General features: G+C 37.1%; 66 protein-coding genes and 3 tRNA genes (1 of these 69 running past the window's edge). 36 read left to right on the top strand and 33 right to left on the bottom strand.

Going from position 1 to position 57,671, the window contains the following annotated elements; translation table 11 throughout:
• The 6 genes from dnaJ to L6N96_07280 form a co-directional block, all read left to right on the top strand.
• A protein-coding gene (gene dnaJ / locus L6N96_07305) for a molecular chaperone DnaJ (GenBank protein ID MCP8323963.1) crosses the window boundary here: on the top strand, positions 1–395 show its 3' end. 703 nt of this gene lie to the left of the window's left edge; the window shows 395 of its 1,098 coding nt (coding positions 704–1,098); the start codon falls outside the window, past its left edge; it ends in the stop codon at positions 393–395.
• 60 nt (positions 396–455) lie between these two features.
• Positions 456–677: a hypothetical protein gene (locus L6N96_07300; GenBank protein MCP8323962.1), complete on the top strand. Its 222-nt coding sequence runs from the start codon at positions 456–458 to the stop codon at positions 675–677.
• 26 nt (positions 678–703) lie between these two features.
• Positions 704–1,030, top strand: coding sequence for a hypothetical protein (locus L6N96_07295; protein ID MCP8323961.1), 327 nt, complete (start codon positions 704–706; stop codon positions 1,028–1,030).
• Between the two features lie 139 nt (positions 1,031–1,169).
• Positions 1,170–1,586, top strand: coding sequence for an Lsm family RNA-binding protein (locus tag L6N96_07290; protein MCP8323960.1), 417 nt, complete (start codon positions 1,170–1,172; stop codon positions 1,584–1,586).
• A 13-nt stretch (positions 1,587–1,599) separates the two neighbouring features.
• Positions 1,600–3,195, top strand: a complete 1,596-nt coding sequence (gene tgtA, locus L6N96_07285) for a tRNA guanosine(15) transglycosylase TgtA (protein ID MCP8323959.1) — start codon at positions 1,600–1,602, stop codon at positions 3,193–3,195.
• A 164-nt stretch (positions 3,196–3,359) separates the two neighbouring features.
• Entirely contained in the window at positions 3,360–4,616 is a 1,257-nt protein-coding gene (locus tag L6N96_07280; protein MCP8323958.1) for an MBL fold metallo-hydrolase, read from the top strand.
• Positions 4,617–4,681: 65 nt separating this feature from the next.
• On the opposite strand, the gene L6N96_07275 is transcribed toward L6N96_07280, so the two are convergent.
• Complete coding sequence (locus tag L6N96_07275; protein ID MCP8323957.1) at positions 4,682–4,879, bottom strand: hypothetical protein; 198 nt, start codon at positions 4,877–4,879, stop codon at positions 4,682–4,684.
• Positions 4,880–5,018: 139 nt separating this feature from the next.
• Between L6N96_07275 and psmA the strand changes: the two genes are divergently transcribed.
• Genes psmA through L6N96_07235 form a run of 8 tightly spaced genes read left to right on the top strand, consistent with a single transcriptional unit; the run spans position 5,019 to position 9,555 of the window.
• Positions 5,019–5,762, top strand: a complete 744-nt coding sequence (psmA, locus tag L6N96_07270; GenBank protein MCP8323956.1) for an archaeal proteasome endopeptidase complex subunit alpha — start codon at positions 5,019–5,021, stop codon at positions 5,760–5,762.
• A 19-nt stretch (positions 5,763–5,781) separates the two neighbouring features.
• Positions 5,782–6,471, top strand: a complete 690-nt coding sequence (locus L6N96_07265; GenBank protein MCP8323955.1) for a ribosome assembly factor SBDS — start codon at positions 5,782–5,784, stop codon at positions 6,469–6,471.
• A gap of 7 nt (positions 6,472–6,478) precedes the next feature.
• Positions 6,479–7,162 (top strand): exosome complex RNA-binding protein Rrp4, encoded by a 684-nt coding sequence (gene rrp4, locus L6N96_07260; protein MCP8323954.1) that lies wholly within the window; start codon positions 6,479–6,481, stop codon positions 7,160–7,162.
• Positions 7,159–7,884, top strand: a complete 726-nt coding sequence (rrp41, locus tag L6N96_07255) for an exosome complex exonuclease Rrp41 (protein ID MCP8323953.1) — start codon at positions 7,159–7,161, stop codon at positions 7,882–7,884. The genes rrp4 and rrp41 overlap by 4 nt, the downstream gene beginning before the upstream one ends.
• Entirely contained in the window at positions 7,884–8,714 is an 831-nt protein-coding gene (gene rrp42, locus L6N96_07250; GenBank protein MCP8323952.1) for an exosome complex protein Rrp42, read from the top strand. Before rrp41 ends, rrp42 begins: the two co-directional genes overlap by 1 nt.
• Positions 8,701–8,928: a 50S ribosomal protein L37 gene (locus tag L6N96_07245; GenBank protein ID MCP8323951.1), complete on the top strand. Its 228-nt coding sequence runs from the start codon at positions 8,701–8,703 to the stop codon at positions 8,926–8,928. Before rrp42 ends, L6N96_07245 begins: the two co-directional genes overlap by 14 nt.
• Entirely contained in the window at positions 8,900–9,187 is a 288-nt protein-coding gene (locus tag L6N96_07240; GenBank protein MCP8323950.1) for a hypothetical protein, read from the top strand. Before L6N96_07245 ends, L6N96_07240 begins: the two co-directional genes overlap by 29 nt.
• A gap of 11 nt (positions 9,188–9,198) precedes the next feature.
• Positions 9,199–9,555 (top strand): hypothetical protein, encoded by a 357-nt coding sequence (locus L6N96_07235; GenBank protein MCP8323949.1) that lies wholly within the window; start codon positions 9,199–9,201, stop codon positions 9,553–9,555.
• Here the strand turns inward: L6N96_07235 and L6N96_07230 are convergent.
• Entirely contained in the window at positions 9,536–10,885 is a 1,350-nt protein-coding gene (locus L6N96_07230; protein ID MCP8323948.1) for a UbiD family decarboxylase, read from the bottom strand. The two genes, L6N96_07235 and L6N96_07230, sit on opposite strands and share 20 nt — an antisense overlap.
• A gap of 66 nt (positions 10,886–10,951) precedes the next feature.
• Here L6N96_07230 and L6N96_07225 point away from each other — a divergent pair, with 66 nt between their 5' ends.
• From L6N96_07225 to L6N96_07215, 3 genes are read left to right on the top strand one after another with little or no spacing between them, the layout of a single operon-like run.
• Positions 10,952–12,139, top strand: coding sequence for an aconitase X catalytic domain-containing protein (locus L6N96_07225; protein ID MCP8323947.1), 1,188 nt, complete (start codon positions 10,952–10,954; stop codon positions 12,137–12,139).
• Complete coding sequence (locus L6N96_07220; GenBank protein ID MCP8323946.1) at positions 12,123–12,539, top strand: DUF126 domain-containing protein; 417 nt, start codon at positions 12,123–12,125, stop codon at positions 12,537–12,539. The genes L6N96_07225 and L6N96_07220 overlap by 17 nt, the downstream gene beginning before the upstream one ends.
• Positions 12,540–12,589: 50 nt before the next feature.
• Positions 12,590–13,276 (top strand): hypothetical protein, encoded by a 687-nt coding sequence (locus tag L6N96_07215; GenBank protein MCP8323945.1) that lies wholly within the window; start codon positions 12,590–12,592, stop codon positions 13,274–13,276.
• A 35-nt stretch (positions 13,277–13,311) separates the two neighbouring features.
• On the opposite strand, the gene L6N96_07210 is transcribed toward L6N96_07215, so the two are convergent.
• Together L6N96_07210 and L6N96_07205 are read right to left on the bottom strand one after the other, a co-directional pair.
• Positions 13,312–13,815, bottom strand: coding sequence for a hypothetical protein (locus L6N96_07210; GenBank protein MCP8323944.1), 504 nt, complete (start codon positions 13,813–13,815; stop codon positions 13,312–13,314).
• A gap of 13 nt (positions 13,816–13,828) precedes the next feature.
• Positions 13,829–15,121 (bottom strand): HD domain-containing protein, encoded by a 1,293-nt coding sequence (locus tag L6N96_07205; GenBank protein ID MCP8323943.1) that lies wholly within the window; start codon positions 15,119–15,121, stop codon positions 13,829–13,831.
• Between the two features lie 94 nt (positions 15,122–15,215).
• On the opposite strand from L6N96_07205, the gene L6N96_07200 reads away from it, so the two are divergent.
• Positions 15,216–15,419 carry a hypothetical protein gene (locus L6N96_07200; GenBank protein MCP8323942.1) on the top strand — a complete coding sequence of 68 codons (204 nt, stop codon included), beginning with the start codon at positions 15,216–15,218 and terminating at the stop codon, positions 15,417–15,419.
• A 7-nt stretch (positions 15,420–15,426) separates the two neighbouring features.
• Here L6N96_07200 and tmk read toward each other — a convergent pair whose 3' ends face one another.
• Entirely contained in the window at positions 15,427–16,101 is a 675-nt protein-coding gene (gene tmk / locus L6N96_07195) for a dTMP kinase (GenBank protein ID MCP8323941.1), read from the bottom strand.
• A complete protein-coding gene (locus tag L6N96_07190) occupies positions 16,052–17,971 on the bottom strand; it encodes a phosphoenolpyruvate carboxykinase (GTP) (GenBank protein ID MCP8323940.1) in 1,920 nt (639 codons plus the stop codon). Before L6N96_07190 ends, tmk begins: the two co-directional genes overlap by 50 nt.
• Positions 17,972–18,351: 380 nt before the next feature.
• Here L6N96_07190 and htpX point away from each other — a divergent pair, with 380 nt between their 5' ends.
• Both htpX and L6N96_07180 read left to right on the top strand, forming a co-directional pair.
• On the top strand, positions 18,352–19,323 hold the full coding sequence (htpX, locus tag L6N96_07185; GenBank protein MCP8323939.1) for a zinc metalloprotease HtpX: 972 nt from the start codon (positions 18,352–18,354) through the stop codon (positions 19,321–19,323).
• 57 nt (positions 19,324–19,380) lie between these two features.
• Entirely contained in the window at positions 19,381–19,896 is a 516-nt protein-coding gene (locus L6N96_07180; protein ID MCP8323938.1) for a hypothetical protein, read from the top strand.
• Here L6N96_07180 and rimI read toward each other — a convergent pair.
• Positions 19,893–20,318 (bottom strand): ribosomal protein S18-alanine N-acetyltransferase, encoded by a 426-nt coding sequence (rimI, locus tag L6N96_07175; GenBank protein ID MCP8323937.1) that lies wholly within the window; start codon positions 20,316–20,318, stop codon positions 19,893–19,895. The two genes, L6N96_07180 and rimI, sit on opposite strands and share 4 nt — an antisense overlap.
• An 86-nt stretch (positions 20,319–20,404) precedes the next feature.
• On the opposite strand from rimI, the gene L6N96_07170 reads away from it, so the two are divergent.
• A tRNA-Phe gene (locus L6N96_07170) sits at positions 20,405–20,493 on the top strand.
• A gap of 138 nt (positions 20,494–20,631) precedes the next feature.
• Here the strand turns inward: L6N96_07170 and L6N96_07165 are convergent.
• The 4 genes from L6N96_07165 to L6N96_07150 all read right to left on the bottom strand — a co-directional run bounded on the left by L6N96_07165 (position 20,632) and on the right by L6N96_07150 (position 25,557).
• Positions 20,632–21,507 carry a hypothetical protein gene (locus tag L6N96_07165; protein ID MCP8323936.1) on the bottom strand — a complete coding sequence of 292 codons (876 nt, stop codon included), beginning with the start codon at positions 21,505–21,507 and terminating at the stop codon, positions 20,632–20,634.
• Positions 21,508–22,044: 537 nt separating this feature from the next.
• Positions 22,045–22,809, bottom strand: a complete 765-nt coding sequence (locus L6N96_07160) for an inositol monophosphatase (GenBank protein ID MCP8323935.1) — start codon at positions 22,807–22,809, stop codon at positions 22,045–22,047.
• A 404-nt stretch (positions 22,810–23,213) separates the two neighbouring features.
• Positions 23,214–24,782 carry a hypothetical protein gene (locus L6N96_07155; protein MCP8323934.1) on the bottom strand — a complete coding sequence of 523 codons (1,569 nt, stop codon included), beginning with the start codon at positions 24,780–24,782 and terminating at the stop codon, positions 23,214–23,216.
• The gene (locus L6N96_07150; protein MCP8323933.1) at positions 24,769–25,557 is read right to left on the bottom strand and encodes an ABC transporter ATP-binding protein; all 789 of its coding nucleotides are present in this window, start codon (positions 25,555–25,557) and stop codon (positions 24,769–24,771) included. Before L6N96_07150 ends, L6N96_07155 begins: the two co-directional genes overlap by 14 nt.
• Positions 25,558–25,695: 138 nt before the next feature.
• Between L6N96_07150 and L6N96_07145 the strand changes: the two genes are divergently transcribed.
• A complete protein-coding gene (locus L6N96_07145) occupies positions 25,696–27,147 on the top strand; it encodes a radical SAM protein (GenBank protein MCP8323932.1) in 1,452 nt (483 codons plus the stop codon).
• A 164-nt stretch (positions 27,148–27,311) separates the two neighbouring features.
• Positions 27,312–28,100 (top strand): DUF4234 domain-containing protein, encoded by a 789-nt coding sequence (locus L6N96_07140; protein MCP8323931.1) that lies wholly within the window; start codon positions 27,312–27,314, stop codon positions 28,098–28,100.
• Between the two features lie 10 nt (positions 28,101–28,110).
• On the opposite strand, the gene L6N96_07135 is transcribed toward L6N96_07140, so the two are convergent.
• From L6N96_07135 to pstC, 5 genes are all read right to left on the bottom strand, one after another.
• Positions 28,111–28,773, bottom strand: coding sequence for a helix-hairpin-helix domain-containing protein (locus tag L6N96_07135; GenBank protein MCP8323930.1), 663 nt, complete (start codon positions 28,771–28,773; stop codon positions 28,111–28,113).
• A gap of 614 nt (positions 28,774–29,387) precedes the next feature.
• Positions 29,388–29,483, bottom strand: a tRNA-His gene (locus tag L6N96_07130).
• 140 nt (positions 29,484–29,623) lie between these two features.
• Positions 29,624–30,493 (bottom strand): phosphate ABC transporter ATP-binding protein PstB, encoded by an 870-nt coding sequence (pstB, locus tag L6N96_07125; GenBank protein ID MCP8323929.1) that lies wholly within the window; start codon positions 30,491–30,493, stop codon positions 29,624–29,626.
• 3 nt (positions 30,494–30,496) lie between these two features.
• Entirely contained in the window at positions 30,497–31,336 is an 840-nt protein-coding gene (gene pstA, locus L6N96_07120; GenBank protein MCP8323928.1) for a phosphate ABC transporter permease PstA, read from the bottom strand.
• Entirely contained in the window at positions 31,333–32,118 is a 786-nt protein-coding gene (gene pstC / locus L6N96_07115) for a phosphate ABC transporter permease subunit PstC (GenBank protein MCP8323927.1), read from the bottom strand. Before pstC ends, pstA begins: the two co-directional genes overlap by 4 nt.
• On the opposite strand from pstC, the gene L6N96_07110 reads away from it, so the two are divergent.
• Positions 32,009–32,236: a hypothetical protein gene (locus L6N96_07110; GenBank protein MCP8323926.1), complete on the top strand. Its 228-nt coding sequence runs from the start codon at positions 32,009–32,011 to the stop codon at positions 32,234–32,236. The two genes, pstC and L6N96_07110, sit on opposite strands and share 110 nt — an antisense overlap.
• Before the next feature lie 5 nt (positions 32,237–32,241).
• Here the strand turns inward: L6N96_07110 and L6N96_07105 are convergent, their stop codons facing one another.
• Entirely contained in the window at positions 32,242–33,057 is an 816-nt protein-coding gene (locus tag L6N96_07105) for a phosphate ABC transporter substrate-binding protein (GenBank protein MCP8323925.1), read from the bottom strand.
• 359 nt (positions 33,058–33,416) lie between these two features.
• On the opposite strand from L6N96_07105, the gene L6N96_07100 reads away from it, so the two are divergent.
• Both L6N96_07100 and L6N96_07095 read left to right on the top strand, forming a co-directional pair.
• A tRNA-Ala gene (locus L6N96_07100) sits at positions 33,417–33,491 on the top strand.
• A 144-nt stretch (positions 33,492–33,635) separates the two neighbouring features.
• Positions 33,636–34,379 carry a hypothetical protein gene (locus L6N96_07095; GenBank protein ID MCP8323924.1) on the top strand — a complete coding sequence of 248 codons (744 nt, stop codon included), beginning with the start codon at positions 33,636–33,638 and terminating at the stop codon, positions 34,377–34,379.
• Positions 34,380–34,443: 64 nt separating this feature from the next.
• On the opposite strand, the gene L6N96_07090 is transcribed toward L6N96_07095, so the two are convergent.
• A complete protein-coding gene (locus tag L6N96_07090) occupies positions 34,444–35,031 on the bottom strand; it encodes a nitroreductase family protein (GenBank protein MCP8323923.1) in 588 nt (195 codons plus the stop codon).
• A gap of 148 nt (positions 35,032–35,179) precedes the next feature.
• Positions 35,180–35,980 carry a glycosyltransferase gene (locus L6N96_07085; GenBank protein ID MCP8323922.1) on the bottom strand — a complete coding sequence of 267 codons (801 nt, stop codon included), beginning with the start codon at positions 35,978–35,980 and terminating at the stop codon, positions 35,180–35,182.
• Between the two features lie 408 nt (positions 35,981–36,388).
• Here L6N96_07085 and L6N96_07080 point away from each other — a divergent pair, with 408 nt between their 5' ends.
• Positions 36,389–36,610: a DUF4342 domain-containing protein gene (locus tag L6N96_07080; protein MCP8323921.1), complete on the top strand. Its 222-nt coding sequence runs from the start codon at positions 36,389–36,391 to the stop codon at positions 36,608–36,610.
• Positions 36,611–36,695: 85 nt separating this feature from the next.
• Here the strand turns inward: L6N96_07080 and L6N96_07075 are convergent, their stop codons facing one another.
• A complete protein-coding gene (locus tag L6N96_07075) occupies positions 36,696–38,516 on the bottom strand; it encodes a DUF2207 domain-containing protein (GenBank protein ID MCP8323920.1) in 1,821 nt (606 codons plus the stop codon).
• A gap of 8 nt (positions 38,517–38,524) precedes the next feature.
• Positions 38,525–39,088 (bottom strand): LemA family protein, encoded by a 564-nt coding sequence (locus L6N96_07070; protein ID MCP8323919.1) that lies wholly within the window; start codon positions 39,086–39,088, stop codon positions 38,525–38,527.
• A gap of 87 nt (positions 39,089–39,175) precedes the next feature.
• Between L6N96_07070 and L6N96_07065 the strand changes: the two genes are divergently transcribed.
• From L6N96_07065 to L6N96_07050, 4 genes are all read left to right on the top strand, one after another.
• Positions 39,176–41,071, top strand: a complete 1,896-nt coding sequence (locus tag L6N96_07065) for a hypothetical protein (protein ID MCP8323918.1) — start codon at positions 39,176–39,178, stop codon at positions 41,069–41,071.
• A 223-nt stretch (positions 41,072–41,294) separates the two neighbouring features.
• Positions 41,295–42,908, top strand: a complete 1,614-nt coding sequence (locus L6N96_07060; protein MCP8323917.1) for an ATP-binding protein — start codon at positions 41,295–41,297, stop codon at positions 42,906–42,908.
• Between the two features lie 454 nt (positions 42,909–43,362).
• Positions 43,363–44,028 carry a hypothetical protein gene (locus L6N96_07055; GenBank protein ID MCP8323916.1) on the top strand — a complete coding sequence of 222 codons (666 nt, stop codon included), beginning with the start codon at positions 43,363–43,365 and terminating at the stop codon, positions 44,026–44,028.
• A gap of 109 nt (positions 44,029–44,137) precedes the next feature.
• Complete coding sequence (locus L6N96_07050; GenBank protein ID MCP8323915.1) at positions 44,138–45,085, top strand: 2-dehydropantoate 2-reductase; 948 nt, start codon at positions 44,138–44,140, stop codon at positions 45,083–45,085.
• 171 nt (positions 45,086–45,256) lie between these two features.
• Here L6N96_07050 and L6N96_07045 read toward each other — a convergent pair whose 3' ends face one another.
• Both L6N96_07045 and L6N96_07040 read right to left on the bottom strand, forming a co-directional pair.
• Positions 45,257–46,225: a tetrahydromethanopterin S-methyltransferase subunit H gene (locus tag L6N96_07045; GenBank protein MCP8323914.1), complete on the bottom strand. Its 969-nt coding sequence runs from the start codon at positions 46,223–46,225 to the stop codon at positions 45,257–45,259.
• 2 nt (positions 46,226–46,227) lie between these two features.
• A complete protein-coding gene (locus L6N96_07040; GenBank protein MCP8323913.1) occupies positions 46,228–46,470 on the bottom strand; it encodes a hypothetical protein in 243 nt (80 codons plus the stop codon).
• A 468-nt stretch (positions 46,471–46,938) separates the two neighbouring features.
• Here L6N96_07040 and L6N96_07035 point away from each other — a divergent pair, with 468 nt between their 5' ends.
• Positions 46,939–47,538, top strand: coding sequence for a MarC family protein (locus L6N96_07035; GenBank protein MCP8323912.1), 600 nt, complete (start codon positions 46,939–46,941; stop codon positions 47,536–47,538).
• A 48-nt stretch (positions 47,539–47,586) separates the two neighbouring features.
• Here L6N96_07035 and trxA read toward each other — a convergent pair whose 3' ends face one another.
• From trxA to L6N96_07000, 7 genes are all read right to left on the bottom strand, one after another.
• The gene (gene trxA / locus L6N96_07030) at positions 47,587–47,988 is read right to left on the bottom strand and encodes a thioredoxin (protein MCP8323911.1); all 402 of its coding nucleotides are present in this window, start codon (positions 47,986–47,988) and stop codon (positions 47,587–47,589) included.
• 126 nt (positions 47,989–48,114) lie between these two features.
• Positions 48,115–48,549, bottom strand: coding sequence for an archease (locus L6N96_07025; protein MCP8323910.1), 435 nt, complete (start codon positions 48,547–48,549; stop codon positions 48,115–48,117).
• Positions 48,550–48,657: 108 nt separating this feature from the next.
• Positions 48,658–48,939: a hypothetical protein gene (locus L6N96_07020; protein MCP8323909.1), complete on the bottom strand. Its 282-nt coding sequence runs from the start codon at positions 48,937–48,939 to the stop codon at positions 48,658–48,660.
• Positions 48,940–49,076: 137 nt separating this feature from the next.
• Positions 49,077–49,358: a hypothetical protein gene (locus tag L6N96_07015; protein MCP8323908.1), complete on the bottom strand. Its 282-nt coding sequence runs from the start codon at positions 49,356–49,358 to the stop codon at positions 49,077–49,079.
• Between the two features lie 47 nt (positions 49,359–49,405).
• A complete protein-coding gene (gene metG / locus L6N96_07010; GenBank protein ID MCP8323907.1) occupies positions 49,406–51,085 on the bottom strand; it encodes a methionine--tRNA ligase in 1,680 nt (559 codons plus the stop codon).
• Positions 51,086–51,180: 95 nt separating this feature from the next.
• A complete protein-coding gene (ahcY, locus tag L6N96_07005; protein ID MCP8323906.1) occupies positions 51,181–52,428 on the bottom strand; it encodes an adenosylhomocysteinase in 1,248 nt (415 codons plus the stop codon).
• A gap of 60 nt (positions 52,429–52,488) precedes the next feature.
• Positions 52,489–53,301: an S-methyl-5'-thioadenosine phosphorylase gene (locus L6N96_07000; protein MCP8323905.1), complete on the bottom strand. Its 813-nt coding sequence runs from the start codon at positions 53,299–53,301 to the stop codon at positions 52,489–52,491.
• A gap of 179 nt (positions 53,302–53,480) precedes the next feature.
• Here L6N96_07000 and L6N96_06995 point away from each other — a divergent pair, with 179 nt between their 5' ends.
• Both L6N96_06995 and L6N96_06990 read left to right on the top strand, forming a co-directional pair.
• A complete protein-coding gene (locus tag L6N96_06995) occupies positions 53,481–53,807 on the top strand; it encodes a hypothetical protein (GenBank protein ID MCP8323904.1) in 327 nt (108 codons plus the stop codon).
• 135 nt (positions 53,808–53,942) lie between these two features.
• Positions 53,943–54,524 carry a hypothetical protein gene (locus L6N96_06990; protein MCP8323903.1) on the top strand — a complete coding sequence of 194 codons (582 nt, stop codon included), beginning with the start codon at positions 53,943–53,945 and terminating at the stop codon, positions 54,522–54,524.
• A 71-nt stretch (positions 54,525–54,595) separates the two neighbouring features.
• Here L6N96_06990 and L6N96_06985 read toward each other — a convergent pair whose 3' ends face one another.
• Positions 54,596–54,820 (bottom strand): hypothetical protein, encoded by a 225-nt coding sequence (locus L6N96_06985; protein MCP8323902.1) that lies wholly within the window; start codon positions 54,818–54,820, stop codon positions 54,596–54,598.
• Between the two features lie 154 nt (positions 54,821–54,974).
• On the opposite strand from L6N96_06985, the gene L6N96_06980 reads away from it, so the two are divergent.
• Entirely contained in the window at positions 54,975–55,388 is a 414-nt protein-coding gene (locus tag L6N96_06980) for a translation initiation factor IF-2 (GenBank protein MCP8323901.1), read from the top strand.
• Between the two features lie 5 nt (positions 55,389–55,393).
• On the top strand, positions 55,394–55,708 hold the full coding sequence (locus tag L6N96_06975) for a DUF424 family protein (GenBank protein ID MCP8323900.1): 315 nt from the start codon (positions 55,394–55,396) through the stop codon (positions 55,706–55,708).
• Positions 55,709–55,753: 45 nt separating this feature from the next.
• On the opposite strand, the gene L6N96_06970 is transcribed toward L6N96_06975, so the two are convergent.
• Positions 55,754–57,142: an MFS transporter gene (locus L6N96_06970; GenBank protein ID MCP8323899.1), complete on the bottom strand. Its 1,389-nt coding sequence runs from the start codon at positions 57,140–57,142 to the stop codon at positions 55,754–55,756.
• 142 nt (positions 57,143–57,284) lie between these two features.
• The coding region (locus tag L6N96_06965) for a hypothetical protein (GenBank protein ID MCP8323898.1) at positions 57,285–57,671 on the bottom strand (387 nt) is incomplete at its 5' end.

Genomic DNA, 57,671 nt, shown 5'->3' with positions numbered 1-57,671 from the left:
ATCTTCTAAGGCTAAGGGGTGAGGGTGAAGCAGGTGTGAGAGGAGGTCCCTCAGGAGATTTATATGTTGTAATAACCGTAAAATCCAATAAAATATTCAATCGAGAAGGAGACGATATCTTCTATGAGACTCAGATCAGCTTTCCTCGAGCAGTATTAGGTACAGAGATAGATGTTCCAAATATAAATGGAAAAGCAAGGCTCAAGATACCCGCTGGCACTCAGAGTGGAACCGTATTCAGATTAAAGAACAAAGGTATGCCAAAACTAAGAGGTTTTGGCAGAGGGGATGAATTGGTTAAGGTGATTGTTAACATTCCAACAAGATTAACAGATAAGCAGAAAAAGCTCCTTAGAGAGTTTGCAAAGGAATCTGGAGAGGATTTAAACAATTAGAAAGATCCATATCATATAAAAATAGTGTTATTACTTTATAACTAGATGGTATGAAAGTAGATGGTAAAATTTTTTGAAAAAATTGGCATAACAGGTAATCCGGGTACAGGGAAGAAGTCTATTGGTAGATTGTTAGCTAAACTTCTACATTATGATTTTTTAGATTTGAATCAGCTAGCTATAGAAAAGGGCGCAATAATCAGTGAAGATGCACTCGGAATTCTTGTAAATTTACCTCTACTAAGGAAGTATGCTAAGGAAGTAATTTTTAAAAAAAAATAGTTATAGTAGGCCATCTTTTACCTTTCGTGTTATCCAAGCAAGAAATCGAGTTCGTTGCCGTGCTAAGATGCTCACCTTTTGAGCTTGAGAAGAGGTTCTTATCAAGAAATTACAGTAAAAAGAAAATTAAAGATAATATAGCTTCAGAAATATTAAGCATTAGTGCATATGAAGCTTTAAAAAAGTTTGGAAGGGACAAAATTGCTGAATTCGATACGACTGGAAGGGATGATAAAAAAGTTGTCGAAGAGATCATTAAGGTGATTAAAGGAGATATTAAAAAAAGAGTGGGTGATATCGATTGGTTACAATTTTTCACAGAAGCTGAAAAATTAAGTCGATTTTTTGATTGAAATTATATTACTTAACTTTATGGGAGTAATATAACAACTTAGAGTATATATTAATCAAGTCCATAGAAATGGTTCTTTATAGATTTCTAAACAAAATGATTTTTATCTTTATAATCATCTAATTATTGTGGGGGGAAATATGTCTTCTATTATTAACAAGAAGTTTACAAATGAGGTCGTTTCTATGATAGGTCGGAAGGTTGCTTTAGAGACATCGGAAGGTAGAATTTATGAAGGTGATCTTGTTGGTGTCGATGGAAACCTTAACGTTATCTTAGATAATGTTTCTGGTGTGGGTGAAAATGTCTACAAAGTTCTATTGAACAGAGACTTTATCAAGGAAATAAGGTTAGTGGAAAAACCTTTCGATCTGAAAGCTCTTGCTGAAAGACTAAATAGAGTCTTCCCAGGATTGGTTAAGATAAGGGAAGACATAAGGTCTATCATAGTTATGGATAAGATAAAGGTGACAGAACAAGGGGTTGAAGGAAGTGGATTAGCCGTTGAGAGGGTGAAATCCGTATATAATGAATTTGTAAGTGAAATTACAAAGTAAGTGTAATTTACGAATGTTTGAGATAAAGACGACCGATCTAGCAGGCAGGATAGGAAAGATAAAGACCAAGAGAGGTTCATTAGAGACTCCTTGTATCTTACCCGTAATTCACCCAATAAGGCAAAGTATTACACCTAAAGAAATTGCAGCAATCGGTTTCAAAGCAGTGATGACGAATGCATATATAACATTGAAAACACTTGGCAAAATAGCAGAAGAAAGAGGGATACACAAGATAGTCGATTTTAATGGCATAATTATGACAGATTCAGGTGGCTATCAAATTCTGAAGTATGGAGATATAGAAGTCACACCTTTGGAGATGGCTAGCTTTCAAGAAAGAATTGGATCAGACATAGCCATCGTACTAGATACACCTACAGGGACCAATGTAAATGTAGAGCGAGCTAGTGAAACTGTTGAGATTACATATAGGGCTGCTAAAGAAACATTAAAAGCAGTTAGAGCAAATAGAATACTCTGGATTGGTCCTATTCAAGGTGGTAGCTATATAGACCTTTTAAAGAGATCTGCAGAGCTAACTGGAAAGATGGCATTTGATATATTTGCTCTGGGAAGTCCTACAGAGGTCATGGAATCTTACAACTTTAATTTATTAGCTCAGATGATAATTACAGTTAAGCAAATTCTTCCAATTAATAAGCCCCTACATCTATTTGGCGCTGGGCATCCATTAACGATCCCTCTTATCGTGGCACTTGGTTGTGATCTTTTTGATTCGGCATCCTATATATTATATGCTAGAGAAGGACGCTATATGACTGATTACGGCACTGCAAAGTTGGATGAACTTACATTTCTACCATGTAATTGTTCGATATGTACAACGCATACATTAAAGGAAATTAAGGGGTTTGAGGTTGAAGAGAAAGTTCAGAAGATAGCCATACATAACTTGAACGTTCTTTTAAAGGAAATGAGGACAACAAAACAAGCTTTAAAGGATGGTAGAATTTGGGAGTACCTTGGTACGAAGGCTAAAGCTCACCCAAAACTTTGGGAGTTTTTTAGGTCATTAAATAAGAATTATGAATTTTTAGAAAATGGGACGCCATTATTTAAACCTAAATCAATCTTCTTTTCTGAGAATCAAGATCTAATGAGACCTGAAGTCTTAAGATACTTAGAAAGATTCTTAAAAGATGTATCTATAAAGAAAAAGGTTCTTTTACTGCTTCCTGAATCTGAAGTCAAACCTTTCTATAAATCACCATCATATATCAAATTGATTAAGGGTCTTGGTGGGGAACTAAAAAAAGTTCAAGTAGCTTTTTTATCAATTCCTTTTGGTATAGTACCCGTGGAAATCTCCGATGTTTATCCTCTATCACAGTACTTAAGCTCCCTCGAACTAGATTACAAAGTTATGAAAGAAGTGGTGAAACATGTGAAAGAATTTGTTAAAAGAAACTCATTTAATAAGATTATCCTGCTAAATCACTTGAAAGCTTACAATTCATTATTTAAAATTATATCCAGTTCACTATTTAATTGCTATATAATTGATGATATTGATGATACAAAAAATAGCTTTAATAGTGCGTTAAAAAAAATCGAAGATATCATCAATTCTTTAAGTCAAGTTTAGTTAGATTACCTTGGTTAAATTCGTAATTATAGTTGCGATGGATAATATTCTAGAATCTTCAAAGTAACTACCCATTTGAAAACTGTCATCAATTAAATATCAAAACGTATATCGCCTAGAATCACATATATTTAAGTAACTCTTATTCAAAAACTGTTCTTTCTATGAAAATAACAGTTTTAGGCGGTGCAAGAGAAGTAGGAAGATCTGCTTTTTTAATCGAGAATATAGAAGGGAGAGTTCTGTTAGATTTTGGAGTTCAACTAACAAGACCACCAGCATTCCCAATGCATATTCAACCAAGAAATGTAGATTCAATTCTTCTTTCACATGCTCATCTCGATCATAGTGGTGGAATCCCTCTCTTCTTTATATCTGAGGGTACAAAGCTATATACCACAGGATTGACATTAGAGCTATCTCAACTCCTGATAGAAGATTTTTTAAGGATTTCTGGATTCTATCTTCCTTTTGAGTATATAGACTTACTTTCTATGATTAATCAGACCTATAGGCTCAATCTAAATGAAATAGTAAACATAAAAGGATTCACTACTACTTTTTTGAATTCTGGTCATCTCCCTGGTGCAGCATCCATTATTTTGACGAGTAAAAGAAAAAGGCTCCTTTATACGGGAGATATCAATGCAAATAATTCATTACTGCTTAAAGGTGCTAATACAAACTTTGAGGAACTAGATGCAGTAATAACTGAAAGTACATATGCAACAACAGATCATTTACAACGCAATAATGTGGAGAAGGAGTTTATAACCTTTGCAAGGGAGGTCATAGAGCGAGGAGGTACTTTCTTTGTCCCAGCCTTCTCTGTGGGTAGAGCTCAGGAGATGGCGTGTGTGTTTAAAAAATACAACTTCCCTTATTCAGTAGCTATGGATGGTATGGCTTTGAAAACTAATGGGATCCTATCTAGATATCCAGAATATCTGTATGACTCAGAACTCTTCAGAAAAAGTATTGAGAGTATCGAGCTCATAAGAGGTTGGAATCATAGAAGACGCATCGTTAAGACGCCATCAGTCATAATATCGCCAGCAGGTATGTTGGTTGGGGGTGCTGCTGTTTTTTATAAGACCGAAATTTCAAAAAGATCGAAAAATGCTATAGCCTTAGTCTCATATCAGATGCCTGGGACGCCAGGAAGGACTTTATTGGAGAAGAAAATAGCGATCATAAATGGGAAGCCAAAAAAGGTAAAAGCTGAAGTACGACATTTCGACTTCTCTTCTCACAGCGGTAGAAAGGAGCTCTTTGATATGTTCAAAGGGATTACGGGAGACCCTAAAGTGTACACAGTGCATGGTGAGGAGAAGAATTGCATTCAGTTTGCTGAAGAGTTAAAAACCGAGTTAGGATTAGATGCTGTGGCACCTAAAACTGGGGATACCTATACAATATAAAATCCTTCTCAACTTAGAAATATGGTTCTCGTCTTTCCATTACAGATTTTATCTATACAATAGCTCTATTCTATCTCTTTCACTTCGATCTTTACGTCTTTTAGAAGTTTATCCGCTTCCTCCTTCGAAGTAAAAAGAACATAAAGCATTTTAGGTGTTCTAAGCTTTAGTTTTACCGTATCCTCTTTCTTTACAACACGGCATTCTTTTGCTTTCTCTAACAGCTTTTTAAACTCATCAGCGTTAAAAATCTGCCTTGGCATCTTCACCGCATAGATATCCCAATAGGATGACTTTAAACATAACTACATAGATACCATAAATAATAAATATAATTAATCTTATAATAAAAAAGGATTTTAAACCCTTTATATAAGACTTGTTAAATTAAAGTGAATGGCTATGTTTGCACCTAGTTCGGGATACGATAGAGCGATTACCATATTTTCGCCAGATGGAAGGCTATATCAAGTTGAGTATGCAATAGAAACGGTCAGAAGAGGTACTTTAGCTTTAGGTCTAAAGGTGAAAGAAGGCGTAGTCTTGGCTGTTGAAGAGCGAGCAAGAAAGTTACAGAATCAAAATATTAGCCAGAAGATCTCTCAGATAGATGAGCATATAGGAATTGCAGCTGCTGGATACGTACCAGACGCACGTGTTCAAGTAGATTATGCACGTATCTTTGCCCAGTCAAGTAAGTTAACATATGATGAGCCTGTTGAAGTAGAAGCTATTGCTAAGCGTATAGGTGATTTGAACCAACAGTACACCCAATATGCAGGTGTCAGGCCTTTCGGCGTGTCTTTGATTATAGCTGGTATTGGTAAAAATGGACCAGAACTTTTTTCGACAGACCCTAGTGGGACTTACTTGGGTTATGATGGGGTTGCTATAGGGGCAGGATATGAGCAAGTAACTGAATATCTGGAGAAAAAATACAATCCCGATATGAGTCTAGAGAGTGCTTGTGTCTTAGCTGCAGAGTGCATATATCTCGTGAGTGAGGAAAAAGTAGGAATTAAACACATAAAGATGGCTCTGATAGATACAAAGACAAGGAAGATGAGCTATCCTAAGGAAGAAGAGATAGCCAAGTACGCAGAAAAAGCAAGCGAGAATTTACCAACTACAGGTAAGTCTGAATAAAGCAAAATCAGGTGTTTATTTGAGTAGTAAGTTCACCACAGTTAGGTTAGTGATTAGTGGCGAACGATTTGAGATATTAGTCCACCCAGAAAAAGCTTTGGATTACAAACTAGGTCGTCCAGTCGATCTTACAAAGATTATTGCTGTTGAAGGAATTTTTTCTGAAGCTTCAAAAGGGTTACGCATTTCAGATGATAAGCTAGAGAAAATTTTCAATACTACATCTGTAACAAAAGTGGCTGAAATTATTCTAAAGAAAGGTGAGCTTCAGTTAATAACTGAACAAAGACGTTCATTGATCGAAGAGAAACGAAAGCAGATAATTTCTATTATCTGTAAAAATTTTATCGATCCTAGAACAAGTTTACCTCATCCTAGAGTTAGAGTTGAGCAGGCATTGTCAGAGGTACAAATTTCAATCGATCCTTTTAAGGATGCCAAAGAGCAAGTAAAGAATATCATTGAGAAAATGAGAATAGTTTTGCCATTAAAATCAGAAAAAATGAAGCTTATGCTAAAAATCGAGCCTCTTTTTGCTCCTAAAACTATTGGTGTTTTGAAGAGCTACGGAGAAATTCAAAAAGAAGAATGGTTAGCTGATGGCTCACTAACAACAATCGTAGAGATTCCAGCAGGAGTTCATTCCTCATTGATTGATAAATTGGGTTCGGTTACTAAAGGAACTACACAAGTAAAGATCATAAAGTGAGACAAGAATGGCTTTTAAAAGGAGGTACGTGACTCCTGGTGAGTTTATCGCCGAGGGGGATTATAAAACAATTAATAATGTAATCAGGGTAGGCGATAAATACTATTCAACAAAGATTGGTTTAGCTGAGATGAGCCAAGGAGGAATCCGTGTAATTCCTTTAAGTGGACCTTATATTCCTAGAGTTAATGATCTTGTCATAGGCAAGATAGTTGATCATTCGGCATTCTCATGGGAGGTCGACATCAACTCATGCTTCTTCGCGTATCTTCTTGCTCAGAACGTATTCGGCAGAGATTTCTCACCCGATCGCGAATCCCTTTTAAAGAAATTTCCTATTGGAAGTTTGATCTATGCAAAAGTTCTTGCTTATGATCGAACGAGGGATCCCCTTTTAAGTATCTCGGGGCCGAATCTAGGACATATTCCAAAGGGAGAGATCATTAAGATAAATTCTGCCAAGATACCTAGGTTAATAGGTAAAAAAGGGTTTATGATAAAGACAGTTGAGTCTGCTACCAATTGTAAACTAATTATAGGTCAGAATGGGATCATTTTAATAACCGGTCCACCTGATGGTATTCTACTCGCAACTCAAGCCATCAAGATGGTTGAGTCAAAAGCCCATATGGCAAGTCTGACAAAAAATATTCAAAATTTTTTGTCAGAATCGAAGGGGGTTAAAGATTGATAAGTCTAATAGATGAAAAAGGTCATAGGATAGATGGTAGAAAGCTAGATGAGCTAAGACCATTAAAAATCGAAGTAGGTATACTTAAGAATGCTGATGGTTCTTCATATATAGAGTTTGGGAAGAATAAGATCGTGGTTGCAGTATACGGTCCAAAAAGTGTTCATCCTAAACATCTTTCTTTACCCGATAGATCTTTTTTAAGATGTCGTTACCATATGGCTCCCTTCTCAACAGATACTCGTAAACATCCACAACCTTCAAGGCGTGAAATTGAGATATCTAAGGTCATAAGGGAAGCCTTAGAACCTGCCCTTATATTGGAAGAATACCCAAGGACGGGCATAGATGTTTATCTAGAAGTATTACAAGCAGATGGTGGTTCTAGATGCGCTGGGATCACAGCTTCTGCAGTTGCTCTTGCTGATGCTGGTATATCCATGCGTGATATGGTTGTTGCTTGTGCAGTTGGTAAGATATCTGGACAAGTTGTTTTGGATCTAGATGATAGAGAAGATAAAGAGGGAGAAGCTGATATGCCTATTGCTATTATGCCAAACCTTAATCAAACAACTCTTCTCCAACTAGATGGTATCTTAACTCCAGAGGAGTTCGAGAAGGGATTTAAAATGGCTCTTAATGCCTGTAGGCATATTTATGAAGTTCAACGTGAAGCGTTGATCAATAAATACTTTGGCGAGGATGAATCCGGTGAGGAATGATGTCTGCAGTAAAAAAATCAATGGTAGTTGAGAGACTAAGAAAGGCGCAAATAGTGGAGTTCTTATCAAAAGAGAAAAGATTAGATGGTAGAGACTTACTTGATTTTCGTCCTATTAAGATAGAAACTGGCATTATAGAAAAGGCTAATGGTTCAGCTCGAGTTCAGATCGGCAATACACAAGTGATAGCAGGTGTTAAGATAGACATAGGTGAACCGTTTCCTGATACACCAGAAAAGGGACTTTTAGTTGTAAATGCAGAAGTCTTACCTCTTTCTTCGGCTTATGCCGAGCCAGGTCCCCCTGATGAGGATGCGATAGAATTAGCCAGGGTTGTAGATCGAGGAATTAGAGAGTCCCAAATGATTGATCTTTCAAAGCTTGTATTGATCCAAGGAAAGAAAGTATATGCTGTCTTCATCGATGTGGACATTCTAGATACTGATGGTAATTTATTCGATGCTGTTTCATATGCTACTGTTGCCGCACTCGCTACATCTACTATGCCAAAATTTTCTATCGATCAGAATGAACTGATAACACAAGAAGAGGAGTCAACCCATTTACATATAAACTGTATTCCTGTTTCTATAACTCTTGCGAAAATTGGTGATGAATTTATTATAGACCCAACATCTGAAGAGGAAGCTGTTATGGATACTAGAATAACCTTTACATTCGATGATGAAGGTAATATCCGTGCAGGGCAGAAAGGTTTGCCTGGAACCCTTGACTTTGATCAAGTCAAATTGGCGGTCAACATTGCTAAAACTAAGGCAAAGGAAATCAGAAAGATCATAAAGGAAAGTATTAAAGATGCGAAAAGGTAAAAGAAAAGGGTTAAAAGGACTCGGTACAAAGTATGGATCATCATTAAGAAAAAAGTATGGGAGGATATACACCACTCTAAAGCTGAAAAGGATGTGTCCTAGTTGTGGTGCATGGAAATTAAAAAGAAAAAGCTTGGGCATATGGCAATGCAGGTCGTGTGGATTTACCATGGCTGGAAGAGCTTATGACGTTACTCCGATCAAAATCTCCTAAGAAAGGGTATATTATCAAAGGATTAGAAGCCAGAATAGAGGCTAAATTAGACAAAGATTTGGCACAAATTACCCACCTTGCATTTGAGCCAGACTTATTATCAAAATCGCGCCTCAAGGTTGAGATCGTACACAATGAAGGTAGACTGATTCTGAATATAAAAGGAGGAGATATTTCCCAGTTAAGAGCTGGAATAAATTCTTATTTAAGATTAATCGGCATGATTGTAAAATTGTTCGAAGGGGTTAAGAAAAATTAATCTGATAAGATTTGAGTTCTTTAAATAAAAAAGTAATAGTGAATGAGAAGAAATTCTCTTTTCAAGTACTAAGAGCGAGTAATGGTTGTTTCTTGATCATTTCTGAAGGAGAAGAGACAAAGTTAGGCTCGATGGCGTTTTCGGTGAAGGTTGGAGATAGAGCGAATTCTATTTCAATTATTCCGAGCAAATTTGGCGACATCTACACAAGATTATTTGCTGAAGTCACATCTATGATCGTCAATGGGATTTCAGTAGTATCATTATATATCAAAGCCCCAATAGATACACAGATTTTTAAGAAGTTATTAAATGAAATTAAAGATATTCTTAAATTTGAACGACCTATCAATCAAGATAATCCTTAAAATTTATCGAATCTTCGCCAGGTATCTTAGCTATCTCGAATTTTTCCCTTTGTTTAGTAAAACTTATTGTTGCGTCTATACCGATTTTAGTTGTAAGAAGATTATCCTGATCGCTAGAAGGATCTAAGCTTGAACCTTTGACATTCTCTATAATTACAAGATCTTTTTCGCCTTGGAAGCGTGTGGCTAAAGCGAACTCTACGCTTTGAATATCTTCTGGATCTATATCATCATCTACAACTATAGCCAATTTCAATGATGGATGGTTAGAGAAGGCCGAGATTATCGCATTCTTCGGCTCTCCTTCGTGAGTCTTTTTGATTTGAATGACAGCATGTAGCCAATTACATCCACCATCCGTTAAGTTAACAGCTTTAGTTGTTGGTACAGTATTTTTAACTCCTTTGAATAGTTTCATCTCTACAGGCAGAGACATGAGTAGACGGTGCTCGCTCCCTGCTGGGAGTATTGCTTGATATATCGGGTCTTTTCTATGAAGAATATTGGTGACTTCGATCACTGGTTGCATCCTTGGGTGATCGTATACGTTTAGCATATCTGCCATGAATTCCTCCTCTTCTCTATCTATCATGAACCTACCTTCTAGTACTATCTCGGAGTTTGCTGGAACACTTAAATCCACATTTTCACACTTTGAAACTTTCAAGGCACCATTTAAAATGGAATTCGCAATTTTTATCTCATCCATACCATAGGGTACTTGGCAAGCAGCAGCCAGAGAAACTGCTGGATGGACGCCAATTGCTATTGCTACTTCGAGGGGCTTACCTATCTGCTTGGAAAGTTGCAAGCATCTGTGAAGATGCCTACCTTCCACTACACGTACTGCTAAATGATCATCATCTAGGAGTAGCAAACGGTGTATAGATGCATTTTGAGTATTTGTTTCTGCGTTCTTTACAAAGACTACACCAGCTGTTATGTACCTTCCAGCATCCTTCTCATAATGCTTAAGTATGGGAAATTTACTTACATTGGGTTTCTCTGAATATTCCTTAAATGGTCCATTTTTTACAATTTTTGGATTTATAGGATCGTTAATAGATGAAGAAATCTTATCATGGAGATTATTCAAAGATGTATTGATGGCTAGGCAGATTTTCTCTTTTGTGTTACAAACACCACTGACAAGAGGATAGTCTGAATAACATATCTTCTCAAAGAAAGGTGCAGGACCTCTATCAAGCTTCTTCATTATCACCGCTGCTTCATGTAAATAAGAGACCTCTTTCTTTATCCTGAGCATCTGTCCTTTTTTCTCTAATATACTCAAAAAACTTCTTAAGTCCAATGAATGGTTTTTTACCAAGAGTTACCACCAATCATATATATTATTGGGTCTTTAAATTTATGAACTATCGATTATAGTGGACAATTGTCAAGATCTATGGTGAGAGATCTGTACCTAACAAATTATGAAGAAAGAGCTCTTGAAGGAGAGTATGGTGAAGCCCTTGAGATCGCTTATAGGATACTGTTATCTGTTGGTCGTCTAACAGATGCAAGTCATCTGATCGAAATTTCATCCGCTCATATTTCTGGAGTTTCATATTCAACCATTGGAGAGCATGGTAGAGAGTTCCTTGAGAGTTATAGCCTTAACGCTAAAGTTTCCATTCCTACGACTGTGAACCCTTTAGGAATAGATCCAACAGATACATCTGATTTTATCATTGATGAAAAATATCTATCTGAACAGATGAAGATAATACAATCGTACAGGAAGTTGGGTGTGACTGATTCTTTTACATGTACACCTTACGAAGGGTTCCATTCACAAGTAAAAGGTAGTCATGTGAGTTGGGCTGAGAGCTCTGCTTCTATATATGCGAATTCTATTTTAGATTTAAGGACGAATCGTGAGAGTGCATTGAGTGCTCTTGCAAGTGCGATAACAGGTAAAACTCCTTGCTCGGAGTTACATATTGATGAATATAGAAAACCATCACTCTCCATTCATGTAAATATCGATGAATTTTCTGGCTCAATGAAATTCGGGCTTCTAGGATATTTTGCTGGAAAGATGGCAAGGGAACCAATAGCTTTCCAAGGTATTAAAAGTCCAATCTCGTCAGAGGCTAAAGCACTTTGCTCTTCTATTGGAGCATCTGGTGCTTCTGGTATGTTTTTAATAAATGAGAAAGTTGATGGCGAAAGTATAAGGTTTGATAAAAGTGATCTCATAAAAACCTATGATGAACTTAATGATGGTACAGAAGAGGAGGATGCAATTATTCTTGGTTGCCCCCATTTGAATATACAAGAGATACATGAAATCTCCGATATCGTCGAAGGTAAGAAATTTAATAAAAGATGCCTCATATTCTGTTCAAGAAGGGCTTACGAGGAAGCGAAGCGAAAAGGTTATACTAAAAAGATTGAAGGTGCAGGGGCAAAATTCATTTGTAATACTTGTGCTGTATTTACGCCTATAATTTCTCATCTTGAAGTTGATATTATCGCTACAAACTCATGTAAAGCAGCACATTACTTAAAAAGGGCCCAGAATGTAAAAATCTCTCTTAAAGACACTCATGACTTATTAATTGAGGGTTGTAAATGATTTGAGAGGAGTTTTTAGAGCTAGAGGGCTTGTTAACAGTATAGGGTGGGGTGAGGCATTAATCTCACCCTCTCCAATATCGTTTTTAGGAGGTGTAAATCCTGGAGATGGAAGGATTATTGATAGATCTAACGAACTGTACGGTATGAGTATTTATAAAAAAGTCCTCATATTCCCGCATAGTATTGGGAGTAGTGTTGGAGCTTACGTGATATACAAATTAAAAAAGAACGATAAAGCTCCTTCTGCAATTATTAATCGCAGGTCTGATATGATTACTGTCTCTGGTTGCGCCTTAGCTAAAATACCTCTTGTAGATATGGTTGATGGGTTATCTCTTATTAAAGAAGGAGACGATTTAATAGTAAATGGTAGCCATGGTTTTGTTATTCTTTCCTAATTAAGAAAAAAGTTCAAACATTATTATCCAAGTTATTTTTTAGAGCTCTTATGGAATTAAAGATAGATCAAGAATTACTAGACCTTTTTACTGAATTGCGAGCCTCAATCATTCATATAAGAGGCGTAAAGGTTGAAAAAAGAAGTTCTGATTTGGAAGATTTTAAAGAGTTGATAATTAAAGAAGTCAAAGATAAATATGATATCAAAAGTCTGAAGGATGTTCCCGTTTTTAAGGCTTACCGTAAATTCTTCTGGAAGGTTGGCATAGATCCAACTAAAATAAGACCGGCAGCCGAAGCATTAATAAGAAGAATTCTTGGAGGTAAATCAGTTCCTAATATAAATACTGCAGTAGACTCTTACAATCTTGCATCCATCAAGAGTGAGATTGCTTTAGCAGCATTTGATAGAGACCAACTCCAAGGTAATCTAAGAATGAGGTTTGCGAGAAAAGGAGAGAGATTTTTAGGTATAGGTATGGTTGAACCAAAAGAATTACAAGGAGGCGAAATAGTAGTATCTGATCAATTAAATCTAGTGGCAATTTATCCTTATAGAGATGCTGGTGAGACTAAAATAACTGAAAAAACTAAAAACGTTTTGCTGATGGTATGCGGTGTACCTGGCATAAGTAAGGAAGATCTTGTCAATGCAGCGGATATTGCCACAGAATACATAATTAAGTTTTGTAATGGGATAAAAAGTGTTATTGATAACGGAATAACAACTTCTTGATTGCAACTTAGTTAAAGATATATAAATATAGACTATCACTTTTGAAAAGGCATCTTGTAATCAGGTAGATCTATTTTTTCTTTCTCTCCTTTTAACATAGCATAAGTTGAACCATCGTATGTGCATGTGATATCGGGCACATTTTTACCCTTCTTAAACTTCACCTTAAATTCTTTATAATACTCCCTCAATTCTCTCTTGTCGTAATTATCTTTTTTCAACCTTCTCTTTCTTAGAAATTTAAATGCCAATATGAAATGTCTTTTAGGGTATAGTTTAAAGGTATGAGTGAACCTTAAAGACCTCTCTATCTGCTCTCTCCTCACAACAAGGTAGTCCGTTGTGCCAGACTTAGCTTCTATCACCAGTATCTTGCTGAACCTATTAGATATAGCAAGTACATCTGGTAGTGTTTGGCTTGAGCCACCTAATCTAAATGCTTTATACGAATAACAGGACTGTATTCGCTTAACTAAAGTATCCTCCCATTTCCATCCCCTCATCTTACGTGTCTTTGTTACTTTTATGAAATCCGTCAATTTCACCAATCTATTACATAGATACCTTAGTCGAATAGCCCTCCCTGCCGAAGAAAGCTTCTACAGCTTTCTCCACTTTTAATCTATATTCGGCTTGTGTGTATATTCGTATTATGTCCATATACCCTATAATCGCCCCTACCAAAGCTAAATCCTCAATAGGAACAGTCTCATAAGATGCCCCTTCACTAGTTTTATGTACCAAAGTTATAGAAGAAAGAGACTGACGTGAAGACGTGTAAGGTACAGAAGGCGTTGTAGGAACATCGAAAAAGATCAGGTCTGGATTGACCCCAGCTTCATCTGCAATTTCTATAGAAATTTTATCTCTTATACCCTTCTGGTTAAGAATCCTTTCTATGAATCGATCCTTTCTATGGACTATCTTCTCAAATACACATTTGATCAACTTTCTATCTCTATAACCTATCGCTAGTTGCTTCGCTTGATAAAGCTCTTTATTCCCACAAGGATCTAAATCGATCAACCTTTCGAGGGTTACTTCATCTGTGAGTTGAAGAAATCTTTTTAGATTGCTAATATCTGTTAGTTTCAACTTATCATCGGCAAGGGTTATCGAGCGGATCAACATTGCTTGGGTTGCACGAACGGTCCTATGGAAATATACTGCCTTGAACATCTCATACCGAGCTATATTGAACGCTTCAAATGCATAAAGAGCAGCTTGATCTATAGCTAACTTGCCATCAAATATTTCAAATGAATCTATAAGTCGATGTACATCTACCTTACCATACTCAACACCGGTGAAGTACGAGTCTCTGAGTAGATAATCCATAATATCCACGCTCAAGCCCCCTGCTACTATTTCATTCATGAATTTGGCTCTCTTAAGAGATAGGCCTAAAGAAAGCTCCGAAATATCTCTTGAATTAAAGCCATATTTCTCGATTAAATCCTTGATCTCTGTCTCCTTGATTATTCTTTGAGTGATGTCTTCATGGGTTAAATTTCTCTTTTCTGTCAGAGCCTCTTCAAATAGATGAGAGAAAGGACCATGTCCTATATCATGAAGTAATGCGGATAACCTTAGCTCTTGCACATCTTCATCAGTGATCTGGGTTTTTGAGATAAGAGAGGTACTTGTCAGTCCAGCGAGGTACATTGTACCTAATGAATGCTCAAAACGAGTATGCTGTGCACTAGGGTAAGTCAAATTAGCCCCAGCAAGCTGACGAATTCTTCGCAACCTCTGAAAGATAGGCGTATCGATTATCTCCTTCTCTACATCTGTTATATGAATATACCCATGCACGGGGTCTCTTATTTCGGCAATAAATCTCAAAGTTTAATTGTATAACTCTTAGAGTTTTTTAAGTATGTTGCGCTTTTGGTGACATTTATTAAATATGTGAGGAAATATTATATTGTAAATTAGTATGGGAGAAGTATTTAGACCTAAGGACCTTCTCAAAGGGAGGAGGAAGCTTATAGAAGAGGCTCTCCAAGACTTGAGCCCAGGAATAAGGGATTCGGTTATAAACATCCTTGATTCATGGAAAGGAGAAGAATCTCGAAATCTCTTGATAGAAATTTTAGGCAAAAAAAAGGTTGCAGATATTCTAGAGTCGTTAGGTGATTAAATAATTTTTATTTCTTTTCTTGTTTAGATAATAGAGGTTGTATAAATTCTCGAATCTTTATTGAGACTACATGAATAGGTTGCTCACCCTCGATTATTTGAACGTATGGTCTTTTTGAGAATCTCTGCTTAAAAAGATCTCTCACTTTAGTTAAGTACTGCTTCCTCTCAAAAAGATTCGGTTTGGAAGATCTCTTTTGGATTCTTGAAAGTGCATTTTCTGGTTGCACATCTAGAATAACGACAAGGTCGGGTTTAGGAGCAAACATATTCTCCTTCTCTATAAAATCAGGATCAAGTCCTTTAGCTCCTTGATAAGCAATATTTGAAAAGTAATATCTATCCATTATAACTATATCATTTCTTTCCAGAGCGGGATTAATATTATTCTCAACATCCTCTATTCTATCCTTACAGAACAACTCAAACTCGGTTTTCGGGCTTATATTATCGAGTCCTACATTAGCAAGTTCGGCGATTTTCTTTCCCCATTTCCCTTCCGTTGGCTCATGGAGAAGAGTTACGGAATATCCATCCTTCAGTAATGAGTCTTTTAAAAGTTCTGCATGAGTTGTCTTGCCTGCTCCATCGATACCCTCAATAGCGATGAGTATGCCTTTTTTGAGGATTTTTTTATTCTTCTTTATTTGAAGAGAATTTCTCTGGCGAGATATAACTCCCATATTGTATCCTTGCCTTGTTTAGCCTTTGCTTTTGCTCTTCCAGTACTTCAAATAATATTTTCGGAACATCGGGGACATTGGTTCTGTAAATATCCATGACCCTGTCGATCTTGGCTAAATTTTCTGGAATTCTTAATGTAAATTGTTTGATGTAGTCTTCTTTAGGATAGTCTTTATCTAGCGTTTCCTTAAATAGTCTTTTTAGATCTCGATATTTTGGTATCAGACCAGTAGGTGTTTTTATTGCTTCAACTTCCTTATGTGAACGTAATTCCATCCATTTAAGCCAGACCCTCTTATCAGCTTTATCGTTCAGGAAAATTCCACTTCTGGATTTTAAAAAGTAATTCACAGAGAATATAAGAGGCGGGTTTTTTAGGGTAATACCAAAATTCAGGTTATTTTCAATATATTTGCCTAAGGATATGGATAGAAAATCCAGATTAGACATGGGATTTAATTTTCTGATGCCTATTTCTCCCAAGGTAGCAGCTGTAGTTTCAGACTCCAGCGATGCACCTTTAGTTATTATACCATGTACCCAGTCGAAGGACTCCTCTACTGGAACCCATGTATCCGAATCCCGTCCCCCATAAATTATCCCTCTAACCTCAACTCCATCAGGGTCGTCAATTCTTTGGTCCATATTCTCTAAAAGATTCAAATTAACTGTGAAGCGAGCATTTCTATGTGAAGGTGTTATTTCGTTACCTTCAGCATCTTTCTTACCAGAGGTCCATTCTCCTGAGTGATTGATACCCCTTTCTGGGATGTTTTCATTTTTACCAATCCAATAGACATCTTTCTCTTGAGTAACCAGTACATTTGAAAATATTATCTCACCTGGTTTATGAAGTGTCTTCCATAAAACAGGATCGTCTATGGAGTTAACACCTTGTATTATTCCAAATACTCCTTTTTCTACATTGACTGCATGGATCGTTTCACCCTTTTTTCTGAGATATGCTATATCATCTCCAACTATTGTCTCCCCTTCTATCATAGCAGTAGAAGTCTTTCCACAGAGAGAGGGAAATGCCCCTGTGAGATAAGTTATCCTGCCTTTTGGGCCATGCACTCCCAAGATAAACATGTGTTCTGTCAGCCAACCTTCTTTTGATGCCCTATTTATCGCTATACGCATTGCCAATTTCTTAAGTCCAATAGTATTGCCACCATATTGGGTGTTCACGCTATACACTATTTCCTCTTGAGTATCAATGTATATCCTTCGTTTGTCGATGTTTTTACTTACTCCATTTTCAAGCTCTCCTTGTGAATGTACAAACTTCAAGAATTCATCAGAATCATCCAATCGTTTGAATTCCTCATATCCTGACCTGTAAAGCAGATCTTCGTTATGGGCAACGTAGCTGGAATCGGTGAGCTGAACAGCGAGGATGGAGAATTCAGAATTTTTCGGTCCTAAACAGAAGAATCTAACATACAACTCATGCCCCTGCATTATATTTTTTAGAATAGTATGAATCTCTTTAAGCCCCTCATCCCTATCTATCCAGTTTATATGAGAGCCTAAATTGACGTTTTTAGGAAGAAGGAATTTGGTATTTTTTTTATCTCTGGCCTGATCGTAATAGCCATCAAAATGGATAGTATGTCCATCGATGCTAAGTTCCTTCTCTTCTCCATTTCTTACTGCCGTTTTTCTGATATATTGGATATCTTCTTGTGAATCTGTGCAAACAAAGACTTTATCAGGATTACAAAGTACGACATACTTAGAAATGAATCGGTATAGTTTAGTATTATTTATCCTGACTAGTTTTTTATAATCCTTTTCCACTAATTTTGTTTTTAGAAATTTCATAATTTCTTTTTTAGTTTCTTCACTAGATTCTTTCAGATTCACCAATACTATTGTTACACCAACTTATTGTATATTCTCTCGAAGTAACAAATTTCAAATATCATTGTCATACTTCTACTTCCAAAATAATCTTCCATCTTTTTTGACTCTTTAAACTTAGATTGACTAACATTTAGAGGGTCACATAGCCCTCCTACTATAATTGATTTATCTTTGTATATCATAATATTGAAGCACTGCTTATTTTATTTCTTATTTGGATGAAGTTCTTTCTATTTAACCTTTAAAAATTTATTGTTTAAATCATTTTTTTACAGATTTATTTAAGCTCTCTCGATGAAGAACCATAAACTATTTATTGAGTATCGATAATAATAAAAATCATAATAACACACAAGTCTTTTTTATCAATAGGTGATTAAATGAGTCTCCTTAAACTTCGTTTATCCATGATAGGTACTCTAGCCTTCCTGATTGCCCTCTCTTCTCTCTTCTTCGGAATTATACTGACCTTTATGGGAGGGTTGGACATTACTGCGCTGATAGTAATAGTAGTTGCTTTCAATCTTATTCAATGGCTTATTGCACCTTATATCATTGATGCTATGTACAAAGTCAAACCAGTTACAGAAAGTGGAAATCCAAAACTCTACAGCATGGTCAGGAATCTCAGTCAAAAAACAAAAATAAAAATGCCGAAGCTAATGCTTGCAAAAATCCCTATCCCAAATGCTTTCGCTTATGGTTCGCCTATAACAGGTAAGAAGGTAGCAGTTACTGAGACTTTATTGGAGACGCTTGAAGAAGAAGAAGTAGAGGCCGTTATCGGACATGAACTAGGTCACCTTAAACATAGGGATGTTCAGATAATGATGTTCGCCTCAGTTTTACCAGCAATCTTTTACTTTATAGGATATTCTCTAATGCTTTCAGGTATGTTTGGTGGTGGTAGAAGAGATGGGGATGGGGGTGCTACTATATTAATAGGAATCGTTTGTATGGCAATTTATTGGATATTATCACTTTTCGTTTTAGGATTAAGTAGATTAAGAGAGTATTACGCTGATAGGCATAGTGTCTCAGTGGTAGATGATGGTGCTCGTAAGTTATCCGAGGCACTGGCAAAGATCGTTAACTATAGCGCAAATATAAAGCGTCGTTCACGTCAAAAAGCAGGCTCTTCTAGTAGCTTTCGATCCTTATTCATAGCAGACCCAGAAAGGGCTGAGAAGGATTATCAAGATATAGCAAAGATTTCAGGTTATTCGGCAGATCAACAACTTGTTGAGGGTATAATTTCGAGAAAGCTTAGCACAACGGATAAGATTCTAGAGTTATTTTCAACTCACCCCAATATAGTGGAGCGCCTTAAAGCCTTACAGAAATTGAGCTGAATAATATATTAAAAAATTTCTTAAAAAGATAAAAACAACTTAAATGGAGTTTATTTAATGCTACCATCAAGCGACATAAAAAAGGAGATCTTCAGACGGTATAACAAGAAGCCGAGAGGATGGCATGTCCTCGTCAGGAGAGATCAAAGAGGATATTATGACACTATAGTTTTACAAGGAAAGGATGTTTGGTTCATAAAAGAGGAGCGGGTTAAACCATATGAATTGGTAGGTTTTGGTATCTCTGATATAGTTGATGATAAAGATGTACTAAATAGTTTTAAGCCATATCAGTTTGGTTTTAGACCAGTCCCTAAAAAGCTTGAGGCTAAGACGATAAAAGCGTTCAGTGATAATAGGAACTTGGAGAGCCTGATAAGCAAGATAATTGGTACGAAACCAGTACCCTTCAATAAGATAACTGGTAAACTAGCACTTCAAGGACCCATACTTTACCCCAACAAGCCATTAAACCTTTTATCTAATCAAGATGATGTCGATCTTCAGCTTAGAACGAGTCTAGAAAAGCTCTTATACAAAAAGTATCCTTACTTACTTACCACATACCTTTAATTATTTTTGGACATAACCAACGCGTCCATACCATCTGGATAATAGTTACAAATTAGACCGACCTCTCTAAAACCGAATTTCTTATAGAAATTGATAGCTCCTTGATTATTCGACCTTACCTGGAGATCTACCTTTCTGACCTTTTTAGAAAGGAAATTAAAGCTCTCTCTAAGTAGATTACTACCGATACCCCTTCTCCTGAGTTCCGGTATTACAGCTATCGATATTATGGTGCCTTTATCACCTATTACAGAAGTAATTATGTACCCTACAACGCGACCTTTCTCTTCATATACAGAAAACCCTTCAGGTTCTCTCATCAAGAAATAGAGAAAAGTACAGCGATTATATGGATATTTAAATGAAATTCTCTCAATATTTAATACTTGAGTTAAGTCCTGCTTTCTACACCTTCTTATCAAATTGATATAATAAAAAACTTACAAGAATTTTATATTAGTTCTTTAAAATATAAATTTAATAAGTAAATCTAGCTCCCCAGAACCGTGCCGAGGTAGCTCAGCCTGATTTAAAAAGGCGAAGGAGAGCATCCGGCTGAAGACCGGAGTGTCGTGGGTTCAAATCCCACCCTCGGCATAACCCTTTGAGTGCCTTCGGCACATAAAGCGTTAACGGAAAGACCTGAAGAGATAAGGATATTCCCTGAACTTGTTGATCGTTTTCCTAATGGCATTATGGACCAAGTTCTTTAGTTCTGACACTTCAATTACCATATTATTCACTTATGGTGGTCCTAAAAAGAGCATTATGTTGTTTTTCCTTTATTGGTTGCCAAAAATCTTCTAAGAGACCCAATATAACTGCTACATCATCAAGATTCTGATATGCAGTAAGAAATGAGTCTATTTGAAGGTGTGATACTCTAATCCCTAGCACTGCGCTTTCGTCTTTTGTGATCGATTCGAAGATAGGTTCGTCTTTGAAAGTGACTTTCTTGTTTGACCATTTAAGGTGATCAGGTATTCGATGAAGAATTGATAAAATTCCAGGAACGTTAAAAAGTCCCTTGAATGCCCAAACAGAATTAGTATGCTTGAATTTGTTATACCAAATTCCATATTTCTCCCTGAATTCAACAATCTTTTTGATTACATTTCTCTTAAATCCAAGGGCGCCTAAAGATTCGTCTTGACAAGCTAAATACTTTCTCAAAGCATTTCCAGACTTCAACATTTCATTAAAAAGTTTATTAGCTGTGCCAAAAGACCAATTAATGCTTGTGCCTCGATATTGTTTTGCTTTCTTCTTGTTGCCAAAGTCTCTTAAGAGTAAAGGTAAAAATTTAGCCCCATTCTTAACTGCTTCAGCGTAAGCAAAGCACATCGCAGCGAAGTTTTCAGTTAGTTCAATGGTTGAAGCTATGGTCTGCATAGCAAACATTTGTTGTCTTACAACCATATCTTCGGCTTTAACCCCATACCATAATCTTGCGAATGTAGGGCAATCTGATGGGTTGGTAAGCAATCTAGTAAGTTCGAGAAGATTTCTTGCAACGATCCACTTTAGAGTTAGATTGAACCCACGGCTAATTTCTTTTGTATAATAATCCCAGTCAACGGGAACCAGTCTATCTGACTCTATCTTTAACATTTATGAAGAAAATAGAGAGGAATGAAATTAAATCTTTATAAAAATAATTCTTCTCTCTTATACCTACATTTTTCTCAAAATGGTGTATATTAACTATGTGTATACTTTTGAGAAAATAAACTTGTAAAAGCAAATCCTCAATCAACCTCGATACGGACTGCGAAAATTACAAAAACATAACACCATAGTTTTAAAAATGTAACCAACTAAGAAATGAAATAATGTGTATTTCACGAATAAAGGAAAAATCATCAAATCTTTGGAGAACGTTCGTATTTGGTATGTTTCTAATTGGTTTTGGAATAATATCCCTAATTTTTACAATTTACGATAATCCATTTTACTTTAACAAAGTAGATTCGTTAACTCGTTACACTTTTACAATCATCATCTTTCTTGGTATTTTAATTGTTATTGCGGTTCTTTTAAAACCAAAGAGCAAAGAAGTTGATAAAGGTGAAGCCAAAACTTGTCAATCTAACATTGAAACTAAACAGCCTTCTCAAGATAAAGCTGAACCTGATACTCATAGAGTAGTTACTCTATATTTTTCATAATTTCAAGGATATCATTGTGAACTTTCGTATTAGAAGAAATGAAATCAGTTCTTACATGTTTCCAATCATCTCCTTTAAAATTTGTAACCTTTCCTCCAGCTTCTAAAACTAATATAACACCTGCTGCGACATCCCAGGGGTCTATTTGTGTTGTTACATAAGCTTCTGCTCTACCAGAAGCAACCCAAGCGCATTCTAATGAACCAGAACCTAATTTACGTAAATCTTTTATTATCGGGTGCAGAACTGAGTTAATTTTACTCATACGTAAATTACTTCCAGCACCTTCACACCAGACAAAATAACTTTTTTCAAGTTTTTCGATATCTGATACATGTATGATTTTTCCATTCAACAAAGAGCCTTTTCCTTCTTCAGCCACAAAAAGTTCTTTTAAAAAAGGAGCATAAGAAACGCCTAGTATTGGCTTATCATAATGTAAAAGAGCGATAGATATTGAAAAAAATGGATTGCCAGCAGCGAAATTGCTACTTCCATCTAATGAGTCTACAATCCAAGTAAATTCAGAGTTTTTATTTCTAATACCACTCTCTTCAGTTATTATATTATATTCTGGAAATTTCTTAATAAGAGCTTTTAAGATCATCTCGTCTGACATTTTATCATATTTCGTGACAATTTCTTTACTAGTTCCCCTTAATCTAAAAAGATCAGAATCTTTACGAAAATTTATAAGTAAAAAATTTCCAGCTCTTTTAGATAAATCAATTACAAACTTTTTCATATTCCTAATTTGTAGAAATAACTGATATCTATTATTATTGGACTCATTTATTAATAACCCACAATAGGTATGTAGCCATGAACATTTTCTAGGCTAATGAATTTATCCACTAAATCAAGGATTTCTTGTTTTACTTATGGTAAGCTCTTGTTCACCTTTGTTCGTCTCTTGTTTACCTTTGTTTTGTTTGTTTTATCTGTTTTTTCGTTGTCAAATCCTTACTCTCTCTATATATACAAATACTATACTACATAGGGTCCTAAGATATGGTCCTAGACAATTCCTAAAGAAAAACATGGAACATACCCTAGACTCATTAACAATCTTTTAACTGATATATTATTGTAACCATCATAACGATAAGTGGATTAGGAATCCTAGATAGGTTCATTGATGATTTCTCGTTATTCGATTCTACTCATATTCCTTTTTCCAAGATAAAGGAATATAATTCCTAGTATCCAACTTATAGGTATCATGAAATAAGATAGCGAATCCAATAGTCCGAGGTCAAAAATAATAAGAGAAACTATGAAAAGTACGAGCCAAATATTAGGGGTTATGAAGATATTAAATACAAAAGTTCCTGACTTGTCCGAGAAGACTGGATTTAAGAGGAATAGACCAATAGCGAAAACCACGTTCGCTGCAACGAATAGCATCATTAATCCGGTGTTAACCAATAAAGAAATAGAGGTGGTTTGGGGAATTAAGATTGTTGAGACAGCTGTAGTCACAGCAGCGATCGGAACTACGATTAGCCAACCTTGTACCAACCTCGCCTTAACAAATCTTCCGACACCGTTAGGTGTTTTTCGATATATGAAGAGAGTATCCTTTCCTCTGAGCGTCACATCGCTAGCCACAAACGCTGCAAGGAGTGGAAACAAGAATATGCCCATTATAAGGGCATCCTCAGGATAGTCAGGCTGCGTGAAAAAGATGGTTACCAAAACGAGTAAACCAACGGCATAGGCGATATACGAAAGGTTTTGTAGCCTTCGACCATACGTCTTGAAGGTAGATACTAAGAGGGTGCCAAAAGATCTCCCTCCACCAAGATATTTAATGGTTTTATAGAAAATACCGTCCGGTTTAACCCTTGAAGCTATAAAGGTGGTGGGTTCAAGGCTGTATGCACGATTAGCAGCTTTTACGCCCAACCAAAACACCGTTATAAAGAATGCTATAAGACCCCCAAAACGAGTAAAAGTCTCGAATCCCACGGCGGCGATGTTTCCTGGGTTGGATGCAAAGCCGATTATGACTTCTGCTCCCCAAGAACTAGGTAACAAACCAAGAATGGTTGTGACCAAACCACTTGTCCCAGGATCGGCAAGTGCTTCAAGCAAACCTCCGCCCATAATTGCATATAATACTGCTATCATGGGTAAAGCGATGATTAGGCTAAGGGCCTTTCCAATATCTTTTCCACGGGCTGTTTTTCCAAACTTTGTTCTAAGGATGGCAGCTATTACAGTGCCGATCCATAGAGAGGAAAAAAAAGTGATGATGAAGATCATTATTATTATCGCTATCTGAGCTAAATCCAGCCCCATAGGAGTTAGAATAGATGTGAAAAGGCCAATGATCACCACAGCAGCGATGGTATAGAAAGGCATTACGCCCAGAAACTCACCTAACAGAACATCGCTCGGCTTGACAGGAGATGCAAGAAAGATTTCTTGCTGCTCGGTCTGTACTTCCTTTAACGTGTTGCTGATTGGAATTATAATGAAATAAAAAAAGATCAGGAATAGTATTATCTGTACCATGGCTACAGCAGCTTGGGATAGTATGAAAGCGATAATGTCATCGATGAACATAGCGATGAATGCTGGAGCAAGAAAAGCCACATAAACCGCTAGTAGCCCTATAACCAGATAGGGGAAATAGGGTCTTATCTTCCGTATTCTACTTGTGCGGATGCGATATTCATTCCTTGCGATCAGAAGCCACTTAGGCACTAGCACCTCTCTGCTCCCTCCACGCCAATAGCTCCTTCTCCTCCACTCCCCCTGTTATAGCGATGAAAGCCCTTTCCAATGTATTCGTTTTTGTCTGATTAATGATTTCATCTATAGTGCCTAAAGCGATGAGTTTGCCTTGGTTGATTATACCTATTCTATCACATAACTCCTCCACGATTGGTAGAATATGGCTACAGATGAAGATGGTCTTCCCTACCTTGTCTGCTAATCCCTTTATCAGATCCTTCACCATTAGAGCAGCGCGGGGGTCTAGCATAGAGGTAGGTTCGTCAAAGAAAAGAATAGGAGGATCATGAATCAGAGCCGCTGCTATCAAAATCTTTTGTTTCATACCTCGGCTGTAGCCTTCAAGCAGGTAGTCACGTCTCTCATAAAGTCCGAATAGCTTTAGTAGGTCATCTATCCTTTCAGGCATAATATTTTTGGGAACATCGTAAAGGGCTCCCATGAACTCCAGAAATTCATAAGCGCTAAGCTTCTCGTATAATCCTGGAGATTCAGCAAGCAAGCCTGTGACTCTCTTCACTTCTGTTTCGTCTTTGAGGATGTCATAACCGTTCACGGAGGCTGTACCCCTTGTCGGCTTTATTATACAGTTTAACAAGCGAACGGTCGTTGTCTTACCTGCCCCATTTGGACCTAAAAGACCGAAAGTTTCTCCCTCATAAACTTCCAGATCTAACTCATCTACTGCCTTAATCTCACCACCCTTGCCATAATGCTTAGACAATGAATCAGTATGGATTACAACCTTCATAATCTCTCCATCTCTGACCGTCCTTTTTAATAAGGTTTAGGGAAATATTTGATTTATCTATTGTTATAGTCAAACAGATATATAAAATAGGTAAATGAGCCGTAATATACAATTACGAAGAATGGATTGGGATACTAAATGATTAAAATGCCTGACGGTGACCATTCTTTAACTCTATTCTTCAACCCTATTTGGAAAGCTCTCGCTCGGTATTTGACATATAAATGTGAAAAATGTGGACAAGAGCGATTGCTTTCAGCGTTTGAAGGCTGCTCATCAAGTCTTCTTTGTGAAAGTTGCTTACTAACATTAAAAGCTATAACACCTTTAATTCGTCTTTTATTCTTCAGTCTTAGAGTAGATGGTAATAAAAGAAAACGACTAATGAGAGACCCCCTTATCAAAAAATGCATACTTAGCGTGGTGAAGGGAATTGCGAATTTCGGAATAAGGTATCCACAGCCAACAGGTGCTCCAATAGTTATTGTTTGGAACTTTACTAACAGATGTAATCTTAACTGCTTACACTGTCATCAAGATTCTTCACCAGAGTCTTCTCATCAAGAACTAACTACTCTTCAAGCTTACAAAGTAGTAGATAATATGAGCGATGGAGGAGTAGTTATACTAACCTTATCGGGAGGAGAACCTCTACTTCGCAAAGATGTTTTTGATGTGATTAAAAGAGCTAATGACAATGGCATGTTATGTACAATTGCATCCAACGGAACTCTGATAACTCTTGAAGTAGCGAAAAGGCTTGCTAAGGTGGGTATTAAAAGGATAGAGATAGGTTTAGATGGTGCAACGGCTAAAACACATGATTTCTTGAGAAATAAACCTGGAAGTTTTAAATCAACTATTGAAGGAATAAGAAATTGTTCTTCTGAGGGCTTCGATGAGTTGGCCGTTACTATGACACTGCACTCAGAGAACGTTAATGAATTAGAAAAAACCATGGACCTAGCAGAGAGGCTTGGAGCGACTAGATTTTATCTAAACCGCCTTATACCTGCTGGTCGTGGAATAGAAGCATTTTATCTTGACGTGACTCCAAGAGAGAAGATAGAGGCTCTTGAAGTATTGTACAATAAGTTCTACAAGAGTGTAATAGAGGGATTCGGCATGCAATGTTATGCCCGAGGAATGACTTATTATTCTCGACTCGGATATGAACGTTCAAAAGGTAAAGTTTTCACAGTAAGTGAAGCCCTGTCAGGTCACGAAAAGATGTTTCAAGAGAAATTTGGAGGAGAAGTTTCCAAGATTGTGAAGAAGCTTGCAACGGGTTTCGGTGGATGCTCAGCTGGCTTAACTTATGCAGGTCTCACCACCTCGGGAGACCTAATTCCCTGCGTTCCTGCCCCAATAAAACTGGGCAATCTTCTTGAACAAAGCCTAGAAGAAATCTGGATTCATAATGAATTATTGAGTTATATTAGAAACCGAAAAGCGCTTAAAGGTTCTTGTAAAACATGTACATACAACGATATATGCGGAGGTTGTAGATACACTGCATTCATCACACATGGAGACTGGCTAGGACCTGATGCTTCTTGTCCTTTTGGCCCAAAAATCCAAGATGAATAAAAGGAAATCTTAGTAGAAGAAATGGTATAAGTAGAATGACATTTATCATTGTAAAATCTGCAGGGTTTTTCCCAAGTTGTTTGACTATCTTATTATTTTAAATTTTCATTTTTAGAAAAACACCTAAAATCTTATTAATAGAATCTGATACTACTCTACTACAATTGACTGTTGAAATTGAAAACATAAGAAAAGACATTCGGATGCATGTTGAGACTGATACAATGATGTCGAACGCTTGGCTACTTGTATATATCGCTCCCATCATCGCAGGTATTCTATTTCTATTTAGCATATTCTTCTACTTTGCTTTCACAGAGGTGATTATTGGTCCAGGACCAACCCCTATAGGTCCTTCATTATCGCTTCTGATGTTCACTATTTTATTACCTATAATAATGATAATTGCTTTTATAGTTTCTATAATACTCATTTACAAGCTTGTTCAGAGACGCAATACTCACTTTAAAAGACAGATTTTTCTCTTCGATGATATCATTGCTGCAGTTAAAGCAATAGCGGCAAAAAAAGGAGTTAACATAGATCTCGAGTTAGCGTCTTGTGAAAGAACAGTGAGGGAAGTTAGGGCTGAAGAAACCGAGAAAAGTGCTGCGCTTTGGGCTATTCTATCAGCAATCATATTCATTGCAGACTGGTATGTCCGCTACTTTCTGATGGGAGATTTCTACAAACATGAAAGAAGAGAAGATGGATTTTGGGAGGATATAAACAAAGCATTGAACAAATGTGATATAACGTTTTCAATACCCAGAAGATTGGTAACTTTGCCTAACAGAAGCTTTGTTCTCTATCTAATTCTTACAATAATAACTTTTGGCATATTCGGGATCTACTGGCTCTATGTCTTATTGAAAGATCCTAATGACCACTTTGAATATCATAACAAGATAGAAAATCAGTTTTTAAGCACTTTAGAATCTGTTACTATATAAAAAAAGGCAATCATTCATCAACACTATACTGAATGTCAAGGAGTTTGATTATCTTTTTAGCCTTGGCTCCCCCGATACCTTTGACCCTCTCCAGATCACGTACACTTGCTTGAAAGATATTTCTTATGGTCTTGAAACGTTTTAGGAGGCGTCTCGATAACTCATTTCCTACATTAGGTAGGCTTGATACAACGTAAATCTGCCAATCTTTCTCGGTCATTAGTCTCGGCTTGTGCTGGATATGTATACTCTTCACTAACTTTTTTTGAAGCCTTTTCGCAAGGGTGCATAAAACGTCAACTGTATGGAAGAAAGTTGGCGTGGTTATTATAGGTACACTCATGTCTACTTCGATTCTAAGAATAGCGCCCCAAAATGCCCCTGGATTCTTCATCTCTTCTAACTCTAGTCCGATATCTCCCTCTAGTATGACCAATGGCTTCAAGTATGCTTCTTTTAAACTATCTACTTGTTCGAAGAGTCTACCCGTATATATGGAGTTCACGAAGTCTCCAATGGTCTTTCTTTCAATTGCACACTCAGATGATATAACATAGTCGCCTGGAGTAATCATCCTTCTCTCTACATCCACGCCCCGCTGGAGAAGTAGTGCCAATATGTAGCCAGGTTCACGTGAATCAACAGTTATTTGGATACTATTACACCCTTTCATTATGTTATACGATTACCTATACTTTAAATTAAATTAAAATTACTTTCTCTTTATAATAAAGGAAGTGTTTTAGAAAGACAAAGAACATAAAGTTAAGAGTGAGAAATTCATTCTAGCATCATTTTTAATTTGCTTCTGAAATAAGGAGCCTTAATATTGAAGTCATTTATGCTTATCTCATACTTTGAAAAGATACTAGAATAAATCACATATCATCGGTATTACTTCGATTGATTCCCAATTTATAAAAATTTGAAAATTGATCTCCAAAAAGCTAAAATATTAGATGATTGGGATCGGAAGCCAAGGTAGGTGAATAATGAGTAAAAAAGAAGATAATCCCCACGATGCCTCCTTCGAGTATGAATGCGATTGTGGCAAGCATTTCGTCCAAGTTGGCAAAGCCGTATCACATGTCAACAAGTTCAAGGATCATCATCTAAGAAGAGTGACTGCATAAGAACTTAATAGTTCTAAAAGGAAAGTTATCATTAATTCCGCAATAACCCATTTTTTTATATACATACTAAGTTCGTATCGATTGATCTTCAACTTTCAGCTTTGATTTGTTTTTTATTTAATTCTATGAGTTAAATCCCTTTATTAACATTCAAGGCCGCCGCCGGGATTTTCGTATTTATATCGAACCCGGGCTAAGGGCTTTCTACATAGATCCACAGGCCCCTGTGCTACCACTGCACCACGGCGGCCATTGATACCGTAGTACTACAGGGTCAGTGAACTACGGCTTGAGAGGGACTAGACTTTAGGAGCTTTTAAAATGTTATGGATATACAAAAGTGTTCACAATACCCTAAAAATCAGAACTGTTATTTTCAGGAAAAAAATCTTAGCCAAACTTGCCTGTGATATATCTTTCTGTGAGTTCACTCTTTGGATTTAGGAATACATCTTTTGTCCTTCCGTACTCAATAAGTTTTCCTAAATATAGGAAGGCTACCATATCAGAAACCCTTGCAGCTTGTTGTAAATTATGAGTAACTATTACTACTGTGTAATTCTCCTTCAGCCTTCGTATCAAGTCTTCAATTTTTGTTGTTGCAGTGGGGTCGAGTGCGGAGCAAGGTTCGTCAAAAAGTATGACTTCTGGCTTCACAGCTAATGCCCTAGCTATGCACAATCTCTGTTGCTGTCCACCTGAAAGCCTAAGAGCTGATTCGCTCAATCTGTCCTTGACTTCATCCCAAAGTGCTGCTTCCATTAAAGCTTGTTTTACGTCCTCCTCAAGCTTCTCTCCATTAGTAATGTTATGAATTCTCAATCCATATGAAACATTCTCAAAGACTGATTTAGGAAATGGGTTAGGTTTTTGGCAGACCATGCCCACCCTTTTTCTAAGCTCAAAAACGTTCATCTTTTCGCTATATATGTCAATTCCATCAAGAAACACTTCTCCAGTTGTGCGGCATCCTTCGATAATTTCATTCATTCTATTTAAGGCCCTTATGAAAGTTGTCTTTCCACATCCTGATGGACCCATTATAGCTGTGACGCTGTTACTTTTTATAATAAAACTTAAGTCTTTAAGGATGTGTCTTTCAGAAAACCAAACATTTAGCTTTTTAATATTTATTTTATCTTTCACCATATAAGCGTTAGTTTCTTTCTTATCTTTCACTATTTTAACACTATTTGATAATTGAGCTGACTCATACAAATCTGATAAAAATCTTCTATAGCCTTTACTGAAATCACTCATATTTTATCTTTGCCTCCTAATAAGGTAATTTCTTAAAAAAAGAGCTCCTAAATTTATTATTAAAAACATAGTGATCAGAACAAGTGAAGCACCATATGCTCTATCAAAAGCGGCAGAAGTATGGCCTTGTGTTGCCAACATGTAAATATAAACTGGTAAAGAGCCAACGGCGTCGAATATCGAGATTGGTAAAAACGCTTCAAGTCCAGAGCCAGCCGTTAGTAAAACTACAGCGGTCTCACCTATCGCCTTTCCAATACCTAAAAGTACCCCCGTTATTATGCTAGGAGTTGCACTTTTCAAGACGACGTTCCATACCGTCTGCCATTTTGTTGCGCCAAGAGAAAGAGATGCTTCTCGATAAGATTTTGGAACTGCCCTTACAGCTTCTTCAGATACTCTGACCGTCCATGGAAGGATCATAAATCCTAATGCAAGACCACCAGAAAGTACAGAAAATCCAAAAAGGTAATGGACCAAAAAAGCCAGCCCAAACATTCCTATTATAATGGAGGGAATGCCTGCAAGCGTTTCTACAAAGAACCTTATTATCTTAGTAAAAAGGTTGTCAGATGCATATTCAGCAAGATATATCCCTGAACCTATACCGATAGGAGCGGCGAATAGCAAACAGATTGTAATGAGAAATAAAGACCCAACTATCTGGGGTAATATTCCTCCATATTCAAAACGATATGGTTTACCCGTTAAGAACTCAAGGCTTATCACACCTACTCCATTTACAAATACATAGAAAATTATCGATAGTAGGACGAACACAGATATAATACCAGTAATCCATAGAAAGATTTTTACTATCCCTTCTTTTGTTTGTTCGTTCATCGTTTCATCATCCCTCTTTGTATTGCAGATCTTGCCATCAAGTTGATGATGGCAACTAAAACAAACAAAACAACTCCTATCGCAAATAATGCATACTGATGTTGGGAGCCCCACTCTACATAACTTATCTCCATAACTATAGTTGATGTTAATACCCTGACACTATCTAAAATGGATGTTGGAATTATGGGTATGTTTGGGTTACCTATTACCATCAAGACTGCCATAGTCTCTCCTATAGCATTCCCCATGCCTAAAATAAGAGAAGCTAGTATTCCTGACTTAGCACTTGTCAAAGTTACGTTCCTGACTGTCTGCCATTTTGTTGCGCCAAGAGAAAGAGATGCTTCTCGATAAGATTTTGGAACTGCTCTTATCGCGTCTTCAGATATGGTTATTACATGTGGCAAAGTCATTATTGAGAGAATTATCCATCCAGCAAGAATGCATTCTCCTCTTCCTCCTAAATTATCCCTGATAAATGGAACGATCAACATCAATCCAAAAAATCCAAGCACGATTGAAGGAACTCCAACGAGCATCTCAACACTTGGCTTGATTATATTCCTAACCCAATTTGGAGCGAATTCTGCAAGGAAAATAGCACAAGGGACACCTATTACTAATGCAATCAAGACTGCACCAACTCCAACGATGATGGTGCTGATAATTATGGGCAAAATTCCAAATTCGTTATTGGATGGATGCCACGTTAAACCGAATAGAAAATCTAAGTTTATGGCAGACCATCCCTCGACTAACAAGAATGCAATTATAAACAACACTACAAGGATTGAAGAAGTTGCAGTAAAAAGTAGAATCTTTTCTATAATTTTTTCTTCTATGCCTTTAATTTTTCTTCACCTTGAACAAACACCTATTTCTTTAAAAAGAGGTTAGAAATTTTATTTCACCTTGATATATCCGAATTCTTCTACAACTTCCTGTCCCTCATCACTCAGGATAAAATCAAGAAAATCTTGTTCCAATGAACTAGGCGTACCTTTTGTTATTAGCCAAAGAGTTCTGATTATTGGAAAATCCTCGGAAAGGATGTTCTCAATATTAGCCTCGACACCGTCTATCGTAATTCCTTTTACCGTGGTATCTAGGTATCCTAGTGAGAGATATGATATAGCATTCTCGTCTGTTGCAACAGCTGCCCTCACTTCACCGTTATATAGTTTAACTAAAGCTTCTCCAGCTATCTCTTTTTCAAAGGGCTCCATAACAATTTCTTCAAATATACCCCTTGTACCAGAACCTTCTTCTCTTGTAATCAAATTAATCGGGGCGTTATTGCCTAAAACTTCGCTCCAATCAGTTATTTCTCCAGCGAAGATTTTCGCGATTTGTTCTAATGTTAGATCATCTATTGAATTGTTTGGATGAACAATAATCACTATAGTGTCTTTTCCGATAGCAACTGTTTGCAAGTCTGGCCATTTAGTTATCTCAGATATCTTCAAGTCTCTAGAAGCTGCTCCTATGTCTATGTAACCGTCTCCAACCTGCTGTATTCCCGTACCTGAGCCTCCTCCACTTACTGAGATTCTTGCATCTGGATTTTTTTCCATAAAGAGGCGGGCGCATTCTTGAGTTATCGGCAGTACTGTTGTTGATCCTGCGCAAATTAATCCTCTTGGTACCTGTGATAGTTGATATGCAACGACACCTATAACCACAATAGCCAATACAGCTATTATCGCATTGCGTTGCAAATTAAACCTCTGAGGCATCTTCAAAAGAGTAGAAATATATCTCTTACCTCAATATTCTATTTTATCTCTATTTCACTATATAATCTATATATATTAATTAGTCTTAAATATTGAAGTAAAACTATTATCAAAAGGCTTTTTTCAAAGCATTACAAAAAGAACATTTTATTAAAATAATATCAATATCCACCAACTATATGTTTCTTGAAAAACAATTAATAGATACTTGAGGAATATCTTATTTGGTCTTAATGGCGTTCAGCGTTCGTTCGACGGGCGAACTGACCTATTTCGGGATGACGATATAAGCGCTGTGCGCCAAGGAAGCCATTATTAATCTAACAATATTTATTAAATTCGGGCCGGTAGTCCAGTCTGGTAGTGACGCCGTCTTCGCAAGGCGGAGATCACGGGTTCGAATCCCGTCCGGTCCACTTTATTTTTACAAAAGAACAAAGATATTTTAGAAATATTAAGTTCCGTTTGATTGAACTGTCGATAAATTATCTTATATTTTAACGATGTCAAAATCATATAAATTGTACAATATCGTCATTTTATAATTGTGAATAATGGCTATGAAGGTAGTTTACCATGAGCGTTACTGCGAGGTTTATACACACGACCCTGCTGCTGAATCTGGTAGAATTGAGAGCATCCGTGAAGCTATTAAAGATCGATATGATTTCATCAGTGCGATACCTGCAACTGATGAAAATTTAAGCTCGATACATTCATCTAAACATATACGATTCGTAAAAAGCCAAAAAACTATCTATGAAGTTGCCTTATTAGCAGTTGGAGGCGCTATAAAGGCTGCTGAGATAACTATGAGTGGAGAGCCTGCTTTTGGACTAATAAGGCCACCTGGACATCATGCAAGTAGAGATTCAAGCTGGGGATTCTGCTATTTTAATAATTTAGCAATATCTGTTCAAAAATTAATTCAATATGAGATTATAAAAAACGTAGTAATTGTTGACTTTGATTTGCACTTTGGGGATGGAACGGACAATATATTTCGCACAGTTAATAATGTAAAATATTTCCATTTACCCTTTAACAAAAGTTTGGAAGCCTTAAACGATTTTCTCAGATCAGAAAAAAATTACGATATAATATCTGTCTCAGCCGGGTTTGATAGGCATCAGGAAGATTGGGGAGGTTTGCTAAGCACTCAAGATTATAGAATAATAGGTGAAATTCTTAAGGAGAATGCTGGAAAAAAATGTGAAGGACGGGTCTACGCTGTCTTAGAAGGAGGTTACAACCATAAAGTCCTTGGAAGTAACGTCCGAGCTTTCTTAGATGGCTTGAGTTAGAAGAATATTTGCATTTAAAAAGCAATTTTCTTTATAATAGGTGTAGAAATCCCTAAAGGCTTTTTTATGCGCCCGCATTATAACCAACTTTACCAAAGGAGACAAAAAAGAAATTATCGCTTAAAGGTTTTCTTTTCCTTGGCTTAGCTAGTTTGTCTTTAATCTTTTCTTCTAATCGATCCCAGATTTCCTTTACATCCGACTCGTATCCTATAGCAAAAACCACAATAACTCTGTATTTACCAGGATATTCCAAAGCTTTCTTTACTTTTTCTTCTTTCCAACCAGCCATCTGATGGACACGAAGTCCTTGGTGTTCAGCTTCTATTGTAAGGTTCATCACACTCAATCCTGCATCATACGCGTAATACGGAATATCGTTGTTTTTACAATCTTTATCAGGATCAGCCCCAACAGCAACTAAGTATGGGGCCTTCTTCGCCCATCCATTACCGATTGATAATGCATCTTCTAGATTTTTACGTGTCGAATCAGTTTTATGCACAAAAACGTAATTCCAAGACTGATTGTTAGCACAGGAGGGTGCCCACCTCGCAGCTTCAATAATTGCATCGATCTTTTCCTTTTCTACATCTTCTTCCTTGAAAACGAGGGCACTTTTACGTCTCTTTATTTCAGGAAGTATCTTCATATCGAGAAAATAAAATTAAAGGTATATAAAAAAATTATATTCATTTAAATGGCTCTTAAATGAATAATAATTTCCCCTACTTTTTTATGGTAGAAAATTAGTTAGCTATCTAATATCGATTAAGTATCAATCAACATCTTTTATCTTGCTAGCAATGAATATTGTCAATATTGTCGATTCTTCCATGCTTCTTTGCGAGCTTGAGAATTGCGATAGCCACCTGCTCTGCCATCCTCCCAAGCTTTCCTGGATCTTCACTATATCGCCTATAAGACCTATGTTGCTTGTAGCCAAGGTACACTTCCTTTATCCTGTAACCCATCATCTCCGTTTCTATTAACATTGTAACATCAATTCCCCAGCCGTCGGGTAATTTTCCATTTAACATTTCCTGCCATACCTGTGTCTTAGCTGCTACCTCTCCAGTTAAAGGTTGATCGAAGTGGGAAATTTCTGGGAAGAATACCCAAAGGAGTCTTTTTGCTACAAGTTTTGTTACGGCAGCATCTCTAGGGGCCCTGTAGTAAGAGCCTCGGGTCATATCGAATCCGTCTACGATGATGCCGTCTACAAGCTTATCGACCCATTCACTCGTAAGGTTTTCTAGGTCAGCGTCCATAAAAAGAACTATGTCAGGGTTTTCCTTCAAAGCCGCTTGTAGGCCAGTCTTCATGGCTAGACCCTTGCCAGGGTGTATCCTTCTAGGAGATATAACGACCTTAACTCCAGCTTCTTCTGCTATATCCCTAGTTTTGTCTGTAGAATGACCATCTGCTACTATTACAGTTGGATGGTACTTACTCTTCTTTACCGTCTCTATACATTGACCTATAGTTTTATCTTCATTTTTAGAAGGAAGTATCGCTATCACTTTTGTCTCTTCTTGGGCTTCTTCTATCGCTTTTTCTACCTTTACCGCTTCTTTAGATTCTTTTGGAACTTTAAGCATTTCCGACTCCATATTTGACGAATAAATTTTTATTTTTTTTTCCAATACAAAAGATTGATTATAAGGGATAGGATAATAAACTTAGTGTCTTCATGTGGAATTTATTGTGGTCCTTATCCATCTTATGGAAAAGGAACATACTTTGGTTGTAAGTTAAAGGATAGGATCAAACTTATAGGTAGAATTATAAAATTTAATATTATTTTGAAAATAATGATAAATTTCCTTGCAAAACCCATGTTCGTTTACAAGATAACGTAATAAGAATTTTTTTATATAAAATTCATTTTACTTTATATAGGTGAAAAAATTCTGCCTTATTGTAGTAAATGCGGAATAAAGTTAAAAGAAGACGATAAATTCTGTCCTACTTGTGGTTCCCCAGTTACTAAAGTGGTTATAGAGGAAATGTCGGTTTCCTCTGACAACCTTATTGAAAAGGTTAAGGAGTTACTTCATGAGGGAAATGTCAATAGGATAATTGTTAAGGATGACAAAGGGAAGGTATTGCTTGAAATACCTGCTACTGTCGGAGTTATCGGCGTTCTGCTTGCTCCTTGGCTCGCTGCTTTAGGTGCTATAACTGCTTTAGCTACAAATTGCAAAATAATTGTTGAAAGAAAAGAATAAAGTTACTTGTTAACATTTGAAGGTTTGGAGAAAACAAAATCCTGTTCCAAGACCTTCAAAGATTGGTCCTCCTACCACGTAAATATTAAATCAAAGGCGAAAAACGTGCTCCTCCCCCTCCTCCGCCAAATCCACCACCTCCACCGAATCCACCTCCACCGAATCCACCCACACCTCCACCACTAGTTTGTATTGGTGTCGATATTACAGGGTGGAAGTAGATAGGGACATAGCTCAACATAGCTACTTCCGGAATGTTGATCTTGAGCGCTTTCATAGCATTCGCCACCTTCTGGCCAACGCCCAATGCTGTTCCGTATACCAGCCATTCTCCCCACATAGATAGATCCTCGGTTGCATACTTCTTTATCTGGGCAAGGTCTGAGAGGAAATTCCTGAAAGAGTCCCACTCCAGTTTCTCCTTGTAATAATCTCCCTTCCATTTACCGAAGAGGGTCGATGGGAAAATAACTGCAACGATTACCTGTATCACTCCAACTGCGGATAGGGCAAGCGGTTCTGTTAATAGATACGAGACAGAAGGAGCAGAAAGCATCAGAATTAGCGATGCTAACAGAATACTAGCAGGTACCAAAAGAAGACGGGCTACTCTTCCCCTTCCACTGACCGTAAACTCTGAAGCTGTTCTCTTATCAATAAATTTGGTCAAACTCTTCAATTCATCCTTGATTGAAAGGAGTTCTGGATCAACACTAGAGGATTTTTTCTGATCTTCTAGGAGTCTTTCGACATAATCTGTTTCGAAAACGCCATCTCTCGATTTACTCTCAAGGAACCTCAGAACTTGATGTTCGTATCTATCATCGCTCCTTGAGTCTATAACTTGAATCGTCAAACCTTCATTTTTAGTATTTATTTTAATCTTACCCTTCAAGTGTAGATCCAAGAGGGTAGCGTAGAAACCATCTTCATCGAAGTCCAAAGCATCTTTTTTGAACAATAAGTTAACCATCCACGATTTTCTTAACCGATTGGGTATTGTACTAAGATATTCAGGTACTACAAAATCCTTTTCTCTACCAAAATAAAAGTAGATTATAACTAATATGAGAGGGATTATAAAGACCAAAAGTAGAGATGCATACCCTAATGCCAAAGCGAGATCGTACTGGAGAGAGTACCAAAAGTTAGCGTTGACGGTCGTTGATCTGACATCATTGATTTCGTGTGAGAAACCATCTATAAGAGTAATGGCATCTCTGTCCAATAGCATTTCTATCTCTATAAGTTCATCCTTTGCAGCACTTCCTTGGATAATCTTTTTATCATTCAAATTAGATACCTGCATCAAGGGTGGGTGAGGATAAAGTGCCTCGATGTACCCTGCGTTTTCTATAGTGAGAATCACTTTTCGGTATGGTAAGTGGTTTGAAGCTAGCTTGATATTAAGATGGCATAACTCGCTGTCGTACTCTATTGGCGGATGTAATTTGAAAACATATTCCACAGAATAGGTTCCTGAACTAAAATAATAAGGATTGAATACCCCTGCTTCATTTTCCTCGGCTAACCAACTGATGGTATTATAATTTTGGTCTCCCCCTTCAGTGAAAATCTGAACATTACCAAGATGATCCTTTGCATATGAGATTGTACCATCCGGCTCATTCACTTTGAGTACTTCTATGTACGGTTCGTCCAAGTCACTGAATGAAAGAGGCGCCTCCCAAAACCTGTAAAGCATACGATACTTATTGGATACTCCAATATTGTATGTGTATCTTTCTACGAGAGTCCCGTTAAGGTACAGAGTGGCTTGGTATTCATCAACCACAACCTCTTCAATAAACAAAGACTGTGATAAGTAGTCTATAATAACAAATCCTGCAACCCCAATGAAAATAGTTAGAAAAAAAAGGGTTGCTATCTGTTTTTTTTCTAACATTGATATTCTCAGAACTCTATCGTTGGCGGTCTCGTTATCTCCTCTTCGAACTTTAGATAATTTAATTTAATCATACCTATAATCCTCGCAACAAAGTTAGACGGGACTGTATCAGTGAGTATATTAAACTCTTGGACTATATTGTTGTATGTGTACCTCTGCCTTGCGATCTCGTCCTCTACCGACTTAACTGCTCCCATCAAATCGGTTACGGTGCTTGAGGTCTTCAGATCGGGGTAGTTCTCGGCCACTGCAACAATATTGCCAAGGATCTTTCTCGACTCGCGATCGATCTCCTGCAGTCCTGCGGCACCTGTTTTAAAGACTTCTGTTCTTAGATTTGTTACTTTCTCAAAAACCTCTCGCTCAAACTTGGCATAGCTTTTAACAGAATTAAGCAATTGTTCAATCATATCGAGCCTTTTCTTCATGGCAACCCTTATCTGTCCTAATGTTGCGTCTGCAGAGTTCCTAAGCCTATAGAATCTGTTGTAGATGAAAATAAAGTACAATATTAGGCCGACAAAGGTTAATACAACAATAATCAGCAATATCCATTGGATAAGATCCATCAATGTATTTCATTTTAGATGATCTTCATAAACTTTTCTTAAAATAAGAGAGTGCCTTTTTAAGTATTCCTTTAAATAGAAAGGAAGATGGAGAGATCTTTTATTAGTTCCCAATTCAAGCGGGCCGGCGACATCCTTCGGAAAGGTGCCTCAGAACAGATAGTAGACTATAGGAGAAAGTTTGACTCTATCAAAGACATCTATGATAGTTTTCTCCAGGATTTGATTAAGAAGGATTTCAGCTTTAAAGATGTGGCTAAAACAGCTGAGACTTTCTTCGATTCAAGGAAAGTTGGTTTCGCCGCAGTGGATGGTACGGAGTATACTAGACCCATGTTTGACCTAGTTATCTTTTTTGGTGGATCCTATGCATCAAAGGGAACAATCGAGTTTGGAGACAGTGAACTGGAGCTAGAATATTCCACAACCCAGTTCTCGAAGGAGGGGGTTGGGATTTCAAGTTGCGTTCCCATGTATGTGAACGAGGTTGTAGAAGCGGAACAGGCCTTTATGGAACTAGCCAGCGGTGCAGGGTTGACGGTTGCAAGACCACTGACAGATGAGATGGTGATCAACAACTCATCCATCGCCAACTGGATAATGACCTTCAGCGAGTTCTATTTGGCCTATAAACTGGCGAAGGATTCCTTGGGCAAAGTCAGGATTCTACTTATGGACCGCAGCCTCAGTAATATGCAGAGTAGCCTTGTCTACGATACTCGGCGTAGAAGGCTTTGGAACACCTGCGCTATCCTTGGATTTGATGTAGACGGTGTTGAGGTTGATATCAACGACTTGGCATATAACAGGCACAGGATAGTGAATTCTGCTCTCCACCTTCCACCCCCCAGAGGTGACTATCTGCGATACTCTGTTGCCTACCTATTGGAGAATATTGGGCCTCTTGATCTAGATGGGATCTGTACAGAATTGAGCATAGATTCTAAGGATAGGCGAAAAAGGGTTACGCGGTTTATATCTCGATCATTAAAAGAGGGTTACCTCCAAGAGAACAGAGGAATATACAAGGTAGCTTCCAAATATAAGAATTCATGGGATAGAGTAAAGGGCTTGGTTGAGTCGGTTGGCAGGCAGCTGTTCGAGGCCGACTCCTCTAGGAATCCATTGCAAGTAGAGAAGGATGGAGCGAAGTGCTGGCTTACGACTTTAGACATGGCATTCCTTTCCCTCTTCAGCCTCTATATGTTAGTTGAGGAATGTTGGAAACATCGTATCCTCCTTTTAGGAATTACAAAGGATACGGTAGCTAGAGATTTTAAAACCCATCTGATCCCTGTCTGCCTAAACGAGAAGATATGGAGCTACCCTTTGTCCCAAGAAGATTTAGATGAAGCCCCCAATACAGATCGGATGTTGCTTCAGTATGTGAGCATCTATAATTATGAAAAGCTACCTACTCCATGGAGCCTCATCGAATACGATTCCGCCTTCCGTATGATCATACCTGAGCTTGAGAAAAGAAGACCTGGATATGCAAGTGGCGCTATACGCAACAGAATCAGTCCAGAAAGGACATTTCTAAAGACGTATATCCAACTTTCTGAAGCTAGGTCTGATCCAAGACTTAGGAGTAATGTTCTCTTCATGGATCGATTAGTATATCCTGAATATGATCTGAGGGAGGATGTGTTGGTTAGGTTTAAGCAGTGTTATGGTGGGGCTGTTGAGCCAGTTGAAGCGATGTTATATAAGGATCGAGGAGTTGTTAATGAATTGCAGAATATGATCGTGGTTATGTTGAAGGCGATGACCAATTCTAGCATCCCTGAGGTCTTCGGACATAACATGCCATTATTCATCGCGGATAAGGTTGCCAAATGGCACAATAGTGAAATTAGGAGGATCGTTAATTCCACTGGCATCTGGATTGCCAATAATCCGGATTTGAGGAGGTTTGTATTTTACATGAGTACTTTCCGTGAGAGGAGGAGTGGTCTTGAGTCGGGTAGAAGAGAAACTTAAGAAATATTTCACAGATTTTGATGGCAAGTTTGATGCACAGCTAAGCAAAGTCTCAGTGAGCCAAGTGGAGATGGATGAAAGATTTGGAACCTCATCCCCTTATTTGTGTAGGGTGAAGGCCCAGTATTGTAGGGAACTACTTAGGCTGCTTGACGATGGTATGCTGCTTGCCGTTAAAAACTTTAGGTCCGATGACCGAAAGGAGAAATATACACTACTAGAAGTGGTTCGGTTTTGGCCAGAGCACTTCGGTTTGAGAGGTGTTCGGGATTATCAGTATTTCCCGATGCAATTTGAGGTGATACAACAATCCGTCCAAGATTGGGAGATGAGCGATAAGACGATGATGATGATCCAATTGACGGCTATCCCAATTAATTACGACCTTGTCTTGGAAGTTGATAAGAACCCTGACTTTGAGAGAGGTTTCTCATATCCTATTGTGGGTAATAGGGCCTATATCTTGAACAAGGAGATGATCAGGAGCATGTACAACCGTGAAATCCCTGAGGCACTTTCCTGTGAGGGAATGGAAACCTGTGCAAATGCTAGAAAGGACCCGAGGCTTGGGACTATTAAGATGTTTGAGGCTGCAGGGGAGAATATTCCACTCTACGTAAACTATGATTCTTTAATTCGCTATCACTTCGGGATTTTCGCCTTCACAGGTGGGGGAAAGAGTAATTTGCTTTCTAACGTTCTGAGAAGAATCCTTTTACACAAAAGCAGTGTGAAGGTTGTTATTTTCGATATCTCATGTGAGTATCCATTCTTATTGATGGATGTCTTTGCAGACTCCTCCATCTCTTCTAAGATTATATTGGAGAACGAGGTTCGTAATGATAGAGAGTTCTACAACTCTGTGGTAAAGCCGAAGGATTATGAGGCTGATACGAGAGTGATTGAAGGGATGACCAAAATCTTCAACCTTGGCAGAGTCTCCCACCTGTGGAGGGGCAGGAGGAAGGTTCCCCAATTTGTTGAATTTCTGGCTGACATTGAGAGATTGAAAGAAGGGAATGTGAAAAATCCTAACTATGTTGAGGCGTTGAGCGATATCGAAGACTTAGTCTTGGGTTACATGGAGGAAAAGGGCCTTAAAGAGGGCGATGAACTCACGGAGGAGTTCATAGAGGCCTTGATTAAGGTTGCAAAGGATGTTGCTGAGAGTTTCCGTGTCCACGAGAAGAGTGCTCTGTATGGCTGGTTCCAATCTAGGGATAAGATGAGGAGGTACTTCGAAGATCGATCTCAAGTAATAGGCGAGGGTTACAGTCTTGAAGGGGTAAAGAAGCTACTTGAAGGGACTACTCAGTTAGTCTGCATCTCAATAAGTGAGGCCAAGACCATAAAGCGCTTAGTCATCGAGTTAACACATGACTTGTTAATAAAGAGGAAGAGAGAGTTCAAGGTGGAGCCATATATCCTCTTCGTCTGGGACGAAGCCCAAGAGTTCGTCGCCAATCCCTCTAATGTAACTGGAATCGACAAATTGTGTAGTCTTGAAGTGGAGCGTTTGCTGAGGCAGGGGAGAAAGTATGGACTTGGTGGATGCATAGCAACTCAAAGGATTGCATATCTAAATACGAATGCATTACAACAACTTCATACCTACTTTGTGAGCACTCTTCCTAGACCTTATGATAGAGGCTTGATAAGCAACACCTTCATGATTGATAAAACAATCCTCGAGAAGACTTTGGAGTTTGTACCAGGTGAATGGTTGCTGTCAAGCTATTTAGCAACAGGTATGGCAAATGTACCCATATTTATGAAGGCAGATAATGCAGAGGTCGAGATCGAGAATTTCTTAAATATAGCATTTATAAAAAAATGAATTTATAAAAAATGAATTTAGTTTCAATACTAAACTGTATAACTTTATTGATTGAAACACCGCTAAAAAGGAAATAAATTTTTATGATTTTACATAGTTGAAAAGCTTTTAGGTGGGTTACTTGAAAATAAGGAGGAGAATAAAATGGATGATGATATTCTATCGCTTGCTATTATCCTCTTTTTAGTAATCGGAGTTATGAGTTTCTGGGTGATTTTTCAAATTAACGTACTCTTTGGGCTAATTTTTGGCATTATTTTTGGTTATTTGGTAGTAACTGTAATGTTAGATTGGATAAATAAATTAGAAAGATAATAAATTGCTTTTTCAAAGGTTAAGAATAATCCTAAAATCTGAATTCTCTATTTGGCTTCCTTTTTATCTACAATTTTTTAAAGAGCTGTATTTATAGGAGATGTTGAACATGATATCGGTCAAAGTAACAAAATTTGGCTTGTTTTTTAAGAGATATAATACTGATGTTAATATCCAAATACCAGATAGAATAGATGTTAACAGTATCTATGATATAGCCAATGATTTAAGTTTCTTTAACAAGGTTCCTAAGCCAAATGAGGTCATATTTAATTATGTAGGAGGTATCAAAAAAAGAGTTGCAGGAAAGAGATTTTCGATAAAAGAGTTAATGCATATAGATTTTAAAGGTTTTTATCTCTCCATTCAAACAGATATCTCAAATTATAAGGGCTACGGGCTAACTCATAAGGGTGTTTATTATAAGACCGAGTACAAATTTTTCCCAAAGGAAATAGAATATAAGGTAAGAAGTAAATACTATGGATATTCTCTTCATCCTTCAAAATTAAAAGATACTTTAGAGACAATAGGGTACAATTCTAATGTAGAGAAATTTAGATTGTCGATTAAGCATTTTGATGGGAGCCTGTTTATGAATGAGATTATGGACTTTGACTTTGAAACAAACCCTGATTTTGTTAGGATAAGAATTAAGGGAGCTAGGCAAAAAGAACCTAAAATTCCAAAAAATTTCTCTTATTTTGAATTAAGTAAAAATATTTTAAAAAGAATTCGATCAAACTTAGATTTAGAAAGGAAAGTCGATGACCTTATCCTAAAGGAATCAAAAATGATTAGATAAGTAGATAACTTTCTACTGTAGGGTCATCTAAATTTGGTGGAATGAAAGTTAGCAAATTAGTCGTTTCCCGGATGAAAAATTCATAACCTTCGCTTTATTTAACGATCATATGAAGATACTTGTAATGGGAGCAGGAGCGATAGGCTCTACATTCGGAGGTTTTCTATCAAAATCACAAGATGTGGCCTTGATAGGTAGGAAACCGCACATATCCAAGATCAATAAGGAGGGTCTTAAAATATCGGGGATTTGGGGTGAGCATATATTCAAGAATCTCCATGCTTTTACATCTGTTGTAGAATGTACTGAGCTTGCCCCTTACGATCTCGTTTTGATTACAACAAAGTCTTACGATACCGAGGATGTTGTGATAAAAGTATTACCATTGATAAGTAAAGACAGCCTCGTTGCATCAGTACAGAATGGCATAGGCAATGAGGAAATAATTGCCAAGATTGTCGGAAAAAATAGAACAATGGGAGGTATGGCGATCTTCGGTGCTGTTCTAGTTGAGCCTGCGCACGTTCAAGTTACAGTATATGCGAGTGAATGCCTCTTTGGAACTCTTTCGAGGAATATGAAAAGATCAAAAGCGGTTGCAGAGATGGTTTCCAAGTCTGGCATTCCTGCTTCCCCAACAGATGATATAATCCGAGAAAAGTGGATGAAGGTTTTCTATAACATTGCCTTGAACCCCTTATCAGCTATCTTAAAGATTCGATATGGTAAATTGGGGGAATATAAGGAGACGAAAGAGATAATCAAGAGAATGCTCAAAGAGGCTTTTAACGTTGCAGAAGCTGAAGAAATAAGACTAAAATTTACTTGGGAAAAATACTTTCATTATCTCATCAAGAATCAATTGCCGCCAACATCTGAGCATAAAAGTTCTATGCTCCAAGATATTGAAAAGCACAAGAGAACGGAGGTGGAATACATGAATGGAGCAATTGTCAGATTAGGAAAAGTTCATAGAATTAAGACACCTGTAAACGAGACGATCTACAATATAATCAAGACTTTGGAAAGAATGAATGAAATGCCGATTTTCGAATAAATCTTAACAATCTATTGGATGTGCCGTCCCTTTATATAATAAACAAGAACTAAAATATGATTAAAATTTTAACCCTTTCTATTGTCTAGTTTAATAATGATATTTTACTAACTAGAGATTTTAATAAAAAGAGGGGAAGACTGACAGAACCATCAGTCAACTGTACTACTTTTATAATGTAGCTTTCTCTAGCTTCTCGACGAAATCAGGGAACATCTTGCTTAATGGATGATCTTTATTCAACGGCATTTTGTATTCAAAGTTAGACACAGTAGCAGCCATTGCGTCTATTGCTGCACATGCAGGGATTACCCAAGGGGCAGATTCTATTATCCCATATAGCAGAAAATCTGCTCCAAAAGCAAGAGGCACTACTTGAACGCTTGCCTCACAAGCTTTGAATACATCTAGACCCCACTTCTCTTTTGGCATCTTCCAAGTCGTAGTGGCGTTCCCTGGGGCTCCGCCTGCTGGTAATCCTAATTCATCCTTTACTAAACTAACCGCCTTGCAACCTACTCCCATGCTAGGAATGTAAGTAAATAGGGTTACGTCAATTATTGGCATCGTAACTCCGGCATCTTCTTCTGCAACCTTCAATAGACCCTTTTGTTCTGAATCACCTTTTAGAATAGAGATAACACCATTAGCGCTTCGATTCTTAACATTATATGCCAATATTATTGAGGAGTCAATCTTTGCTGCTTTTATTGCATCCATTTCTTCTTTCTTTGGGGGGGGTAAGGGCATTATACTATTATATACAATCCTATTAGATAACCCAGCTTCAGAAATGTATTTGAGTCCTTCAAGTTTGATGTTGAGTTTCCAAGCATCGAATAGCATGGGTACATCCGTAACACTTGCAACGAAATCCAGATACTTTGGAATTTGTTCAACAGAAGTACATACTACATCTAACATAGATTGTAGACCTGTTTCGTCACAGAGGGTATCTTGCTTATTTATGAGGGCCTCTGCTGCCTTTTTATCGAAATCGCCCGTCTCTTCATCCCTTACGATTTTATGCTTCTCATAGAAGATGGTCCCAACAAGTACCTTTGGATTCTCTCCTGGTTGTCCACCAATCGTCACATTCCCTATCTTGAAGATTTTTTGTGGAGATTTAAAAAAGAGCATAATTAGAGAAGCAGAGCTTCTTGTTTATTTATCTTTCTAGGCTTCCTCTCCTTTATCATTTTCAGAGCATCATCAATCTGTTTACATTTCTTTTCTGTACGAACAAAAGGTCTTATTGCTCTCAAGAACCTTTCTTGGTCATGGTGTAAGATGCTTATGTAAGGTGTTGCTGGTGGATAATCTCTTATCGGACATCTCCTAACTATCTTTTCTCTCTTTAGAACATTGCATACATCATTCAGCACCCTTTTTTCACTCTGTGTAATCGATATCTTGACCTAATATCTGAAAGAAAGACAGCTTTAACTGCTTTAGATTATGCTTACTGTGAAACTTGTGATAAGTTTTCTACTATACTTATCTTTCTAAGATAGGTGTACATGAAAAAGGATTAGAACCTTCTATTTACGAAGCTCAAATGGGATATGGTATTACGTTGATAATTTTACAGTATATGGCAAACAAATTCGTTTGAGTTGTATTCAAGTTAATATCATTTAAGAAAACATTATCTGAATTCAATAGGAGTTAAACTAAGGTTAAATAAAACTTTGTATTTTCCTTTTAATATAATTGATAGATTTTTCTTTTTTACTTTTGTTCTCGTCTAAAGTTTAACTCATCTTCTATTTTCTTAACTCGCTTTTGTTTTATCCAATATGTTGCATTCTTAAAGAAAAGCAATATAGGGATATACTTTAATAAATAATGTGATGGAAATTTTTAGCTTCGATCCATACTTATTCTTTCAAGCTTTTTTTCTACTCTTTACTATCCTAGATGCGGTGGGCAATACTCCCATTTTTATCTCTTTAACAGCAGATATAGCTGATAAAAGACGGAAGATAATAACCGAGTCTGTATTTATTGCATTCTTAATACTCATCGTATTCGCTTACTTGGGTGGGTTCATCTTTCAACTCTTAGGGACCACAATTGACGATTTTAAGATCGCAGGTGGAGTAATACTCTTCCTTATAGCATATGATTACTTGAGAGGGGAGAGATCCAAGGTTAAAAGCATAGATGGAAGAGAAATAGCTGCATTCCCACTCGCAACCCCGCTCCTTGCGGGACCTGGCGCAATATCAACGGTCATGATTTTAATGAACCCTCCTTACGGTCCTCTTATCACATCTGCTGTAATAATATCCAACTGCATACTTGCATGGATAATCCTTATTCAAGGTAAGTTCATTCAAAACATATTAGGTCAAAATGGCACGCGAATCTTCACAAGGATTATGGGCTTGCTAATAGCTGCTATAGCTGTAACTTTTGTTAGGGAAGGTATCATGGCGATCTTTGGTTAACGACACTAACTTGAAAAGATAGATCATTTTATGAAAATTATAGAAATATTATGACTCAATATATTTGGCGATGAGTTTCTCAAGACCTCTCTCTCCAATTGCACCTACTGCAATATCACTAGGCTTTCCATCTTTAAATACCATAAAAGTAGGTATTGAAAAGACCTGGTATTTTGTCGATATGTCTCTGTTTTCATCGACATTCAATCTACCGAAGATTATCTTCCCATCATATTTCTTTGCTAAATTCTCAAAAGCGGGAACCATATACAAGCATGGGGCGCACCATTCTGCCCAAAAGTCCACAATTACCGGCTTATCCGAGTTTATCACTTGATCAAAGTTTTCTGTAGTAAGATTCAAAGGCATTGTAGTTTCCACCTTACCAATACTCTCCTTTAAAGACTTTGCCTTCTCTTTTAGGATTCTTTCAAGCTCTGGGTCGGACATGTTTGAAAGTGTTAAAATCTCATTATTTAAAGATAAAGATTGTAAGTTCTGATATATCGTGGTGGATGTTAGCTAGTCGCTTGATATACACCTCTCCGTTTCTTTAAAGTAAGTTGGGTGGACCAATTATAAATCTAATAAGAATCGGAGGACAACCCCTTCCGAATCTTGCTTTATATCCATCATATGATAAGTTACAGCTTTGACTTCAGTTTTGGGCTTATGCTTGCTGATATTAAGTTCCTCGCCCTTTACAATCCCTTCTAACTCATAGCTCCCTTCTTTTTGATATATCTTTACAGTAAAGGATGAGTAGACCTTGTTCTCAGATGTAACTTTAATAAGCAACTCCTCCAACCAGTTATAAAGAAGGTTCTCCAAATCTAAACCATGAGTTTTAATGAACTCTTCGATCTTATCATCGACTTCATTGATATCGATCATTGTATCGATCAAAGCCATGCCAGCGCTCTCGAAGGCTTCCTCTAAAGAAGTTCCATAAGCCTCAATAAATTCATCTCCCATATGTTCTAGGAAGGTGTACCTTTTTTTAATTGACAATATCCTTTAACTTTGTATATTATATGAAATAAAAGGTTCACTGTGACAACATATTATCCTAAGATAAATTTAACTTTTAAATGTCTATTTTCTTCAGGTTATTTATAACTAACCTTTCCAAAGTCCTAGAGCTAAACCTACGAGAAACGTAATTGTTGAGTATGGCAATAAATTAAGTAAGCTTCCTGCTTCCCATATCTTCGGCAAGTATTCTATAGCTTTTTGCATAACATCTTGTACACTAGGTAGCATAATGTATCCCACTGCTCCTAAGATCAGGACCAAAGCTAAAATTATAAGTGCTAGTTTTATTGTTTTTTTAATTATGATACCGACTAAGAATCCTATTATAAATGGTATTGCGATCGGGACAATCCAAGCCCATTCCATATTTAACCAAAACGAAGAGTCTATTATATTACTTTTACTTCATTAATACGATCTGTGGGAGAACCGTATAGTAATTAACTTTTAAATCCCAAAATATATTAAAAATTCAATGAAGTCCTAACTAAAGGTAGAGTTACTTAAGATATCTTGCTACCTGACCTCACTTGCTTATCAGGATGGAGGATTGAGATGTTAGAATCATCCAATGCAGCCAATATCATCACTTCAGATTCCAATCCAAAGATCTTCCTTGGCTTAAGATTAGTTACTACAGCTACAAGTTTTGATTTAAGTTGTTCCGATTCATATCTATCTCCTATGGCAGCTATAGATTGCTTCGTAGCTTCTCCTAAATCTATTATCAACTTCATGAGATTCTTAGACCCAACAACCTTTTCTGCATCTACAATCTTACCCACTTTCATATCTATTTTAGAGAACTCTTCAAAAGTTACTTGAGAAATATTTATCCCTCCTTCTTCCGAATTTTATCAAGCTTCTTAATAATTTCTTCCTTTTTTATCTTCTTGAATAATGGATGAAAAATTCCAATATTCATTGGATAATTGAAATCAACATTCGCTTCCGACCAATCAACATCTACTAATTTATTTTTCATTCCTAGAAAAACCCATATTTTCTCAGCAGTACTCGGGATTATCGGACCAAGTTCTATTGCCAAGGCCTTGGATATTCTTGCTACTACATAAAGAGCTTCGTATGCTTTTTCTGGGTGAGATTTGATAGTCTTCCAAGGTTCTGTTGCATTGAGATATGCATTGCCCTCTTCAGCCTGATCTAAAGTGAGCTTTACAGCCCTTTGAATCCTAAATTTTTCATATAATTCATCTATCTTGTCGTGCCTTGTACTTATTTGCTGGATCATGTTTTCTCCTTGCTGGCTGATTTTTGGTCTTTTAGCTATCCTACCACTCATGAACTGCTGTATAGCTGAGAGAGTTCTATTGATGAAGTTACCTATCTTATCATTAAGTTCGCTATTTACCTTCTCCTCCAATGTTTCATAAGTGAAGTTGACATCCCCACTCTCAGGTCTGATCGAAAGTAGAGAATATCTCCAATAATCGACTGGCAAGATTTTAAGAGCTTCATCTATCCATATGCCTATTTTTCTACTCTTTGAGAACTTCTTACTATTGAATAAGAGGAACTCTGTTGCATCGACTACAGCGGGGAGAACATAATCCTTCTTCGATGCGAGAAGGAGACTTGGGAAGATGATTGTATGGAATGGTATGTTATCCTTGCCTATAAAATATGATGTCTTTGTATCTGGATCGAGCCAATATTCTTTCCACTTTTCTTTTTCATTCTTTTTATCAAAGTATTCTATAACAGCTGAAACATAACCAAGAACTGCTTCCATCCATACGTAGATCGTCTTTTCTTCAGCACCTGGGAATGGAGCAGGTATCCCCCATCCAGTATCCCTTGTAAGAGATCGGGGCTTCAATCCTTCCTCAATTAGACTCAAACTAAAACTTGCAGCATTTTCGGACAATTCTTTATTATTCAAGATATGCTGTTTTACCCTCTCACTGAGTTTTGGCAGATCGAAATACCACTGTTTTGTCATTTTAATCTCGGTAGGACCATTGCAGATGGCACAGTATGCAGCTATCAATTTTATAGCATCTAGAGGCCTGCCACAACTATCGCATTGATCCCCTCTTGCGTTAGGAGCACCACAGTTCGGGCAGATTCCTTCCACAAATCTATCTGGTAGAATTTTGTCATCCTTGGGGCAGTAGTGCATCGGCTCCTCTTCTTCAAATATGAATCCGTTTTCGTATATCTCCTTAAAGTGGTTTCTCACAAAATCTATATGTATGGGGTTCTCCGTCCTTGTATAATTATTATACGATATATCCCACTTTTCGAATAGCTTTTTTATGTATATATGGTTAGCATCTGCAAACTCTTTTACAGGAACTTTTTGCCTTATCGCCTCTATCTCTACTGGCGTCCCATGTTCATCAGAGCCAGAGACGAAGATTACAGAATGACCCTTCATTCTGAGATAGCGTGCTATTACATCTGCTGACAATACTGATCCTATGAGGTTACCAAGATGCGGTATGTCCGAAGAGTATGGCCAAGCTGACGTCACTATCCATTTTGCCAAGATTTCACCACTAAATTGATAATTATGATTTTGATTCTTATAAAAAATAAAAATATTCTCTCGACAGTTACAATCAGGACTTTAGAAAGATATTTTCAAACTTTCCATTCACTTGAATATCTTTTTTGCTCATCAGTAATTTCGTCAACTTTTATACCCATGGCTTCTAACGCATTTTTAGCTACTTTCTTATCTATACTCTCAGGCACATCATAAACTTTGTTTTCCAGACTAGAATAATTTTCAGATATATAAACAACTGATAAGAGTTGGTTAGAAAATGACATCATCATGACTTCCGGTGGATGACCTTCAGCAGCAACTAAGTTCACAATTCTTCCATCTCCTATCAAGTAAAGCCTTTGATTGTTTTTTAGAAGGTATTCGTCCACGAAGTGCCTAACAGTCCTCTTCGAAACACTATTTTGCTTTAGATAATTTACATCTATTTCAACATTGAAGTGTCCAGCATTTGCAAGTATCGCTCCATGCTTCATCTTTACTAAGTGCTCTTCTCTTATTACTTTTATCTGCCCTGTTGCAGTTATGAATACATCGCCTAACTCTGCTGCATCCGCCATACGCATGACTTCAAACCCATCCATATGAGCTTCAAGGGCTTTTAATGGGTCAACCTCTGTCACTATCACATGAGCGTCTAGACCTCTAGCCCTCTTTGCTATCCCTTTTCCTACCCATCCATATCCTGCCACAACAACTTTCTTGCCAGCTATCAATAAACTTGTAGCTCTTAGCAATCCATCAAATGTGCTCTGTCCCGTTCCATAACGATTGTCAAATAGGAATTTCGTGTAAGCATTGTTTACAGCTATAGTCGGATAACGGAGTTTTCCAGATTTCGCTAAGGCCTTTAACCTAGTAACGCCTGTGGTCGTCTCTTCAGTCCCGCCCATAACTTTATGATCTGAAAACTCCATTTCTTCATGAAAAGTGACATGAGCATCACTACCATCGTCCATTATTATATCAGGCTTCGCTCTAAGGATGTTTTTTATGCTACCAAAGTATTCTTCTTTATTTTCTCCTCTCCATGCAAAGACATTTATCTCTTGTGATGATAAGTAAGCAGCTATATCGTCTTGGGTAGTCAGTGGGTTAGCCGCACTTAAATATACATCTGCACCTATTTTTTTTAGCCCCATAGCCAAGACAGAAGTCTCTTTCGTCACATGTAAGCACATACCTATTATTCTCCCTCTTAGGGGATCGTCTTCGCCAAAACTTTCTATTGTTTTTACTAAAGCTGGCATATTCTTATATGCCCACGAATAAGATTTCTCTCCTTCAGAAGCCAACGTAGGGTCTGCTATCTTACTATGCAATTTTTTTCCCGATTTCTATTTATTCGTCTGAATTTCAACTTTTCTATAAAAGATTCTAAATCATATAATCGAATTACTTAAAGCATCCTTACACTCACAATTTCTTTCTTCCGGGATTTTGGGTATAATGGCTTCCAATAGCTGTTTAGTCTTGTCGATATTTTCCTTTGATGTTTTTATGATTTCCTCAACGCTTACTAACCTATCCTTCCATACATCATAATCCGTTATTGTTGCAATAGCTATATAGCAGATTTCGGCCTCTCTAGAAAGGATACATTCAGGAACCATTGTCATGTTGATAATATCTGCCCCCCAACTTCGATAGAGTTTAGATTCGGCCTTCGTTGAGAATCTTGGTCCTTGAATAACTACACAAGTACCTCCCCTATGAATGGGTAGATTCATCTCTTTTCCAGTTTTAAGAGTAATTTCAGATAACTCTTCACAGAATGGGTCTGCAATAGATATATGACAGACTTGACCGCCGTCGTAAAATGAACTTGACCTACATGATGTTCTATCTATAAATTGATTGGGTATTACTATATCTCCGGGCTTTAACTTTTCTTTAAGGCTTCCAACAGCAGCCGGAGCTATTATCCTTGTTATACCAAGTTGCTTCAATGACCAGATATTTGCCCTATAGTTAATACTATGTGGAGGTATCTGATGAGCTTTACCATGTCTCGGTATAAATGCAACATTCTTGCCTTTAAAAAGGCCTATTGTTATAAGGTCTGATGGTTTACCATAAGGCGTGAAGACCTTTATTTCCCTTGAATCTTCCAATATACCTGGGTCGTAAAGGCCAGTACCACCAATTATGCCAATGTCTACTCTCCTATCCTCTGACTTTCTTTTACCCTTCAAGTTCTTAATGCCTTAAATAAGAGGGCATTTAAATTCCTTTTGAGATATCTATAGGTGTAAACAGAACATTTTATAGATTATCATAATCAGTGAGATCAAAGTGCCTTTGTGTTCAGTAACGGGTAACAGTTATCTAGAGGCTAAAACGGATTTATTAGGTGATCGATATCAACATTCATGTGAAAAAAGCAATTAAACGAAAGAAGATCATAGGTGCAAATAAAGAATGCAGCTATTATCCATGCCATTTTGATGAGCAGGACTGCACATGGTGTTTTTGCCCATTTTACCCTTGCCAAGACAATATGACCAAAGGAGGTCTCTCCATAGGAAGGCTCAGTGGTGAGCTTGTATGGAGTTGTGAAGGTTGTCATTGGATACATAGACCCGAGGTTGCTTCACTGGTTTTACAGAAGATATTAGAGATTCTAAAAAGAAACGAGTCATTGACTCATAACAAATTTCTTAAAATAAGACGCGAGGTTTTAGAAGCTTTTCCCCCTTAGATATAAGCGGTTTTTAAAATTTCTTAGAATTTAATTCAGTCTAATCCTTTTATATTTACAAAATGAATTTTATCTCTAAATCGCATCCAAAGGCTTTAATATCTTTTCTTTGAAAACTAATCGTTCTCATAGGAAATGAATGAAAAAAAACCAGATTTTGAGATTATAAGTTGGGAATCATTAAGGGATCTTGTCGAGATTATAGCAAAGAAGGTCAAAGAGTCAGGCTATAAACCAGATATAATAATAGGGTTGGCAAGAGGAGGTTGGGCAATTGCTAGGTTGCTATGTGATTATCTTACTGTCAAACATTTTGTAAACTTAAATGTAAATTATTGGGGGGTGCTTAAAAGCTCTCATGATAAATCGAATTTATTTATCCTGAATTTGGATCTGTCAAAGAGGAGAATACTGATAGTTGATGATGTATATAAAGATAGAAGTATGGAGAAATCTGTTGAATTTGTAAAAAAGTTAAAACCGATCGAAATCAGAACTTTAGCTCTAATTTATAATGAGGATTCGGGATTTATGCCTGATTACTACACTAAAAAAATATCTCGAAAAGGGATAATATTCCCATGGAACTTTATGGAAGAAATGAGAAAAAATGAGGCAATTAGGCATGTGAAGACCAAATTAAATCAGGAAGACGGTATAGAAGAAAAATTAGAAGAGTTAAGAAGAAAGTTTTTTCAAAATAAAGAAATGAAATGAGAAAATCTACTTTATTGATCTACAAATCTCTCTTTACGATCTACTTTATGTGAGTCCGTAAGGGTTTACGCTTAATATTGTTTTGAAGAATAAGTCCAGACAACTACAGCTATTACAGTTACAATAGAACCAACTATCCCAGCTACTATAGCACTTAGGAGGTAACCCTCTACACTGAGCAGTGCGGGATATATTTGTATCAATGTTTCCTTAAGAGCATCAAGGGCTAAGAATCCAACGAAGCCCAAAACGAACCCAACCAGTCCTAATCCAATCAATACTGCAATTCTACGCATAAGTGGTCGTTATGAACTCATATCCACGCTATTTATGACAAAAGGAGAAGGATGGTTCACTTCGATGTAAAAAAAATTGATAGTAAAATAATAATACTCTAAAGGTACAAAATTCATATACCACCCAATTAAAACCTTCTTTACTGGTGAATTATTGAGTCTTTCATATAGGGATCTATTAACAAGATTGAAGAACAATCAAACAGTAACGCCTAAGGCTAAAGTGGCAAAGCTTGAACTTCCCAAGCCAGATATTATCTGGGTCGGTCGTAAGACAATCTTCAGGAACTTCATGGATTTTTCTAGAATCATGATACGGGATCCCGATCATCTTTTGATGTTCTTAGCAAAAGAATTGGCCACAGCTGCTTCCTTGGATGGGGAAAGAGCTATCTTTATTGGAAGGAAGCAAAGACAGTCCTTCACCGTCTTGATCGATCGCTATATGAGATATTTTATAACTTGCTCTATATGTGGTAGTTTAGATACACATCTTGAGAAATCTAGAAGGCTACGGTTTTTAGTCTGTGAAGTATGTGGTGCTAGATCTTCAGTCAGATCTAAGTGATAGAATTGGGGAGAAGCGAAAAGTGCTACTTGGCAAGAATTATTAATTGGCAAGGAATAAACTTAGTGAACGTTTGTGACAAAGAGCTGATAGGAAAGACATTCAAAGATGAGAAAATTGAGATATGTATTTCACCAGATTATTTCAAAGGAGAACTCGTAAGCATAGAGGAGGCTTTAGTACTAATAAAGTCATCATCTGTAGCCAACTTAGCAGGAGAGAAGATAATAATTGAAGTCATAAAGGCCAAACTAGCGTCAAAACAAGCAGTCAAAAAAATTGGGACAACATCATTTTTAATGATCTTCAAATTTTCATAACCTAGTTAATGACTATATATAAAAATTAAAAAATTAAAAATGTTTTCATATATTTAGATGCCTTCCTCGCAACCTACCTCTTGCGAGAGAAGCAAATATGCCTCCGAAACAAAGGCAAGTAAAAATTATGAAAGCAATTTTCACACTTTCTAAAAAGAGCAGATAGTATTCAGGTGTAATTTGAACCCTTCCGATATATATAGCAAATATTACCATAACAATGCCCAAGCTTAGCACCTGTCCAATCAGTCGCATCGTTCCAACTGTTCCTGAGGCTACTCCATAAAATCTCTTTTCAACAGAACTCATAACTGCGTTTGTATTGGGAGATGAGAAAAGAGCAAAGCCAAAACCAAGAAGAATTAAACTAGTTACGATGAAGTCTAAAGTAGTTATTTCGCTTAGAAAAGTGAATAGGAAAAGCCCCATAGTTGTTAAGGCCATCCCCATTGAAGCAACTATTCTTGGTTCAATTCTGTCTGAAAGCCTCCCTGCAATTGGGGAAAAAATAGTCATCACAACGGGTTGGGCTATTAAAATTAAGCCTGCAGTTTGAGGGTCAAAACCTTTTAAATACTGCAAATAAAGGCTTAAAAGGAAAGTAACGGCAAACGTTGCACTATAATTGATCAAAGCCGCCAAGTTAGAGAAAGTGAAAACTGTGTTATTTTTGAAGAGGTTCATATCCAAAACAGGACTCTCCACCTTCATTTCCCATTTGACGAATGCTAAAATCCCTGCGGCGCCTATTAGTATTAGCCATACACCAGAAATCGTCGGCAACAGGGAAAAACCATACATTATCGCTATAAGCGTGAGGCCGTAGAATATTGAGCCAATAAAATCGAACTTCTCTCCCTTTGCCTCAGCCCACTCTCCCTTTAATTTCCAGAAAAGTAAGGAAATGATAATGAATCCTAGGGGTACATTCACTAGAAAAATGCTTCTCCAGCTCAAATGCTGTGTTAATAATCCACCTAAAAAAGGCCCTAAAGAAAGCCCTAAATAAACTGCAGCAACATTAATTCCCAGAGCTTTACCTCTCTCTCCGACAGGAAATACTGAAGTTAAAATCGCTACACCTGTTCCAAATATCAATGCACTTCCAATTCCCTCTAGAACCCGGAAAGAGATAAGTAAAATACCTGAAGTTGAAATTGCAGAAAATAGAGATGAGATGGTATAAATCAATATTCCATATGTAAAAATTTTTTTCCTCCCGTATATGTCTGAAATTCTTCCGAAAGGGACAAGAAACGTCGCTGCGGCTAAAAGATATGAAGTAGCTACCCAACTTAACAAGACAGCATCCATTGCAAATTCTTTCCCAATCGAGGGAAGTGCGATGTTAACCGAAGATCCCATGAAGGGTGTAAGGAAAGAGGCTAATGTAGCAACAAGTAAAGCTGATCTTTTATTTGTAGCATTATCCATAATAATTATCTCAAATAATTAGTATAAAGGCATAAGTAATTTGGGTAAAATTTACTGTAGTATCTATTAAGAAAGTTTAGAAATATAAAAAATAAGTTATAGATTGATTCCTTTCTTCATTATCTAATTACATTATTGATATTTAAGCTTCAGATTTAGGAAAAGTTCGAGAAAATCTTTTCGAAACTTCCTTATACATATCCAGCTCTTGTTTAGGAATCGGATTAACTTTCTCCAAAGCTTCATTAAAGTGCTCCATTGTAACTTTGAGTTCTTTAGCCTTTTCTTTTGATTCTTTTTCAGTCTCATACTTGTTCAAATGTTCCCTAATAGCAGACATGGTTGCCATGTTACACAAAGCCGCGAGATCAGCGCCAGTGTAACCATCAGTTAACTCTGCGAGCTTATCTAAATTTAAATCTTTTACAAGTGGTTTTCTCTTCGTATGAATTCTAAGTATAGCCTTTCTAGCTTCAAGGTCTGGAGCAGGTATGTAAAGAAGTCGATCAAACCTTCCAGGCCTTAGCAA

The sequence above is a fragment of the Candidatus Methylarchaceae archaeon HK02M2 genome, assembly GCA_024256165.1.
GTDB lineage: Archaea > Thermoproteota > Nitrososphaeria > Nitrososphaerales > JACAEJ01 > HK02M2.
The sequence above is the reverse complement of the archived record's forward strand: the minus strand, read 5'-3'. Positions and strand labels throughout refer to the sequence as shown.

Coding starts and splice junctions, on each gene's coding strand:
- L6N96_07300 (MCP8323962.1), top strand. CDS start 456: ATGGTAAAATTTTTTGAAAAAATTGGCATAACAGGTAATCCGGGTACA.
- L6N96_07290 (MCP8323960.1), top strand. CDS start 1,170: ATGTCTTCTATTATTAACAAGAAGTTTACAAATGAGGTCGTTTCTATG.
- tgtA (MCP8323959.1), top strand. CDS start 1,600: ATGTTTGAGATAAAGACGACCGATCTAGCAGGCAGGATAGGAAAGATA.
- L6N96_07280 (MCP8323958.1), top strand. CDS start 3,360: ATGAAAATAACAGTTTTAGGCGGTGCAAGAGAAGTAGGAAGATCTGCT.
- L6N96_07275 (MCP8323957.1), bottom strand. CDS start 4,879: ATGCCAAGGCAGATTTTTAACGCTGATGAGTTTAAAAAGCTGTTAGAG.
- psmA (MCP8323956.1), top strand. CDS start 5,019: ATGTTTGCACCTAGTTCGGGATACGATAGAGCGATTACCATATTTTCG.
- rrp4 (MCP8323954.1), top strand. CDS start 6,479: ATGGCTTTTAAAAGGAGGTACGTGACTCCTGGTGAGTTTATCGCCGAG.
- rrp42 (MCP8323952.1), top strand. CDS start 7,884: ATGTCTGCAGTAAAAAAATCAATGGTAGTTGAGAGACTAAGAAAGGCG.
- L6N96_07245 (MCP8323951.1), top strand. CDS start 8,701: ATGCGAAAAGGTAAAAGAAAAGGGTTAAAAGGACTCGGTACAAAGTAT.
- L6N96_07240 (MCP8323950.1), top strand. CDS start 8,900: ATGACGTTACTCCGATCAAAATCTCCTAAGAAAGGGTATATTATCAAA.
- L6N96_07215 (MCP8323945.1), top strand. CDS start 12,590: ATGGAATTAAAGATAGATCAAGAATTACTAGACCTTTTTACTGAATTG.
- L6N96_07200 (MCP8323942.1), top strand. CDS start 15,216: ATGGGAGAAGTATTTAGACCTAAGGACCTTCTCAAAGGGAGGAGGAAG.
- tmk (MCP8323941.1), bottom strand. CDS start 16,101: ATGGGAGTTATATCTCGCCAGAGAAATTCTCTTCAAATAAAGAAGAAT.
- htpX (MCP8323939.1), top strand. CDS start 18,352: ATGAGTCTCCTTAAACTTCGTTTATCCATGATAGGTACTCTAGCCTTC.
- L6N96_07180 (MCP8323938.1), top strand. CDS start 19,381: ATGCTACCATCAAGCGACATAAAAAAGGAGATCTTCAGACGGTATAAC.
- L6N96_07165 (MCP8323936.1), bottom strand. CDS start 21,507: ATGTTAAAGATAGAGTCAGATAGACTGGTTCCCGTTGACTGGGATTAT.
- L6N96_07160 (MCP8323935.1), bottom strand. CDS start 22,809: ATGAAAAAGTTTGTAATTGATTTATCTAAAAGAGCTGGAAATTTTTTA.
- L6N96_07150 (MCP8323933.1), bottom strand. CDS start 25,557: ATGAAGGTTGTAATCCATACTGATTCATTGTCTAAGCATTATGGCAAG.
- L6N96_07145 (MCP8323932.1), top strand. CDS start 25,696: ATGATTAAAATGCCTGACGGTGACCATTCTTTAACTCTATTCTTCAAC.
- L6N96_07135 (MCP8323930.1), bottom strand. CDS start 28,773: ATGAAAGGGTGTAATAGTATCCAAATAACTGTTGATTCACGTGAACCT.
- pstB (MCP8323929.1), bottom strand. CDS start 30,493: ATGAGTGATTTCAGTAAAGGCTATAGAAGATTTTTATCAGATTTGTAT.
- pstA (MCP8323928.1), bottom strand. CDS start 31,336: ATGAACGAACAAACAAAAGAAGGGATAGTAAAAATCTTTCTATGGATT.
- L6N96_07110 (MCP8323926.1), top strand. CDS start 32,009: ATGGGCAAAATTCCAAATTCGTTATTGGATGGATGCCACGTTAAACCG.
- L6N96_07095 (MCP8323924.1), top strand. CDS start 33,636: ATGAAGGTAGTTTACCATGAGCGTTACTGCGAGGTTTATACACACGAC.
- L6N96_07090 (MCP8323923.1), bottom strand. CDS start 35,031: ATGAAGATACTTCCTGAAATAAAGAGACGTAAAAGTGCCCTCGTTTTC.
- L6N96_07085 (MCP8323922.1), bottom strand. CDS start 35,980: ATGCTTAAAGTTCCAAAAGAATCTAAAGAAGCGGTAAAGGTAGAAAAA.
- L6N96_07080 (MCP8323921.1), top strand. CDS start 36,389: ATGTCGGTTTCCTCTGACAACCTTATTGAAAAGGTTAAGGAGTTACTT.
- L6N96_07075 (MCP8323920.1), bottom strand. CDS start 38,516: ATGTTAGAAAAAAAACAGATAGCAACCCTTTTTTTTCTAACTATTTTC.
- L6N96_07070 (MCP8323919.1), bottom strand. CDS start 39,088: ATGGATCTTATCCAATGGATATTGCTGATTATTGTTGTATTAACCTTT.
- L6N96_07065 (MCP8323918.1), top strand. CDS start 39,176: ATGGAGAGATCTTTTATTAGTTCCCAATTCAAGCGGGCCGGCGACATC.
- L6N96_07050 (MCP8323915.1), top strand. CDS start 44,138: ATGAAGATACTTGTAATGGGAGCAGGAGCGATAGGCTCTACATTCGGA.
- L6N96_07045 (MCP8323914.1), bottom strand. CDS start 46,225: ATGCTCTTTTTTAAATCTCCACAAAAAATCTTCAAGATAGGGAATGTG.
- L6N96_07035 (MCP8323912.1), top strand. CDS start 46,939: ATGGAAATTTTTAGCTTCGATCCATACTTATTCTTTCAAGCTTTTTTT.
- trxA (MCP8323911.1), bottom strand. CDS start 47,988: ATGTCCGACCCAGAGCTTGAAAGAATCCTAAAAGAGAAGGCAAAGTCT.
- L6N96_07020 (MCP8323909.1), bottom strand. CDS start 48,939: ATGGAATGGGCTTGGATTGTCCCGATCGCAATACCATTTATAATAGGA.
- L6N96_06990 (MCP8323903.1), top strand. CDS start 53,943: ATGAATGAAAAAAAACCAGATTTTGAGATTATAAGTTGGGAATCATTA.
- L6N96_06985 (MCP8323902.1), bottom strand. CDS start 54,820: ATGCGTAGAATTGCAGTATTGATTGGATTAGGACTGGTTGGGTTCGTT.
- L6N96_06970 (MCP8323899.1), bottom strand. CDS start 57,142: ATGGATAATGCTACAAATAAAAGATCAGCTTTACTTGTTGCTACATTA.